Here is a 57,671-nt window from a genome sequence, read left to right on the forward strand (position 1 = left end):
CCGACCCTGGAAGGCGGCCTGAAGCAGATGGACCGCCGCTATGTGGCGAAGATGGACCAGCAGCTGCAGGCCTACTGGCTGGACCAGTACGTCGCCCTGCCGGCCGCGCAGCGCAACAACGACGTGCTGAACACCTGGCTGGGCGGCAGCGATGCCAACGCGGTCAAGGCGCTGGTGACCAAGCTGTCGGGCACCGAGCTGGGCAGCCTGGATGCGCGCCTGAAGTGGTTCAAGGCCGACCGCGCCGCGTTCGAAGCCAGCAGCGATCCGGCCATCCAGTACGCGGTGGCGATCATGCCGTCGCTGCTGAAGCAGGAAGAGCAGAAGAAGATCCGCGAAGGCGAATCGCTGACCGCGCGTCCGCTGTACCTGCAGGCACTGGCCGATTACAAGAAGAGCCAGGGCGAGTTCGTGTACCCGGATGCCAACCTGTCGCTGCGCATCACCTTCGGCAACGTGATGGGCTATGAGCCCAAGGACGGCGTGGCCTACACCCCGTTCACCACGCTTGAAGGCATCGTCGCCAAGGACACCGGCGTCGATCCGTTCGATGCACCCAAGGCGCTGCTCGATGCGGTCAAGGCCAAGCGCTACGGCGGCCTGGAAGACAAGCGCATCGGCTCGGTGCCGGTGAACTTCCTGTCCAACCTGGACATCACCGGTGGCAACTCCGGTTCGCCGGTGCTGGACGCCAACGGCAAGCTGGTCGGCCTGGCCTTCGACGGCAACTGGGAATCGGTCAGTTCCAACTGGGTGTTCGACCCGGTGATGACCCGCATGATCTCGGTCGACAGCCGCTACATGCAGTGGATCATGCAGGAAGTGGCGCCGGCACCGGAGCTGCTGAAGGAATTGAACCTGGCCAAATAAGGTAGTGCCGGCCGCTGGCCGGCAACGCCTGCACGTCCGGTGCGCGATTCATCCACGCATGGCGTGGATCTACCAACCCCGCGACCCACGTCGCGGGGTTTTTTCATGCCCGGCCCGGCCCGGTGCGCCGAACAGGTATCATCCCTGTTCCGCGTACTTCACAGGATGTGAACGAAACGCGGAAACCTCCTCCCCCCAGGACCCCTTGTTCGCATGCGCATCCTGCTTGCCCGTCACGGCGAAACGCCGTGGAACGCCGAAGGCCGCTACCAGGGCCAGATCGACATACCGCTTTCGCCGATCGGTGAAGCCCAGGCCCAGGCACTGGGTGCCCGCCTCGCCTCGGTGGATATCACCCGTGCCGTCGCTTCGCCGCTGTCGCGCGCGCAGCGCACCGCGCAGCTGGCGCTCGGCGCCGCCCGTGCCGACATGCTGCTGACCGAGCCGGAGCTGCAGGAAATCGCCCACGGTGAGTGGGAAGGCCTGCTGGCCAGCGAAATCAACGAAAAGGATCCGTCGCGGCTGCAGGCCTGGCGCGAGGAACCCGATACCGTGCTGATGCCCGGCGGTGAATCGCTGCGCCTGGTACTGGAGCGCAGCTGGCGCGGCCTGGCCCGTGCCACCGAAGGCCTCGGCGAGCACGACACCCTGCTGGTGGTCGCCCATGACGCGGTCAACCGCGTGATCCTGTGCAAGGTGCTGGGCCTGCCGATCTCCCGCCTGTGGACCTTCCGCCAGGCACCGACCACGCTCAACCTGCTCGAAGGCCCCGACCTGGACAGCCTGGAAGTGGTGCGCCTGAACGACTGTGCCCACCACACGCCGTTCTTCGGTGAAGCCAAGCACCGCGCCCTCTGATCCATTCCCCCGCATCAACTGCTTCTGCTGGAACCGCTGCCGTGACGAACACCCCGACCACCCTGGCCGACTGGCTGGACTACATTGAACGCCAGCACCCGGCGACCATCGACATGGGCCTGGAGCGCGTGCGCGCCGTGGCCACGGCGATGGGCCTGGGCGCGCCGGCCAAGCGCACCATCGTGGTCGGTGGCACCAACGGCAAGGGCTCCACCGTGGCTTTCATCGAAGCCATCGCGCGTGCCGCCGGCTGGAAGGTCGGCGCGTACACCTCGCCGCACCTGCTGCGCTACAACGAGCGCGTGCGCATCGATGGGCAGGACGTGGACGATGCCGCGCTGGTCGCTGCGTTCAATGCCATCGAGGCCGCGCGTGGCCAGACCACGCTGACCTATTTCGAGTACGGCACGCTGGCTGCGCTGCAGTTGTTCGCCGACGCCGGGCTGGACCTGGCGGTGCTGGAAGTGGGCCTGGGCGGTCGCCTCGATGCGGTCAACATCATCGACGCCGACGTGGCCGTGATCACCACCGTGGACATCGACCACGCCGAATGGCTGGGCGAGGATCGCGAGGCGATCGGGACCGAGAAGGCCGGCATCATCCGTGGCTGGAAGCCGGTGATCCTGGGCGAGACCGATCCGCCGTCGAGCGTGCTGCGCCGTGCCTACCTGGTCGGCGCCAATGCGATCCGTGGCGGCAGCGACTATTTCTACGAGCCGATCGATGCCCAGCGCTGGCGCTGGCGCGATGTTGGCCTGCGCATGGAACTGCCGACCCCGGCGCTGGCCGGCCCGATCCAGCTTGCCAATGCAGGTGCCGCCATCGCCGCGTTGCGCGCGCTGGACAAGCCGGTGCCGCGCGCGGCGTGGGCCGCCGGTGTCGCAGCGGCGCGCATTTCCGGCCGGCTTCAGGAATTCGAGCGCGATGGCGTGCAGATCCGTGTGGATGTGGGCCACAACCCGCAGGCCGCCGGCCAGCTCGCGCGTGCGCTGAAGGCCGAGGTCTCGGCCGGGCGCACCCTGGCGGTGTACGCCGCGCTGCAGGACAAGGACGCAACGGGCGTGGTGCAGGCGCTGGAGGACGTGGTGGGCGAGTGGACCCTGGCCGGGCTGGAAGGCCCGCGTGGGCAGAGCGCCGCCCAGCTGCAGGCACGCCTGGCCGGCACTGCCGCCGCCACTGCGCTGCTGGCTGACAGCGTCGAGCAGGCGCTGGCGCAGGTGCTGGCCCAGGCCGAGCGTGGGGACCGGGTACTGGTGTTCGGCTCCTTCCATACCGCCGCCGCCGCCCTGCAATGGCTGCAGGGCGCCACCTGATACGCGTTCAGCCAACGCCGACGCCGGCCGGTCCGGCACCCGTATAATCGATGGCAATCTCCGGACAGTTGCCTGCCTCACGTGGATACGCCTCTGAAACAGCGTCTGATTGGTGCCATCGTGCTGGTGGCACTGGCCGTGATTTTCCTGCCGATGCTGGTCAAGGGACCCGCACCGGACAGCGGCGTCGCCAATGTGCCGATCGCCGCGCCGGATGCACCGGCCGATGGCCAGTTCGAAACCCGTGAACTGCCGCTGGTGGCCCCTGCGGGCGGCGCCACGGGGCTGCAGACCGGCCAGGCCAAGCCGCTTGCGGATGCTGCGGCACCTGCCACGCCGCCGACTGTCGACACCTCGCCGGCGGTTGCCGCCGGCAACTATGCGGTCACCTTCGGTGCCTACGGCAGCAAGGCCGACGCCGACGCAGTGATCGCCTACCTGAAACGCTCGCAGCTGCCGGGCTTCGCCGAAACGGCGACCATCAACGGGCGCCAGGCATGGCGCGTGCGTGTCGGGCCGTATGCCGATCGCGCACAGGCCGAGGCGGCCCGCCTGCAGGCGGTGAAGATCCGCGCCGATGTGAAGGCCGAAGTGATCACCCTGGATGCCGCAGCGGGCAGCAGCGCCCCGGTGGCAGCCACCCCGGCACCGGCCACGCCAGGCGCCAGCACCCCGTCCGCAGCCACCGCGCCGTCGGCCAGCAGCAACCCGGTGCGCAGCGAAAGCCTGCCGCCGAGTACGCCGACCGCAACGACCACCCCGGCCGCCAAGCCGGAGCCGCCGAAGCCGGCGCCGAAGCCCGAAACCCCGAAGCCGGAGCCGAAGACGGATGCCGCCGCCAGCAAGCCGGCAACGGCCCCGACCACGCCCGCCGCACCGGCGGCCAGCGGCGTCGGCTTTGCCGTGCAGCTGGGCGCGTTCGGCCAGGCCAACGATGCCAACGCCCTGCGCGACAAGGTCCGGGCCGCGGGCTTCAGCGCCTTTGTCGAGCAGGTGCGCACTGAAAAGGGCACCCTGCATCGCGTCCGCGTCGGGCCGGTGGCCAACCGCGCCGATGCCGAGCAGCTGAAGGCGCAGGTCGCCGCCAAGGTCGGCGTGGCCGGCATGGTGCGACCGCACCCATGACCCACGCGCAGCCCCGTTGCCAGCGCCGCCGAAGGAGCGGGGCGCCATGATCGACGTGGTGCTGCTGATCGTGATCGCCGCCTCGGCCCTGCTGGGGATGCTGCGCGGCTTCGTCGGCATCGTCATCGGCACCCTGTCGTGGCTGCTGGCCGCGTGGGCCGCCTTCGCCTTCGGCAATGACGCGGCCCATTGGTGGGCCGCGCCGGCCGCACCAGGCGGCGAACACTTCGTTGGTGGCTACCTGGGCGTGGGCATCGGCGTGATGATCGTGGTCGCCGTGGTCGGCATGGTCATCAAGGCCCTGGTCCACCGCAGCATGCTGACCAGCCTGGATCGCCTGCTGGGTGGCGTGCTGGGCGTGGTCCGTGGCGGCCTGATCGCCGCGATCCTGCTGCTGCTGGGCAGTTTCACCCCGCTGACCGCCGAGCCTTCCTGGCAGCGTTCGGCAGTGCGCCCACTGCTGAACCCCACCGTTGCCTGGATGAACAGCAAGCTGCCGCACTGGGAGGTTCCCGGGGCCGATCTGCTGCCCAAGGCCTTGCCGACCGACGCGCTGTCCCCATCTGCATTGATGGAGTTGGGCAAGAACGCAGGCGCCGGGTTGGGAAAGCCGGGCGCGGCAGGCGATAATGGCATCCTCAACCAGGTAGTGGCAGGCAGCGGATGGCTGCGGCCTGCGAAAGCGGAACAGGGCGATTCCTACGATCCGGCCGAAGTGCGTCCGGACGCCCCAGCACTGCCGGACAGTATCGAGCCGGGCGATCCGGCCAATGTCGACCGCAGGCGCGGCGACCACCGCGGCCAGGTACGGCCACCTTCCTTGTAACTGGGCACAGCCCAGCGGAGACCTCGCACCATGTGTGGCATCGTCGGAATCGTCGGCAACCAGAACGTCGCCGGGCAGTTGTATGACGGCTTGACCGTCCTCCAGCACCGTGGCCAGGACGCGGCGGGCATTGCTACCGCCAATGGCAGCCGCCTGCGCGTGCAGAAGGCCACGGGCCTGGTCCGCGATGTGTTCGATGCCCGCACCATGTCCACCCTGGAAGGCAGCGTCGGCATCGCCCATGTGCGTTACCCGACCGCCGGTTCGGAAGGCATGGACGAGGCGCAGCCGTTCTACGTCAATTCGCCGTACGGCATCGCGCTGGCCCACAACGGCAACCTGATCAATACCGAGGCGTTGCGCCAGCAGGTGTTCGAGCAGGACCGCCGCAACGTCAACACCGATTCGGACAGCGAAGTGCTGCTGAACGTGTTCGCCTACGAACTGGAACAGCAGCGCCAGCTCAGCCCGGAAGCGGCCATCCGTGCCGTGGCCGGCGTGCACCGTCGCTGCAAGGGTGGCTATGCGGTGGTCAGCGTGGTGCTGGGCCTGGGCCTGGTCGCCTTCCGCGACCCGCATGGCATCCGCCCGCTGGTGCTGGGCAAGCGCAGCCATGCCGAAGGGGACGAGTACATCGTCGCCTCCGAATCGGCCGCACTGGACGTGCTGGGCTTCCAGCGCGTGCGCGACGTGCAGCCGGGCGAAGCACTGGTGATCACCGCGCGCGGCGAGCTGTTCTCGGAGATCTGCGCCGAGCCGGCCGAGCACACCCCGTGCATCTTCGAGTACGTGTACTTCGCGCGCCCGGATTCGATGATCGACAACGTGTCGGTGCACAAGGCGCGCATGCGCATGGGCATCAAGCTGGGCGAGAAGATCCTGCGCCTGCGCCCGGACCACGACATCGACACCATCATCCCGATCCCGGACACCTCGCGCGATGCCGCGCTGGAAATCTCCAACGTGCTCGGCGTGAAGTACCGCGAAGGCTTCATCAAGAACCGCTACATCGGCCGCACCTTCATCATGCCGGGGCAGGGTGAGCGGGTGAAGTCGGTGCGCCGCAAGCTCAACCCGATCCACCTGGAGTTCCGTAACCGCGTGGTGCTGCTGGTGGACGACTCGATCGTGCGCGGCACCACCAGCCAGCAGATCGTGCAGATGGCCCGTGATGCGGGCGCACGCAAGGTCTACCTGGCCAGCGCCGCGCCGCCGGTGCGCTACCCGAACATCTACGGCATCGACATGCCGGCTGCAGAAGAACTGGTCGCGCACAACCGCAGCGTGGAAGAGATCGAAGCCCACCTGGGCTGCGACTGGCTGATCTACCAGGATCTGGAAGACATGGAAGCGGCAGTGAGCGAGGGCAACCCGGCGCTGCGCAACTTCGACTCGTCCTGCTTCAACGGCCACTATCCGACCGGTATCGAACCGGGCTACTTCGAGCGCATCCAGCAGCTGCGTTCGGACGACGCCAAGCACAAGCGCCGCGCCTGAGGTCCAGGCGTGGTTGACGTGCCCGACGTCGGTGGTGATCTGCTGCGCGCGGCGCAGCAGTGCCTGGCCGAAGCCGATCCGCTGCGCAAGGTTGCGCTGACCCAGGCCTACGCCGCTGCGTTCCGTGCCGGCCGCCTGAAGGTGGCTGCCGACGCGCTACCGCCGGAGCCGATCCGCATGCCGGGCCGGCCGGCGCAGCTGGTGCTGGTGCACCCGCGCGAAGTGCCGCGGCGCGGACTGGGTGGTGTGGAAGGGCGGGCCGCTTTCATCCACGCCATCGCGCATATCGAACTCAACGCGATCGACCTGGCCTGGGATGCGGTGTACCGCTTCCGCGGCCTGCCGCCGGCGTTCCATGCCGACTGGGTCAGCTGTGCCGACGACGAATCGCGGCACTTCATGCTGCTGCGCCAGCGCCTGCAGGTGCATGGCCACGACTATGCCGACTTCCCCGCGCACAACGGCCTTTGGGAAATGTGCGAAAAGACTGCGCACGATGGCCTGGCACGCATGGCGCTGGTGCCGCGCGTGCTGGAAGCGCGCGGCCTGGACGTGACGCCGGGCATGATCGAGAAGCTGCGCAATGTCGGCGATGGCGAAACCGCCGATGTGCTGGAAGTGATCCTGCGCGAGGAAGTGGCGCATGTCGCTGCCGGTTCGCGCTGGTATCGCTGGTACTGCGATCGCGCCGGTGTCGAACCGCGTGCACGCTTCAAGGAACTGCTGGTGGAGTACGCCGGCGGCTACCTGCACGGGCCGTTCAACATGGAAGCGCGCCTGCTGGCAGGGTTCGATGCGGATGAGCTCGCCAACCTGGTCGAGCAGGCGGGTTGAGAAAAAGGGGACGGAGGGGATTAAGTCGTTAGTGCCACAAACGACTTAATCCCCTCCGTCCCCTTTTTCTATGCATTCGGCAGCACCACGCGCTTGCCGTCCACGGTCGGCCGGTTGATGTAGAACAACCCCGGCCCTGGCCGGTACGGCAGTTCGCTGACGCCGGCATCGGCGGCGTAGGTCAGTGCGGTGTCGCCCAGCGCATCGAAATTCCAGTGTGCCGACTGCATCAGGTAGCGCCGGCGCAGCAGCATTTCCTGGGTCTGGGTCAGTGCCTGTCCGTCGACCAGCCGCCGTGCGATCGGCTGCAGGGCCGACGGCAGCTCCCACCCGGGAACTTCGGCGGCATCGGCGGTCCATTGCACGCCGGCATTGATGGCCTGCTGCTGCATCACCTGCAGTGCGATCAGCTGGTAGCGCCAGTCGATCCTCCGGCGCAGCACTACTGCAGCGGTCACATACAGCACCGGTGACAGCAGCACGCTGCGGCTGCCGGCACGGCGCTGCTGCTGCCATTGGTGCCAGACATCCACCCAGATCTCTTTTTCCCCAACGCCCAGTTGTTGCCGCCAGCGCTCGGCATCGGCCTGCGTTTCAGCGTAGGCCGTGGTCGCCTGCAGCAGGGCCAGCGGTGGCGTCTGGTAGTCAGCCACTGCTGGCCGGCGCAGCTGTTGCCGGCGTGGACGACTGAGCAGCTTGGGGCCTTCCTCCAGCTGGTTGTAGCCACCACCGATGTTGGCGTGTACGCCGGGCAGGGCGATCTCGGTGAACGGCGGTGCCACGCTGGTCAGCGGATAGTGCTGCCGATGTTCATCGCGTGCAGTGAGCTGCACGACGCGACCGGCGATGCCGCTGTGCAGGGCCAGCCGCGGCTGCTCATCGGCGCGGCCGCCATTGACTGCGACCACAGTGTCGAACAGTCCGATGAAGCGCAGCACCGGTGTGGCGGGGGCGAAGTTCGCAGTGCAGGACAGGCCGGCGGTCTGCAGCAGCTGGCGCCAGCGCACGCTGTCCCAGCCCTGCAGTTGGTTGGCGATGTCACGTGCGGCAGCAGCACCGCGTGAATAACCGAACAGGTCCAGCTGCACACCCTGCAGCGGTCGCTGCCAGCGTGCGGACAGTTCCGCCAGTGCGGCCGGCAGCAGCACCTGCAGCGCGCGCTGCACTTTCGCTCGCACGCCGCTGGCACCGATTCCGAAGGCCAGCCCGATCAGATCGTCGTCGGCATCATCGCGGGTACCCACGCCTTCCACGTAGATCGACAGCGAGGGGGCGGCCATCGCATCACGGCGGCTGTCGGGATACAGCTGCTGCAGGCGCGCGATGTTGGTCAGGCCGTTGTCGTAGCTGCTGGTCAGCCGGCTCTGGTAGGTCGAATCATCATCGGCCCGCAGCTGCGCCGGCCGCGGCTGCGGCACCTGCGGACGACCGCGTGCCAGGTTGTGTGCGTTGTTGCGGGTGCCGTCGAAGAACAGGCCGATCCGCAGCAAGCCGACATCTTCGTCCGTGTCCTGCGATGGTGCCATGTGCATTCCCCGTCGTGGCTGCGTCACGGTAGCGCGAAAGCTGTGTATTGGCGAAGTGTAGTGACGCTTTTGACCTCACTGAACGCAGATGCGGTCGATCACAGTTCCTGATTTTCATTCCCATCTTCTATTGAATTCACACGACCCGCGCAGGCCATATGGCCAAACCCGGCAAACCCGGGCGTGCTGCATCAACGCTGTTCACATCATTCAAGGAGCGACGCAATGTTGTCCAGATCGATTGGCAAAGCGGCAGGTGGCCTCGTGTTGGGTTTGTCGGTGGCGGCGGCCGCGCATGCGGCACCGTTGTTCGAACCGGTAACGGTCATCAGCCGGGCATCGGCCAACAGTGAGCCTGCACTCGGCAAGCTGCTGGCCACCCCGTCTACGGCGACGGTGCAGGAAGTACGTGTCGACGCGGCGGCTACGGCACAGCCGCAGCTGGAATTCGAGCTGCTCGGCAAGCGGGTGCAGGCGGTGCGCAGCAAGGTCGAGGCGCTGCCCGACGGTGGCAGCATCTGGTACGGCCAGTTCCGCTCGCCGTCCGACCGGTTGACCGCCGCCGCCTCCAATGGCCAGGACGATCCGGGCAATTCGTTGATCCTGGTGCGTTCGGGCGACACCATCACCGGTTCGATCCGCAAGGACGGCAAGCTCTATCGCCTGCGTCCGCTGGGCAACCGCCACGTGCTGGTGGAAGTGGACGAATCGCGGATGCCGGCCGATCACCCGGCCGATTACAACCAGCTGCCGAAGATCCCGATGGCCGACAACGACCACATCGGCATCGCGCAGGCTTCGTCGGGAACGCCGGCGACCATCCGCGTGCTGGTGGTGGCGACCAATGCCGCGGTCACTGCCTATGGCGGCAACATGCAGTCGCTGGTGCAGCTGGCGGTGGCCGAGTCCAACCAGGGCTACGTCAACAGCAATGTCGGCATCACCCTGCAGCTGGCCGGTTACGAGACCACCAGCTACACCGAGTCCGGCAGCTTCGATACCGACCTGGCGCGCTTCCGGGGCACCAGTGATGGCTACATGGACAGCATCCACACCAGCCGCAACAACACCGCGGCCGACGTGGGCGTACTGCTGATCAACAACACCGCCTATTGCGGCCTGGCCTCGGGCATCGGTTCGACCGCATCGACCGCATTCGCAGCGGTGTACTGGGATTGCGCGACCGGCTACTACTCCTTCGCGCACGAGATCGGCCACCTGCAGAGCGCGCGGCATGACATCGCCACCGACTCGAGCACCTCGCCCTACGCCTATGGCCACGGCTACCGCTATGAACCGGCCACCGGCACCGGCTGGCGCACGATCATGGCCTACAACTGCACCCGCAGCTGCCCGCGCCTGAACTACTGGTCCAACCCGAACATCAGCTACAACGGCATCCCGATGGGCAACGCCAGTACCGCCGACAACCAACGCGTGCTGGTCAACACCAAGGCCACCATCGCGGCCTTCCGCTGAGTCCGTACTGTCCGCGGCCGCCTTGCGCGGCCGCGGATTTCCTGCCGACGGGAATTACCCGCGGGCGAGGGTATCCAGCGACCAGCCGCTGGCGTCCACGCGCAGCACCGAACCCTGCTCGTACCAGTCGCCCAGCACGATGCGGGTACAGGCGCGACCACCCGCCTGCAGCGAGTGGATCGCCGGACGATGGGTGTGGCCATGGATCATGGTGTCCACGCCATGGCGCACGAAGGTGGCATCGACTTCGGACGGAGCCACGTCGGTGACGGTCTCGAACTGCGCGCGATCACCCTGCTTCATTTCCGACTGGCGGGCCTGGCTGGCTTCACGCGCCTTCTGCGCGAACGCGATACGCGCGGCCAGCGGCTGCGACAGGAACTGCGCCTGGAACACCGGGTCACGGGTCTGTGCACGGAACTGCTGGTAGGGAATGTCATCGGTGCACAGCAGGTCGCCGTGCTGCAGCAGCACCGGACGGCCGTAGAGGTCGATCATGCACGGGTCGGGCAGGATGCGCAGGCCGGCGCGGCGCGCGTAGTCCTCGCCAAGCAGGAAGTCACGGTTGCCGCGGATGAAGTACACCGGTACGCCGCTGTCGGACAGCACCTTCAGTGCATCGGCCACCGCGTCGGCGGCGGGCGAGGGAGTGTCGTCGCCGATCCAGGCTTCGAACAGGTCGCCGAGGATGTACAGCGCATCGGCGCCGGGTGCCTGCTCGCGCAGGAAGCGCAGGAACAGGTCGGTGATCTCCGGACGGCTGGGGTCCAGGTGCAGGTCGGAAATGAACAACGTGGTCATGCGGGCATTCTAGGGCATCCATCGCCGGGCATGGCCCGGCGCCACCAAACGGATCTGACCCCGGGGGCTACACCGGCAACGGCAACCAGGCCAGGCTGGCCGAGGCCAGCCCGATGGCGATGCCGGTGGCGGCCAGCACGTCGCTGGGGTAATGCAGGCCCAACACGACACGCGACAGCGCCACGCCCACCGTGAACGGCACCAGCAGTGGTGCCAGCCATGGGTAGTAGGCCAGCGCCACGATGGTGAACGACACCGCGTGCAGGGTATGCCCGGAGGGGAAGCTGAACTCGTCCAGTGGTGCCACCCAGGCGCGGATGCGCAGGTCGGCGGCATACGGGCGCGGGCGCCGGGTCCAACGCTTGAGGCCCTTGTACAGCAACAGCGCGGCCAGGCCGGTGGCGGCCATGTGCACGGACGCGCGCAGGCCGTCGAAGCCATCAAGCAGCACCAGGGCGCCCATCAGCACATACCAGAACACGCCATCGCCGAGCCGGCTGATGACCGCGAACAGGCGGCGCACGCGGCGGCGGCGGCAGTAGTGGTTGGCCCGCCGGCACAGGCGTGCTTCGCGGTCGGCCAGCAGTTCAAGCCGCGTTGTGCGCATGGCCGGTCCTCCGCGACTGGGCCAGTTCGGCCAGCAGGGCGTCGAATTCCGCCACCACCTGCTGCGGATGCAGGCGCTTCATCGCGCGTGCGGCGTTGCTGCCCAGCACGTGGCGCTGCGCGTCATCCGCGGCCAGTTGCACGGCCGCTTCGATGAACTGCTCATCGTTGTCCACCGCGGCGCCATTCTCGCCATTGCGCAGGTACTCGCGCGCAGCGCCGTAATCGAAGGCCACCGTTGCTACGCCGCTGGCCATGCTTTCAAGGGTCACGTTGCCGAAGGTCTCGCTGCGGCTGGGGAACAGGAACAGATCGCCGCTGGCGAAATGACGTGCAAGGGCTTCGCCGCGCTGGATGCCGCAGAAGATGAAGTCGGGATTTTCATGCGCCAGCTTTTCGCGGGCCGGGCCATCGCCCACCCACACAAAGCGCGCCTTGGGACGGATCTGCTGCAGCCGGCGGAAGGCCTTCACCGCCAGCCCGAGGTTTTTCTCCGCAGCGATGCGGCCGACGTAGATCGCCACCAGGCCGTTGCCGTCCACACCCCACTCTTCGCGCAGGGCAGGGTCACGACGGTTCGGATCGAACTGCTGGCTGTCGACCGCGCGCGCCAGCAGGCGCACACGTTCGAAGCCCTGCTCGCCGAGGAACTGCTGCAGTTCGCGGGTGGGTACCAGGGTTGCATCGGCCTGGTTGTGGAAGCGGCGCATCCAGCGCATCGCGGCGGCCTGCAGCCAGGCCACGCCGTAGTCGGGCAGGTACTCGTCGAAGCGGGTGTGGAAGCCACTGGCCACCGGGATGCCGAGGCGCCGTGCGGTGCGCACCGCCGACCAGCCCAGCGGGCCTTCGGTGGCGACATAGACGGCATCCGGGCGTTGCTGCTGCCAATGACGGCCGAGCCGGATCGGTGCCGGCATGCCGAAGCGCAGGCCGGGGTAACGCGGCAGGGCGGCGCCGGGAACCAGCAGGGTGCCCGGGGCGGAGTCCAACGCTTCGTTGGCCTGGCGGGGCCGGATCAGGTCGATCTCATGGCCGGCGTTGCGCAGTCCCTGCTCCAGCCCCTGTACGGTGAGGGCAACGCCGTTCACTTCCGGCGGATAGGTCTCGGTGACGATGGCATAGCGCATGGCGGGCCTCCGGGTTTCCGGCATGCTCGGGCCTGGCGATGTAGCCGATGTGACCGCTTTGCGACCGGCAGATGACGCGGCCGGGAGCCCACGCCACCACGGCCCCGAAGGGCCGTGGTGGGCACCGCGCATGGTGCTTGGATCAGAAGCGCTGCTGGTATTTCATGTAGATGAAACGGCCGATGTCGAAGCCACCGTAGTAGGAGAAGTTGGAACTCGGCTGGCTGTACATGGCCGGGCCCTGGCGGCCGAACACGTTGTTGGCGCCGATCGAAACGGTGGCGTCCCACGGCAGGCTGTAGCGTGCCTGCACGTCATGGAAGGTGACCGATCCACGACGGTTGTAGTCGCGCGTACCGCTGAACCATGGCGCACGCTGGTCGGGGTGGGAACACTCGTTCGGATAATCCTCCGCACCCAGGCAGCGTTCCTTGACCGCGGAGAAGTAGCGCAGGCCCCAGGTCAGGCCGAGATTGCCATGCTCCCAGCCCAGCGACGCGTTGGAGCGCACGCGGAAGCCGATGCCGCCGTTGGTGGCGATGCCATTGCTGGGGATGGCCGGTACGCCGGCTTCGTTGGTGGTCTTCTCTTCGGCGTTGACCACATAGGTGGTCTTCCAGTCGGCGCTCAACCTGCCCCAGCGGGTTTCGATCTTGTGGCCGATCTCCAGGTCATAGCCTTCTGCCTGGCGGAAGCCGCTGTTGCGGTTGCCGAAGTTCAGCTTGTTGACGATGCCCAGTTCCGGGTCGCGGGTGAAGCTGCTGCAGCGCTCCGCAATGCCCAGCTCGTAGCAGTCGCGGAGGATGTCATTGGGATGGTCGGAAACGATGGTGTTGTCGATGCGGATCTTCCACCAGTCCAGCGCGATGTGAAGTCCTTCGGCGAACGTCGGGCTCCAGACCAGGCCCAGGGTGCGGCTGGTCGAGGTTTCCGGCTGCAGGTCGGGATTGGAGCCGTTGGTGAAGGGCAGGGGCGTCTGCCCACTGCTGCCGGTGATGGGTTCATTGCCCTGGCCGAGCTGGCGGTAGGTGTCGGCATTGGCAATATCGGCGGCGCAGCGTGCGCGGACCTCGGCACTGCTTGCGGCTGCGCCATGGACCGTATCGCAGGGATCGCGGAAGCCGGTGGTGAACGTCTCGGAGCCGCCGCCGTACAGGTTGGCGATGGTCGGCGCACGGAAGCCCTGTGCCCAGGTGCCGCGGACCAGCAGCTGATCGATCGGCTTCCAGGTGAAGCCGAACTTGCTGTTGAGGGTTCCGCCGAAGGTGGAGTAGTCCGAGTACCGCGTCGCCGCGCTGAGGGTGAGTTCGCGGGCGCCGGCGAGGTCGCGCAGCACCGGCACGCTCAGTTCCAGGTAGGCCTCGTCGACGCGGTAGCCGCCACCGGTGGGGCCGGCAGCCAGGTTGGTGGTGGCACCGGTCTGCGCCAGCGCATCAGGGATGAAGCGGCCGTCCTCGCGGCGGCTCTCGGCACCCACGGCGAAGCCCAGCTCACCGGCGGGCAGGCTGGCAAGGCTGCCGCTGAGGTTGGCGAACAGGTTGCGTGTGGTGGTGCGGCCGCGGGTGAGCTCTTCCGGGAACAGCCAGTCCTGAAGCTCCGTGTTGCCGGTCAGGCCATAGGGATCATCCTGGCCATACGGAACCAGCGGGTTCCAGGGTTTGCAGCCTGCGATCGGCGCATCCGGCGTTCCGCACTCGACCTTGCCGGTTGCCGGGTTGTAGAACGAAGGACCGGTGGCATCGGCCACGCGCTGCTTGTGCAGGTTGCCGGTGGCACGCTGGGTCAGCTCACTGCGGTTGTACTGGTAGCCCGCTTCCCAGTCGAAGTCGCGACCGCCGAATTCGAAGTTGCCCTCGAATGCCGCGACGGCCTGCCAGGTGGTCAGATCGCTGGTGCTGACGCGAGGAATCTCCCAGGTACGACGGTTCCAGTGCACATCGCTGGGCGTGTCGTAGCCGTGATGGCTGCCGAACGGATTGAACCAGCTGTCGGCCGACATCGGGGTGATGCCGGCTGCGCCGGACTGGAAGGGGTAGCCGGCGATCTGGCGCGTGGTGGTGCGCCGGTTGTAGGCCAGCTGGGAGTTGAAACGGACCTGGTCGTTCAGATCCACGCGCGCATCGACGAAGATCGAATCGCGCTTGATCGGCGTCTGCAGATGCATCTGCTCGTTGCTGTTGCTGACATCACCGGTGAACGGTGTGTTGTCGCTGAGGTGGAAGCTGTCCGGTCCACCCGGCTGGCTGCCACGGTCGAGCGAATAGCTGCAGCCCCGGGTGTTGCTGCAGCCGGGGCCCTTGAAGCCGGTGATGCGGCCCCACTGGCCGACGGTGGTCCAGCCGTCATCCGCGTGGCCGTCGGTATAGGTATAGGCGCTGAAGCCGCGGTCCTTGGCCCAGACGCCCTTTTCTTCGACATGCTCGGCAGCAATGCTGATGGAAGCACGGTCATTGGACCAGCCGGCAACCACGTCGTACTGGGTACGGGCACCGTCGCCTTCACTGTACTGGCCGTGATAGACGTTGGCGGTTACACCCTGAACGTTGCGCCGGGTGATGATGTTCACCACGCCGGCCATCGCGTCGGACCCGTAGATGGCCGAGGCACCGTCCTTGAGCACTTCCATTCGTTCCACCGCAGCGGCTGGAATGCTGGAGATGTCCTGGTAACCAGATGTGGTCATACCCAGCCGCTTGCCGTTGACCAGCACCAGGGTGCGCTGCGCACCGAGGCCACGCATGTTCACGTAGCTGCCACCGGCGGTCTCGCCAGCGCTGAGCGGGCTGGCGCGGCTCAACGCGGGGCTGCCGGTGGCAGTCAGGTTCTGCAGGATGTCGGCAACGGAGTTGAAGCCCTGTCGCTCGATGTCGGCGCGGCTGACGGTCAGCACCGGCTGTGCGGTTTCCAGGTCGACCTGGCGGATGCGTGAGCCGGTGATTTCGATGCGGTCCAGCGTGGTGGCTTCCGGTGCCTGCTGCGCGAGTGCGGGAACGGCCAGGGTTGTGGTCGCCGTGATTGCAAGCGCACGACGGATCGCCAGCCCCAGTGCGGGAATACGGATGGTCATGGGTCTCTCTCTCTCAGTCTTCGAAGTCTTCGGTGCGCGGCCAAGCGGGCTGCGCCAACGCCACCGCAGGCGGTGGTTGTTCGAACCTAGTGAAGGAGGAGAGGGAGAGGTATGGGGAAAGGACGAAATCGCCATGGCACGGCATGACGCTTCCGCACAAACCGGAAGTGAATCAATCGATTGATCTGATCGACGTGGGAGCGATGGACGAAACACCCTCGCCTCGACTCTGGACCGAAAGCGTCATGGCAATTGCAGGCAGCGACAACCTGCGCGGAAACAGAAAAAAACCACGGCCCCGAAGGGCCGTGGTCGTGGTGCTTCAACAGCGCGGATGGATCAGAAGCGCTGGGTGTACTTCATGTAGATGAAACGACCGATGTCGTAACCGCCGTAGTACGAGAAGACCGAGCGGGGCTTGGTGTACATGACCGGGCCCTGCTTGTCGAACACGTTGTTGGCACCGACCGAAACGGTGGCATCCCACGGCAGGTTGTAGCGGAACTGCACGTCGTGGAAGGTCACCGCGCCACGCTCGTTGTAGTTGCGCGCACCCTTGTACCACGGCGCGATCACGCCCGGATCGGAGCACTCGTCGGCGTACTTGGTCGGGTTGACGCACTGTTCCTTGACGCTGGAGTAGTAGCGCGCGGTCCAGCTCACGCCGAAGTTCTCCAGGTCCCAACCGACGGTCAGGTTCGAACGCACGCGGAAGCCGATGCCCGAGTTGGTGACGATGCCGTTGCTGACGGTCGGCACGATCGAGCTGTCGTTGGACGAGCGGGAGATGTCCTTGGCCACGTAGGTGGTCGACCAGGAGGTGCTCAGCTTGCCGTAGTCGGTTTCCAGGCGGTACGACAGGTCCATGTCGTAGCCTTCGACTTCGGCGAAGCCGGCGTTGCGGCCGCCGAACCTCAGGCCGGTGACGATGCCGTTGGACGGATTGCGGGTGAAGCGCGCGCAACGATCGGCCAGGCCCTGCTCGTAGCAGTCGATCAGGATCTGGTTCGGGCTGTCATCGACGATGGTGTCGTCGATGCGGATCTTCCACCAGTCCAGCGAGACATTGAGGTTGCTGACGAAGGTCGGGCTCCAGACCACGCCCAGGGTGCGGCTGGTCGAGGTTTCCGGCTTCAGGTTCGGGTTCGAACCACCGATGAACGGGGTCGGCGTAGCGGCAACCGAGCCTTCGGTCGGCTTGTTGCTGCTGTCCAGCTGGCGGAAGTTGGCGACATCGGCGATGTCCTTCGCGCAGCGTGCGCGGACTTCGGCGCTGCTCTTGGCCGAACCGTACTTGCTGTCGCACGGGTCAGAGAAGTTGGCGAAGGTTTCCGAACCACCACCGTACAGGTCGGAGATGGTCGGGGCACGGAAGCCCTGCGCCCAGGTACCACGCACCAGCAGCTGGTCGATCGGCTTCCACTTGAAGCCGAACTTGCTGTTGAGGGTGTTGCCGAAGGTGTTGTAGTCCGAGAAGCGGGTCGCGGCGTTGAGGCTCAGCTCACGGGCACCCGGCAGGTCGGCCAGCACCGGCACGTTCAACTCCAGGTAGGCTTCCTTCACCTTGTACGAGCCACCGGTCGGGCCAGCGGCCAGGTTGGTGGTGGCACCGGTCTGGGCCAGTGCATCCGGCACGAACTTGCCGGTTTCCTCGCGGTTTTCCACGCCGAAGGCAAAGCCCAGGTCACCGGCGGGCAGGGTGAACAGGCTGCCGCTGATGGTGGCGAAGGCGTTCTTGGAGGTGGTGCGGCCGGTGGCGTTCTCAGCCGGGAACAGCCAGTCCTGCAGGGCCTGGTTGTTGGTCATGCCATACGGGCTTTCCACGCCGTAGGGAACCAGCGGGTTCCACGGCAGGCAGCCGGCGATCGGCGCGCCCGGGGTGCCGCACTCCACCTTGCCGGTGGTGGCGTTGTAGTACGACGGACCGGTGGCGGCCTGTACGCGGCCCTTGTGCAGGTTGCCGGTGGTGTGCTGGCGCAGCTCGTTCTTGTTGTACTGGTAGCCCACTTCCCAGTCGAAGTAGCGCTCGCCGATCTCGAAGGAACCATCAAACGCGGCAACCGCGCGGTAGGTCTTCAGTTCGCTGGTGCTGGTGCGCGGCAGTTCCCACAGGCGACGGTTCCACTTCACTGCCGTCGGCGTGGCGTAGCCATGCTGGTTGCCGAACGGGTTGAAGTAGCTGTCGATCGACATCGGGTTGATCTTGGCGACGTCGACATCGAACGGATAGCCGGCGGTGACGCGGGTCGAGGAGCGCTTGTTGTAGCCCAGCTCGGCCTTGAAGCGCACGGTGTCGGTGATGTTGGCCTGGCCCGAGAAGTACAGCGAATCACGCTTGATCGGATAGCTCAGGTGCATCTGATCGTTGGTGTTGCTGACGTCACCGGTGAACGCGGTCGGGTCGGTGAAGTGGTAGTTGGCCGGGTTGGTCGGGTCGCTGCCGCGGTTGAGCGCGTAGTCGCAACCGGCGGCCTTGGTGCAGCCCGGGCCGCCCTTCACGCCATAGAACTGGCCCCACTGGCTGTTGGTGGTCCAGCCATCGGTCGGGTGGCGGTCGGTGTTGCTGTAGCGGCTGAAGCCGCGGTCGCGCGCCCACACGGCCTTTTCTTCGGAGTGCTCGGCAGCGAACGTGGCCGAGAAGCGGTCGTTGGACCAGCCGGCAACCACGTCGAAGCGGTCACGCGCGCCGTCGCCTTCGCCGTACTGGCCGTGGTAGACGTTGGCGGTGATGCCGCTGACGTTGGTGCGGGTGATGATGTTGATCACGCCGGCCATCGCGTCGGAGCCGTAGATGGCCGAGGCGCCGTCCTTCAGCACTTCGATGCGTTCCACCGCCGACACCGGCAGGGTCGACACGTCCTGGTAGCCGCTGGTGCTGATGCCCAGGCGCTTGCCGTTGACCAGCACCAGCGTGCGCTGGGTGCCGAGGTTGCGCATGTTGACGTAGGTACCACCGGCATCTTCACCGGCCGACAGCACGTTGGCACGGCTGATGGTCGGGCTGCCCATCGCGGTGACGTTCTGCAGGATGTCCGATACCGAGCTGAAACCCTGGCGTTCGATGTCCAGGCGGGACAGGGCCAGCACCGGCTGGGCGGTTTCAACGTCAACCTGGCGGATGCGCGAACCGGTGATCTCGATGCGGTCCAGGGTGGTCGGTGCAGTGCTGCTGCTCTGGGCGAAGGCCGGCAGGGCAGCCAGCGTAGCGGTGGTCGCCAGGGCGTAACGGATGGCCTGGCCCAGCGCGGTGGTACGTGAAGTCATTAACGATCTCTCTCTCAGGTCGTGCGCGAGACGTCACTCCGGACGTCGATGAAGCCGGTCGTTAATCAGACCGACGACCGATAGTAGTCTCGTTGGTTAACGTCCTGTAAAGAGAGCGTGTCGAAAGTTGTCACTGCGCTTCACGTCATTTCACGAAAAATGAACAAAAGCAGATGCTTATGCCATTTCGGCATAGGCAGCGTCCGGCTTCAACTGCTGCGATGCAGCAGGAATTGCGCGAAAAACGCGCAGAGGAGGCCTAAGGCGACGCGTTGTGACGCGCCGCCCTGGCAGTAGCGATCAGGCCACGAACGGCCGGAACTGGATGCCCAGGCCAGCGAGGCCGTCGGTCTCGCCGATCAGGTCGGCGCGGAGCAGCGGGCGGGCATCGATGAAGGCCTGCGGCACGATCAGCGACAGGCGGTTGTCGTCGGCGGTCAGCTCCAATGCCGGCAGCGGATCGTCCTCGTGGGCACGGTTGAGCAGTACCGCCAGGCGCAGCAGGGCGGCCAACCGGCGTGCGGTCAGCAGCAGGCGCTCGGGCAGGGCGTCGAAGGCGGTCTTGGTCACGCTGCGGCGATGGCTGCGTACCAGTGCGGCCAGCATCTGCTGCTCCTGCCGCGAGAAGCCGGCGATGTCCGAGTGCTCCAGCACGTAGCTGCCATGCACGTGGTAGCCGCTGTGGGCAATCATCAAGCCCAGTTCGTGCAGGCGCGCGGCCCAGCCGAGCATGCGTGCGTCGTCGGCATCGAGCTTCCAGCGCTCCTGCACCTGCTCCAGCAGCGACAGCGCGGTGTCCTGCACGCGGTCGGCCTGTACCGTGTCGATGCCGTAGCGCTGGCTGAGCGCGGCCACCGATTCGTCACGCAGGTCGTTCTCACCGGCGCGGCCGACGATGTCATACAGGATGCCTTCGCGCATCGCCGCCTTGCTGACCAGCAGTTTCTGCAGGCCCAGCGCCTGGAAGGCCGCTTCCAGCACCAGGATGCCGCCGGCGATGATCGGGCGGCGGTCACTGGACAGGCCCGGCAACTGGATGTCGTCGATCTTCTTGGCCCTCAGCAGTTCGTCGCGCAGCTGGGGCAGGGCCTCGGCGGTGATCGCGCCCTTGCTCAGCTTCATCGTCGCGCAGATCTCGCTGATCGCCTTGTGCGTACCCGAGGAGCCGAGCGCTTCCTGCCAGCCCAGTGCGCGGTACTTGCTGGCAAAGGGCTGGAACTCGCGGCCGATCTCGGCCAGCGCATCCTTCCAGCGCTTCTTGCTCAGCTTGCCACCCGGGAAGAAGCGGCGGGTGCTGGCGATGCAGCCGGCCTGCAGGCTCTCGCGCTCCAGGGTCTGCATGCCCATGCCGATGATGAATTCGGTGGAGCCACCGCCAATGTCGATGACCAGTCGGCGCTGCCCGGGCTTGGGCGGTTGCGCGTGGGCCACGCCAAGGTAGATCAGGCGCGCTTCTTCGCGGCCGCTGACCACTTCAATGGCATGTCCCAGCGCGGTTTCGGCCGGGACCAGGAACGACTGCGGCGAGCGCAGCTGGCGTACGGTGTTGGTGGCCAATGCGCGTACCCGGTGCGGCGGCACATTGCGGATGCGCTGGCCGAAACGGGCCAGGCATTCCAGCGCGCGCTGCCGTGCAGCGGCAGAGAGGCCACCTTTGCCATCCAGGCCGTCGGCCATGCGCACCGTCTCGCGCAGGCGGTCGATCACCCGCAGCTGGCCGAGCGTGTAGCGCGCGATGACCATGTGGAAACTGTTGGAGCCAAGGTCGATGGCGGCCAGCAGGTCGCCATCCTGCAATGCGGGCGGAGTCGTGGTGGTATGCGGCATGGGCGAATGTTAGCCGAAGGGGCGGTGTGCTCGTCACCGCGTGGCCTTCACATTTTGGAAGAGGGGAGTGCGGCAGGGCTGCGCCCTGCACCTGCCGAATCAACGGCAACAGCAACAGCAGGCTATCCGTGGGATGGCGGGGTGGGTCCGATGGCAGGGGACGCCGTGAACCCGTCCATGGGGGCTTGGTCGCGCTTGCTCGTGTGCGCTGTCCTGCGCACACGGCAAGACCGGGGTTGGGCGTCCTGCCCAACCCGCCCGAGGCATGCCTCGGGCCCATGGCGCTCACACCCCCGCAACCGGACCCATCCCGCCTTCGACAGTTCTCTGCGATCTGCTGGACGGCACGGGGTCGGATCCCGTTGCTGCGCAACGGGCTCTGACCCCGGTGTTATGCATGAACGCTGCTGTGCCGACCAAGGTCGGCACCCACCGGGTCAGAGTCCCTGCATCAATGCCATCTGCGCAGAATGCGGGGCTTCGTCGTGGGCCGGTGCACGCTTGTGGTAGATGCCGTCGGCATCCAGTTCCCAGGCGTTGAGGTTGTCGTCGAGGTAGTTCTGCAGGACTTCGCGGTAGACCCGCTTGGCCAGCTCCGGGTCCAGGATCGGGAAGCAGGTCTCGACCCGCCGCAGCAGGTTGCGTTCCAGCCAGTCGGCACTGGCGCAGTACATCTCCGGCGCGCCGTCGTTGCCGAACCAGTAGACGCGACTGTGCTCCAGGAAGCGGCCGACGATCGAGCGCACGCGGATGTTGTCCGACACACCCGGCACGCCCGGGCGCAGGGTGCAGGCGCCGCGGATGATCAGGTCGATCTGCACGCCCGCCTGCGAGGCGGCGTACAGCGCGCGTACCACCTGCGGTTCGTTCAGGGCGTTCATCTTGGCGATGATCCGCGCCGGGCGGCCGGCGGCGGCGATGCGCGTTTCGCGCTCAATGCGGCCGAGGATGCCGGTGTGCAGGGTGAAGGGCGACTGCAGCAGGCGCTTGAGCTTCATCTTCGACGCCAGCCCGGACAGCTGCTGGAACAGCAGGTGCACGTCGTTGCCGATGTCCGCATCGGCGGTGATCAGGCTGATGTCGGTGTACGCGCGGGCGGTACCGCTGTGGTAGTTGCCGGTACCCAGGTGCACGTAGCGGCGCAGCTTGCGGCCCTCGCGGCGCACGATCAGCAGCATCTTGGCGTGGGTCTTGTAGCCGACCACGCCGTACACCACCTGTACGCCAGCTTCCTGCAGGCGATCGGCCAGGCCCAGGTTGGCCTCTTCGTCGAAGCGCGCGCGCAGCTCGACCACCACGGTCACGTCCTTGCCGTTGCGTGCGGCCTGGATCAGCGCGTCGACAATGAGCGAGTCCTTGCCGGTGCGGTACAGGGTCTGCTTGATCGCCAGCACGTTGGGATCGATCGCCGCCTGCCGGATCAGGTCCAGCACCGCGGTGAAGGCATCGAACGGGTGGTGCAGCAGCAGGTCCTGGCGCGAGGCTGTCTCGAAGATGCCGTCGCTGTCGCGCAGTGTGCGCGGGGTCATCGGCGGGTACTTCAGGTCCGGCTGTGCGATCAGGTCGTACAGCTGGATGATGCGGTTGAGGTTGACCGGGCCGTCGATGCGGTACACCGCGTTCTCGGTCAGGCCGAAGTTCTGCAGCAGGGTGCGCACGATCTCGCGCGGCATGTCCTGCGCGATTTCCAGCCGCACCGCCGGCCGGTAGCCGCGATCGACCAGTTCGTCGCGCAGTGCCAGCGCCAGGTTCTCCACTTCCTCCTCGTCCACCACCAGCTCGGAATTGCGGGTAACGCGGAACTGGTAGGCACCCTGGACTTCCATGCCCGGGAACAGCTCATCGACGAAGGTGGACAGCACCGACGACAGGAACACGAAGTTCTGCGATCCGCCGAGCTTCTCCGGCAGCTGGATGATGCGCGGCAGCGAGCGCGGCGCACGCACGATGGCCAGGTGGCCGGCGCGGCCGAACGCGTCGGTGCCCTTCAGCACCACCACGATGTTCAGCGACTTGTTGAGGATCTTCGGGAACGGATGCACCGGGTCCAGGCCCAGCGGCGACAGCACCGGCATGATCTCGTTGCGGAAGTACGCGCGCAGCCAGCGCTTCTGGCGGTGGGTCCACGAATGCCGGCCGAGTACGCCGATTCCGGCCTCCATCAGTGCCGGGCGCAGCGTCTCGTTCCAGCAGCGGTACTGCTGGTCCACCAGTTCGGCGGCACGGTCGTGGATCGCGTTGAGGATGGCCTGCGGGCTCATCCCGTCCGGTGCCGGCGGCAGGCCGAACTCCTGCGCGTGGCGGACGGCGGCGGCGCGGATCTCGAAGAACTCGTCCAGGTTGGTGCAGGAGATGCACATGAAGCGCAGGCGCTCCAGCAGCGGTACCTGCGGATCCATCGCCTGGGCCAGCACGCGGAAGTTGAAATCCAGCTGCGACAGTTCGCGGTTGATGTAGAGCGCCGGGTCGCGCAACGGATCGTTGTCCGGGCTCACGGGGAGGGGGAGGGATCCGAGGCTGCTCATGGCGTCATTCTTCGATGGAAGTCAGGGGGGCGGACTCGCGCGGGCGCACGTGGTCGGCATCGAAATGGCAGGAAAACACCGAGCCCTTGCCGACCTCGCTTTCAATCTCCAGCCGCGCGTGGTGCAGGCCGAGGATGTGCTTGACGATGGACAGGCCCAGGCCGGTACCGCCGCTTTCGCGGGAACGGCTGCTGGAGACACGGTAGAAACGTTCGGTCAGGCGCGGCAGGTGGGTGGCCGGGATGCCGTAACCGGAATCGCGCACCGCCAGCACCGCGCCGTCGCCTTCGCGGCGGAATTCCACCGCGATGCGGCCACCGGCCGGGGTATAGCGCACCGCGTTGGTCACCAGGTTGGAGAAGGCGCTGTGCAGTTCCTTGGTGGAGCCCTGCAGGTCGACGCCGGCCAGATCATCGATGCTGATCTGGTGGCGGCCCTGGCTGTGCGCCTCGGCCTCGCGGCGCAGCGTGGCCAGCATCGGCTGCATCGCCACCGTCTCTTCCTCGCTGTGTTCCTGCGATTCCAGGCGCGACAGGGTCAGCAGGTCTTCCACCAGCTGGGCCATGCGCTGGCTCTGCTTGCGCATTTCTTCCAGCATCGGTCCGGTTCCCGGGAAATCCTCCGGGTCCATCATGTCCAGGTAGCCGTGGACCACGGTGAGGGGCGTGCGCAGTTCGTGTGAAACGTTGGCGACGAAGTCGCGGCGTACCTGTTCCAGGCGCAGCAGCTTGCTGACGTCGCGGGCGATCAGCAGCCAGTAGTCCGACGAATAGGGAATCAGGCGCAGGTTCAGGCGGATCGCAGGATCGACCGGCGAGGGCACGTCCAGGATCGGCTCGGCATTGCGGCCGCCGGCCAGCCAGTGGGCAAGCGGCATCGGCTGCAGGCGCTCGACCAGCGCCTCGCCGAGGTCGCCCGGATGATGCAGGCCGAGCAGGGCGGTGGCCGCTTCGTTGAACCACTGCACGCGCTGGCTGTTGCGGTCCAGCACCACCACGGCGTCGGGCAGCGCGGCAGCGGCGGCGCGGTAGCTGCGCAGCATGTCGAGCAGGCGGCGCTTGCGAACGCGCATTTCCACCTGGTTGCGGTACAGCAGGCGGTCCAGCTCGTTCCAGACGCCGGTGCCTTCCTCGGCGGTGTCCCAGCGCTGGCGCGCGGTCAGCCGGCGCAGCACGCTGCGCAGCCGCCAGTAATGCCAGGCCAGGGTGGCCAGCGCGCCCAGTGCGATGCACAACCACAGGTGACCCGTGAACCACCCCACCAGTCCGGAGAACAGCAGTACCGCGGCAACGGTGGCCAGGGTCTTCAACCAGGCAGAGCGGATGTGGCGGGGCATTGCGATCTCGTCGTTGAGGTGCGGCGGTTCACTGGGGTGAACCGAGGGTTATAGCAGAGTTGCCGGTGCCGGCACCCGCGGGTGCGCGGCGCCGGCACGACGAGACTCAGGTGGCGGTGGAGAAGCGGTAGCCGGCGCCGCGCACGGTCTGCACCATGTTCTCGGCGTTGAACGGTTCCAGCGTCTTGCGCAGGCGGCGGATGTGCACGTCGATGGTGCGCTCCTCCACGTACACGCTGCCGCCCCACACATGGTCCAGCAGCTGGGCGCGGGTGTAGACGCGCTCGGGGTGGGTCATGAAGAAGTGCAGCAGGCGGTATTCGGTCGGGCCGATCGGCACCGGCTGGTCGTTGGCGAACACGCGATGGGCGGCACCGTCGATGCGGATCGGTCCGACCGCCACGCTGCCGTCCTCGTCGTCCTCGCGGGCGCGGCGCATGACCGCACGGATGCGGGCCAGCAGTTCGCGCGCCGAGAACGGCTTGACCACGTAGTCGTCGACACCGGCTTCCAGGCCACCGACGCGGTCGTTCTCTTCACCGCGGGCGGTCAGCATGATGATCGGCACTTCGCGGGTCAGCGTCTCCTTGCGCCAGCGGCGGGCCAGATCCAGGCCGCTGGTGCCGGGCAGCATCCAGTCCAGCAGGATCAGGTCGGGAACGCGGTCGGCGATCGCGGTCTGGGCCTCACGGGCATCGCCGGCGTGGACCGGTTCGTAATCGCCCTTGCGCAGGGCGAAGGCGACCATTTCACGGATCGCGGGCTCGTCATCGACGATCAGGATGCGTTTCTGCACGAGGACACCGTAGGGCTCGGTTACTGGAGTGGTGCCAGTAGACTACGGTTTGATGACATGTTTGTGACTAGCTGGCCGGAACCGGTCGGGATTGCCATCGACCGGTCATGCAGCACTCAGCGGCGGTCAAGGTCCGGGTCCTGCACGCCCTGGCGGCGCAGCTCCAGCACGGTGGGGGTGATCGCCTCGATGCGCGCATCCACCCGTGCCCGGCCCACGTAGTCCAGCGCCGGGTTGCGCTTGAGCGCCTGCAGCTGCATCAGCGACTGCTCCGGGCGGCCGCTGAGGAAGGCGGCCTCGGCATAGGCCTCGCTGGCGCGCACGCTGTCACCGGCCAGCTCGCTGGCACGGGCGTATCGCTGCTGGAAGACCGGATCGTTACCACTTTGCGACAGCAGGGGCCGCAGCATGGCCTGTGCACGCTGGCCGGCCTCGCGGGTGCCCTGTTCGTTCAGGATCTCGGCGTAGGTCAGGGCCACGGGCCGGCTGTTGGGGTGCTCGCGCAGCAGCTGCTCGAAACGGGTGTTGGCCTTCGCGCCCAGCCCGGCACGCGATTCGGCCTCGCCCAGGCCCAGTGCCAGCCACAGGTTGTCCGGGCGGGTCTGCAGCAGGCTGGCCAGCGTCTGCCAGGCCTGCGTGGCACCGCTGCGGCCGCCGCGCATGACCGCCAGCGCCTGGCCATAGCGCTGGGCGTCGTTGAGGCCGTCCTTCTGCCGCTTGGCCATGTCCGCGTATTCGCGCTCCAGCTCGGCGGTGGAATCGGCGCTGAGCACCCGCAGGCGCTCGCGTGCCCACTCGAAGTCGCCGCTGGCGCCACGGGCCAGCTGGCCGACCGGAATGCGCAGCACGCTGCTGGGCAGCAAGGGGTTGTTTCCGCGCAGCAGCGGCTCGGCCAAGCCCGGGTCGGCCGGATTCACCCGTTCCTTGCGCTCGCCGCTGGGGGTGCTGGTGGTCAGCAGCACCGTGTCCTTCTTCATCTGCTCGGCGCGGGCCTTGGCCTCGCTGATGCGGGTGATGTTGACCGGGTGGGTGCGCAGGAACTCGGGCACGCTGTAGCCGCCCTCGTTGCCACGCATCGCCGCCGACATGCGCTCGAAGAAGCCGGCCATCGCGTCCACGTCATAGCCGCTGCGCGACAGGGTGCGGATGCCGAGGCGGTCGGCCTCCGATTCGTTGGAGCGGGTGTAGTTGATCTGCCGCTGCTGCATCAGGCCCATGCCCGAGCTGATCGCGGCCATGGTCGCGTTGCCCGAGGAGGTGCTGTTGCTGGCCTGGGCAGCCACCACCGCAGCCAGCATGCCGAGCAGGATCGGAATCTGGTCGCGCTGGGCGCGCTCGACCCCGCGCAGCACGTGCTGCTGGGTGACGTGGGCGATTTCGTGGGACAGCACCGCAGCCACCTCATCCTCGCGTTCGGCGGTCAGCACCAGGCCGGCATTGACCCCGATGTAGCCGCCCAGCGTGGCGAAGGCGTTGATCTGGCGGTCCTTCATCACGAAGAAGGTGTAGGGCTGGCGCGGCTGGTCGCTGTTGGAGCCAAGCCGGGTGCCCATGGTCTGCAGCCAGTCGTTCACCAGCGGGTCGTCCAGCAGGTAGCCGTAGTTGCGCAGCTCGCGCAGCATCATCGCGCCGTACTCGGCCTGGCGCGCCGGGGTCAGCAGCTCGCCGGCCGAGGAGCCGATGTCGGGCAGCTTCTCCTGGGCCTGGGCCAGCGGCATGGCCAGGGCCAGGGTGACGGCGGTAGTCAGCAGCAGGGCTCGCAAGCAGAAGGTCCTCGGGCAGGGCGCGCCAAGCGTGGCAGGGCAGGGGGCAACCATTCGTTAATCCACAGTGTTGCGGCGGTGGCGTGGAAATTCCAGCGCACCGGTACCATATGTAGACCGTCGATCCATCGTGGAGTTTCCCGTGACAGCCCAGACCGCCGGCGGTGCCCCCGCCATCACCATCTATTCCACCGCCGTCTGCCCGTACTGCGTGGCCGCCAAGAACTTCCTCAAGAGCAAGGGCCAGCAGTGGACCGAGGTCCGCATCGACCTGGACCCGGTCGAGCGCGAGAAGATGATGGCGCTGACCCGCCGCACCAGCGTGCCGCAGATCTTCGTGGGTGATGTCCATGTCGGCGGGTACGACGACATGATGGCCCTGCACCGTGAAGGCAAGCTCGAGCCGCTGCTGGCCGGGCAGGGCCAGGCATGAGCGCGGGCGACGACGGCAGCAAGGACCGCATCGCCGAGTTCACCGAGTTCCGCAAGCGCATGAACGAGCGCATCCTGGGCGAACCGAACCAGGTGGTGCGGCGCTTCTTCGCGCTGGACACGCAGACCTACCAGGCCGGCGCGCTGGACGTGAAGACCAAGGAGCTGCTGGGCCTGGTGGCCTCGATGGTGCTTCGCTGCGACGACTGCATCAGCTACCACGTGGCCCAGTGCAAGGACGCCGGGGTGACCCGCGAGGAGTTCTTCGAGACCTTCTCGGTCGGCCTGGTGGTCGGCGGCTCGATCGTGATCCCGCACCTGCGCCGCGCGGTCGACTTCCTCGACCAGCTCGAAGGCGGCGCGGCCGCCCCGGCAGCCCACGAGCACTGAGGTAGCGCCGGGCCATGCCCGGCGGAGACCTGAACGAAAAGCCGCCGGGCATGGCCCGGCGCTACCGGATCACGGCCGCGCGCCGGGGCCTGCCCCGCGATCCGACAGCCCAGGAGCCCTGATCGGCTCCAGGTAGCGCCGGGCCATGCTCGGCGAATAGCAGATGTCCCGCCCGCCGGGCACGGCCCGGCGCTACCGGACCATGGTCTATTTGGGACCTCGGCCCCGGCTCAGGCATAATTGCTGGTGAAACTTCCTTTGCGCCGGCGTTTCCGGGCACGTCCGGACGGCGTTTTTCCCCCTGTTCGGAACATCGATCAATGACGCAGAAAATTACGGTCATCCGCGGCGACGGCATTGGCCCGGAAATCATGGACGCCACCCTGTTCGTGCTCGACCAGCTGAACGCTGGCCTGGAGTACGAAGACGCCGACGCCGGCCTGGTGGCCCTGGAAAAGCACGGCGACCTGATGCCGGCGGTGACCCTGGAATCGATCGCGCGCAACAAGGTCGCGCTGAAGAGCCCGCTGACCACCCCGGTCGGTGGTGGCTTCACCTCGATCAACGTCAGCCTGCGCCGCCACTTCGACCTGTACGCCAACGTGCGTCCGGCCCACACCTTCCCGAACACCAAGTCGCGTTTCGACAACGTCGACCTGATCACCGTTCGTGAGAACACCGAAGGTGCGTACCTGGCCGAAGGCCAGGAAGTGTCGGCCGACGGCGAGACCGCCTTCTCCGGCACCCGCATCACCCGCAAGGGTTCCGAGCGCATCGTGCGCTACGCCTTCGAGCTGGCCCGCAGCGTCGGCCGCAAGAAGGTCACCGCCGTGCACAAGGCCAACATCATCAAGTCGACCTCGGGCCTGTTCCTGAACGTCGCCCGTGAAGTGGCCGCGCAGTACCCGGACATCGAGTTCCAGGAAATGATCGTCGACAACTGCTGCATGCAGCTGGTGATGCGTCCGGAACAGTTCGACGTGATCGTTACCACCAACCTGTTCGGCGACATCATCTCCGACCTGTGCGCCGGCCTCGTGGGTGGCCTGGGCCTGGCCCCGGGTGCCAACATCGGCAAGGACGCGGCGATCTTCGAAGCCGTGCACGGCACCGCGCCGGACATCGCCGGCCAGGGCAAGGCCAATCCGTGCGCGCTGCTGCTGGCAGCTGCGCAGATGCTGGACCATATCGGCCAGCCGGAAAATGCCGAGCGCCTGCGCAAGGCCATCGTGGCCACCATGGAAGCCAAGGACTCGCTGACCGGCGACCTCGGCGGCACCGGCACCACCATGAGCTTCGCCAAGGCCATCGCCACCCGCCTGTAAGCGGTTGGTCGACCTCGGTTGAATCCACAGCGGGGCGCCTTCGGGCGCCCCGTTGCGTTTACGGGTAGATCCACGCCATGCGTGGATGACGGAACGACCCAGCTGTGCGTTTTCCGCACAGATCGTGTGCTGTTGCATGGCTGGTTCGTGCGTCAATCGCTCCGCATCCTGTGCCCCACACCCATCGCACAGGAAGCCGCACATGAACCTCACCGCCTTCGGCCTGGCCAGCCTGATCGGCATGGCCGCCACCGCCCCTGTCGCCGCTGCCGAGCCGTCCCATCCCACCATCCGGCACATGGCCGGCGCGCCGGTCGCGGCCTCGCTGGATGCCGCGAAGACCGCGGTACTGGTGATCGACTTCCAGAACGAATACTTCGACGCCAGCGCCGCACCGGGCTTTGCCGGTGGCCGCATGGTCATTCCCGATGGCGTGGCCGCGCTGCGCCAGGCCAAGCGGGTGGTCGAATTTGCTGACGCCCACGGCATCCGCGTGATCCACGTACAGCACGTGCTGCCGGCCGGTGCGCCGTTGTTCGCACAGGGCAGCGTCAACGCCGCCTTCCATCGCGACCTGCTGCCGCGCAAGGGCGAGACCGTGGTGCAGAAGGACAACGTAAGCGTGTTCGCCGGCGCCTCGGCTGCCGTCCTGGACGCCGTGCTGAAGGACGCCGGCATCGACACCCTGATCGTCACCGGCCTGCAGACCCATGCCTGCGTGGCCGGTGCCGCCCGCGACGCTGCCGCCGCACCGCGCGGCTATCGGGTGATCGTGTCGTCCGATGCGACAGCCAGTCGTGATCTGGATCTGGCCGGCGGCCAGCGCATGGATCATCGCGCGCTGCACGAGGCCTCGCTGGCGCAGATCGAAGACACCTTCGGAGATGTCATGCGCACCGATGCGATCCTGGCGCTGCCGGTGCGCAAGGCCGGCGACGGCGCTTGATAAGCTGGCGGGGCCCGCACGCCGTGGGCCCCGCCAGGTGGAGTTGCCCGCTGATGGATCATTTCGCTGCCCTGCGTGCGCTGCGCGCGATCGTCGACGCAGGCAGCTTCACCGCTGCGGCAGAACGCCTGGGCACGACCCACTCGGCGATGTCACGGCAGCTGCGGCAACTGGAAGACCACCTGCAGGTACGCCTGCTCGATCGAAACAGTCGCCGGCTGTCATTGACCGAAGCCGGACGCGATTACTACCGGGAGGCCGGTGCGCTGCTCGATCGTCTGCAGGAGGCGGATGACCGCGCGCGTGCAGGACAGGCCCAGCCCAGTGGCTCGGTGCGGATAAGCGTGCCGCAGGTGGTCGCCAGCCAGGAGTTGCCACAGTGGTTGCCGTCGTTCCTGCAGCGCTACCCGCAGGTCTCGCTGGACCTGTCGGCCGATGATCAGCTGGTCGATGTGGTGGGCGGCGGTTTCGACCTGGCCCTGCGCATCGCGCATGCGTTGCCGGACAGCCAGCTGGTCGCACGTGAACTGGCCAGCTGCCCGCGCATCCTGGTGGCCGCGCCAGCCTATCTGGCCCGGCACGGGCTGCCGCGGCAGGCGGCCGACCTTGCGCAGCACACGCTGCTGGGCTTCAGTCCCACGCCATCGATGCTGCCCTGGCAGCTGCAGGGGCCGCGTGGTGCCAGCATGAACATCGAAGCTGGCCAGCGCCTGCGCGTGGATGCCACGCCGGCGCTGTATGCCGCCACGCTGGCGGGAATGGGCATCAGCCTGTTCACCGCACTGACGGTGCAGGAAGACCTGCGCGCCGGTCGTTTGATCCGTGTGCTGCCGGCCTGGCACGCGGGGCAGCGACGCTACTTCGCGCTGTATCCGCATGCACGTGCGCTTGCCCCCAAGGTGCGTGCGCTGGTCGAGCACCTCGCGGCGCACTACGCTGCACAGGTGGGCGCGGCAGGGTAGTCGTGCCGCTGCAACCGAGGTGGTGATGGAGTCGGTGTATCTGCTGGTCGCACTTGGCGCGATCGTTGCCGGGTTCGTGCAGGGACTGTCGGGTTTCGCCTTCGGGATGGTGGCGATGTCGTTCTGGGCATGGGGGCTGGAGCCGCGACTGGCGGCCACACTGTCGGTGTTCGGCGCGCTGGTCGGCCAGCTGGTTGCGGTGTTCACCGTGCGCCGTGGCTTCAACCTGCGCCTGCTGCTGCCCTTCGTGCTGGGTGGGCTGGCCGGCATTCCGCTGGGCGTGATGGTGCTGCCGCAGCTGGACATGGACTGGTTCAAGGCGTTGCTGGGCGGCTTCCTGGCGCTGTGGTGCCCGGTGATGCTGATGGCGCGCTCGTTGCCGCCGATCACGATCGGAGGGCGCGTGGGTGACGCCATTGCCGGTATGGCCGGTGGCGTGCTCAGTGGCATCGGTGGCTTCGCCGGGCCGGTGCCGACGTTGTGGAGCACGCTGCGCGGCTTCGGCAAGGACGAGCAGCGCGCGGTCATCCAGAACTTCAACCTGGCCATGCTGGCGGTGACCATGGCCACCTATGTCGGAAGTGGCCTGGTGACGCGGCAGATGCTGCCGTACTTCGCCATCGTGGCGCCGGCCATGCTGGTGCCGACCCTGCTGGGCGCGCGGGTCTACATCGGTATCAGCGAGGCGCGCTTCCGGCAGGTCGTACTGAGCCTGCTGACCGCTTCCGGCATCGCGTTGCTGGCCTCGTCGCTGCCGGCGCTGGTGTCGCGTGCGCCGGCAGCCTGAGGCTCAGGCCGGGCGGAACATGCGGAAGCGTTGTTCGGCGCCGATGCGGAAGTAATCGGCGGGGCCGCCGCCGCGCAGGATCGGCGCCGCTGCAGCGGTGTCGTAGATGCCATCGACCAGCAAACGGGTGTCGATGTGCACTGCCACTACTTCGCCCAGCACCAGCCAGCCGTTGGTGTCCTGGTCGGCGGCATCGCGCAGGCGCACGATCTGGGTGCAGCGGCATTCCATGCTCACCGGGCTCTGTGCCACGCGGGGTGGCGCGACCTGGGTGGAGGCCAGTGGCGTCAGCCCGGCCAGGGCGAACTCGTCGACCTCCGGCCCGACCGCGCGACAGCTTTCGTTCATTGCTTCGGCCAGGTCGAAGGTCGCCAGGTTCCAGGCGAACTCACCGGTCGCTTCGATGTTGCGCAGCGAGTCTTTGCGGCCCTGGCTGGAGAAGCCGATGATCGGTGGGGTGTAGTTGAACGCATTGAAGAAGCTGTACGGCGCCAGGTTCAAGGTTCCTTCGGCGTCGCAGCTGGAGATCCAGCCGATCGGTCGCGGGCCGATGATGGCGTTGAACGGGTCGTGCGGCAGGCGGTGGCCGTCGGCCGGGCGATAGCTGTGGAAGGTGTGGGACATGGGGTGGGGTTCCAAAAAAGAAGCCGTGGCCCTCGCGGACCACGGCTTGTCGTTTACGACCTGATGGGGCTCAGCGCTGCTGGATCTTCGACAGCAGGCGCAGGAACTCCACATACAGCCAGACCAGGGTCACCATCAGGCCGAATGCGCCATACCACTCCATGTACTTCGGCGCGCGCTGGGCCACGCCGGTTTCGATGAAGTCGAAATCCAGCACCAGGTTCAGCGCGGCGACGACCACCACGAACAGGCTGAAAGCAATGCCCAGCCAGCTGGAATCGTGGATCACCGGCACATCGATGTTGAAGAAGCCGAGCACGAACGAGGCCAGGTAGAGCAGGGCGATGCCGCCGGTTGCTGCAACCACGCCCATCTTGAAGTTCTCGGTGGCCTTGATCACGCCGCTGCGGTAGGCGATCAGCAGCGCGAACAGGGTGCCGAAGGTCAGCAGCACCGCCTGGAACACGATACCCGGGAACTTGGCGTTGAAGACGGCCGAGATGGCACCGAGGAAAAGCCCCTCGACCAGCGCGTACATCGGCGCGGTGACCGGGGACCATTCCTTCTTGAAGACGGTGACCAGAGCCAGCACCAGGCCGCCGATCGCGCCGCCCATGGCGTACACCTTGGCCGCGTCCATGACCTGGTCGTACTCGTCGATCGACTGGTTCCAGGCGAAGGCCGCCGTCAACACGGTCAGCAGCAGCAGGAAGCCGGTCTTGTTGACGGTGCCGTTGAGAGTCATCGCCTGGTCGGGGCTGGTTACCACCGAGCCACTGGCGAGGTCGAGGAAGGTCGACTCGGAAAGAGCCGGGTTGCCGCTGCGCATGCGTGTTCTCCGTGCGAATGAGGGGCTGGACGGCCATCCGGCCGATGACCGGGAGCATAGCCGATGGTTGCACGTGGTGCCGTGTCAGGCGTCGGGTGCGAGTCGCCTGCGTTGACAGTTCATGATGCGCTTGGCCACAATGACCAGCTCCCCGGGCCTGGCCCGAGGGGATTGCAAGACCGGGGTATAGCGCAGTCTGGTAGCGCGCCTGCTTTGGGAGCAGGATGTCGGGGGTTCGAATCCCTCTACCCCGACCAATCCCACATCACGTCGGATTGGACGCCGTTCCGGTTCGGGCGCCCGTAGCTCAACTGGATAGAGCACCGGCCTTCTAAGCCGGCGGTTACAGGTTCGATTCCTGTCGGGCGCGCCATCGGCGAGGCACCGGGATCGCATCGGCGGATGTGAAGAAGTGCTTGCAAAAGCGTAAAGACTCCACCAGAATATCGGACTCGCTTCGGCGGACCTGAACTTCGGTGACAGTCCCCAGGCAAAGGTTTGAAGTTCCAGCGCCAGCGGGTATCGGCGGGGGAACGAAAGTTTCAGTGGTGGCTGTAGCTCAGTTGGTTAGAGTACCGGATTGTGATTCCGGTGGTCGGGGGTTCGAATCCCCTCAGCCACCCCACTGATTCAACCGTATCGGCGCTGCCGAAACGGTATTGCAATAAACAGAATGCACGCTACAATGTGCGTCTGAGTTTTACGGGCCGTTAGCTCAGTTGGTAGAGCAGTTGACTCTTAATCAATAGGTCCAAGGTTCGAATCCTTGACGGCCCACCAAGACGGAAGCCACCTGGTACGCCAGGTGGCTTTTTTCTTATAAGTGTGACCTCATCATTTCGATGGATCACGCGCTGAAGCGCTCCGCCTGGCGGGGTTCTGCAGCAGCAGCGGGACCGCAGCGCTGGTTTCAACGATGTTGAAAAAAGTGCTTGCACCCACCGAGCGGATCGGGTCATAATTCGCGCCCCGATTTCGGGCTGTTAGCTCAGTTGGTAGAGCAGTTGACTCTTAATCAATAGGTCCAAGGTTCGAATCCTTGACAGCCCACCAGACGAAAGCCACTTGGTCAGCCAAGTGGCTTTTTTCTTGCCTGTGGCCGGGCTGAGGGCGCCAAGTCGCCAAGCCGGTAGATCCATGTCATGCGTGGAGAAGGCGGAGGCCGCATCCACGCATGGCGTGGATCTACTGAAGCGATGATGAAACCGGGGTCACATGCGTCATCAGTGTTTTCAATGCTGTGCGCTGTTTCTCATCGCATCGCGTCCTGCATCGCACCCAATGGTTCTTCCGCGCCGATGGCGCATGCATGAAGGACGATCCTGATGGGTGATATCAATCGACTGCGCCCGGTGCTGTTGTTGTCGTTCGCGCTGGCGGCGCTCGCTGCCTGCAGCCAGCCCGGCGACCCGGCACAGACCGTGCAGCGCGACACCGATGCGCTGCACGCTCCCGCCGCGCCAGTCAGTGAGGCGATGCAGATGCAGCCGACGGCGCCAGCTGAAGGCGTGACCCGGCCCGAGGCGGTGCAGTTGCGCAGGACCAGCGACGGGGGCGTTGAAATCCGCAAAGTGGACGCAGTGTCCGGGCACGGTGCCGACACGGCACGCGTTGAACCTCAGCAGCACTGATCCACGGTCACTCCGGGCGGCGGCCGGTCGCCCGGAGTGACGGATTCAGCTTTGTGCAGGCCTTCCGCTTCCGGCCCCCGCCTGCGACAATGAACACCTGTGCCGGCCACGCGAAAGTGGCGGAATTGGTAGACGCCCTGGATTTAGGTTCCAGTGCCGCAAGGCGTGGGGGTTCGAGTCCCCCCTTTCGCACCAGCCGAGGTGCGTCCATGGCCGGCCAGCCACTCCCCCTGCAATGCCACTGGCAGATGCCGCATCTGCCCAAGTGTTGGCCAGCGGTCTTCACATAGTCGTTATACTTGTTGACCGCATCGCGTGGCCGGATTTGCTGCGCTTACAACAAGGAAGGGGGGATTCATGAAGAAGTTTCTGAAGTGGGCGATCATCGTGATCGTGGTCCTGTTCGTGGGCCTGATGGCACTCGGCATGCTGGTCGACGCCAACAAGACGCCTGAGCAGCGTGCAGCCGAGACCGCTGCGCGTGAGCAGCAGCGTACCGAAGCCGCAGCCGCCAGGGAGCAGGCCAAGGCCGACGCCGCGGCATCGAAGGAGCGCGCCAAGGCCGAGGCCGAGCAGAAGAAGCTCGACGAAGAGCGTGCCGCGCTCGACGCGCTGCCGCAGGTGACTGTTGCCGAGCTGGCCAAGGCCTACGAGGAGAACACCGTTGCCGCCGACCAGAAGTTCAAGGGCAAGCGCTACCGCGTTTCCGGCACGGTGGACTCGATCAACACCGATCTGATGGGCGACCCCTACGTGAGCCTGCGCGCGGGCCTGTTCATCGAGCCGCAGTTCTCGTTCAGCCAGGCTCACCTGGAGGTCATCGGCACCCTGAAGAAGGGTCAGACCGTGAATCTGGTCTGCACCGGTCGTGGTGATGTCGGCAAGACGCCGATGTCCAAGGATTGCCAGGTCCTCTGACCGCGACGCTGTCCCGTACTGGAAAAGGGCGCCATTGGCGCCCTTTTTTTGATGTGTGTGGCCCACCATGGGGCGTGCCTGAACGCGGGGCGGGCTCGCCGGGCACGGGCGGAGGGTCTGCCGGGAGCCAGGTTCAACCCCCCTTGACCGGCACGCGCTGGCAGTGCAGGCCGAATTGGGCGAAACTAAAGGGCTGCGGCAAGCAGGCGCGTCCCAGACGTCGTGTCCTTACAACCGTTTCATCCCAATCATCGAGCCGGGGGCCTGGGCCACCGGTGGCAGGAGTCAACATGCAAGCTTCGATCGAATCCACCGGCAACCTGGAACGCCGCCTGAGCTTCTCGCTGCCGGAAGAGCGTCTGCAGAGCCACATCGTCGGCCGCCTGGGCGAAATCGCCCGTACCACCCGCATCAAGGGCTTCCGCCCGGGCAAGGTGCCGGCCAAGGTGATCGAGCAGCGCTTCGGCGCGCAGGTCCGTGGCGAGGCGCTGGACGGCCTGCTGCGCGAAACCTTCGACGCGGCCGTGCGTGAGCACGACCTGCGCATCGTCGGCAGCCCGCGCATCGACAAGGGCGACGAGGGTGAGTTCTCCTTCGTGGCCACCGTGGAAGTGGTGCCGGACTTCGGCGACATCGACGTCAGCAAGCTGACCGTCGTGCGCCACAGCGCCGAAATCACCGACGCCGACATCGACCAGATGATCGAGAACCTGCAGAACCAGCGTCGTACCTGGGCCCCGGTCAGCCGTGGCGCGCAGGACGGTGACCTGGTCGCGGTGGAAACCTGGTCGCAGGCCGGCGAAGAGCGCCTGCCGGCCGAAGGCACCGAGAAGGGTTCGATCGTGCTCGGCCAGGGCATGATGTTCGAAACCATCGAAAAGGGCCTGGTCGGCCTGGCCAAGGGTGAAGAGAAGACCCTGGACGTCGAGTTCCCGGCTGACTGGCGCGTGCCGGTGCTGGCCGGCAAGACCGTGCAGGTCACCGTCAAGGTTGCTGAAGTCTCCGAGCCGGTCGTGCCGGCGGTCGACGAAGCCTTCATCAAGAGCTTCGGCGTGAAGGGCGGCGATGTGGAGCAGTTCCGCAGCGACATCCGCGCCAACCTGGAGCGCGAGCTGAAGGGCGCCCTGATGAACCGCCTGCGCCGCGAAGTCGGCGAGCAGCTGATCGCCGCCTACGCCTCGGTGGAAATGCCGCCGCGCCTGGTCGAGAACGAAGCCCGCGCCATGCTGGCCCAGCAGGTCGAGCAGATCCGCCGCAACGGCCAGAACGTCGGTGAGATCCCGGCCGATGCCCACGAAGGTTTCAAGGACGCCGCCGCCAAGCGCGTGCTGGTCGGCCTGCTGGTCGGTGAAGTGGCCCGCATCAACGACCTGCGCCTGGAAGCCAAGCGCCTGAACGAAACGATGCGCCTGATCGCTTCGACCTACGAAGAGCCGGAGCAGGTCATTGAGATGTACCGCAACGACCCCCAGCTGATGTCTGGCCTGCAGAACCGTGTGATGGAAGAGCAGGTGATCGACTGGATCGCCGAGCGTGCCCAGCACACCGAAGAGAAGCTGTCGTTCCAGGACGCGATCCGCCAGTAAGCCCGGGCGGATCACCGGATGCCCCGCGCCTTTGCCGGCGCGGGGTTGTTGCCCCCCAAGATAGGTACCTCACGTAATGGACAACCGAACCAAAGCCCTGAACCTGGTTCCGATGGTGGTCGAGCAGACCAGCCGCGGCGAGCGTGCCTACGACATCTATTCGCGCCTGTTGAAGGAGCGCCTGATCTTCCTCGTGGGCCCGATCGACGATCACATGGCCAACGTGGTGGTGGCGCAGTTGCTGTTCCTGGAATCGGAAAACCCGGAAAAGGACATCAACATCTACATCAACTCGCCGGGTGGCGTGGTCACCGCCGGCATGGCGATCTACGACACCATGCAGTACATCAAGCCGAATGTGAGCACCACCTGCATCGGCCAGGCTGCCTCGATGGGCGCCCTGCTGCTGGCCGCGGGCGAAGCCGGCAAGCGCTATGCGCTGCCGAATTCGCGCGTGATGATCCACCAGCCGCTGGGCGGCTACCAGGGCCAGGCCACCGACATCGACATCCACGCGCGTGAGATCCTGACCCTGCGTTCGCGCCTGAACGAGGTGCTGGCCAAGCACACCGGCCAGTCGCTGGAGACGATCGCCCGTGACACCGAGCGCGACAACTTCAAGAGCGCCTTCGAGGCGCAGGCCTACGGTCTGGTCGACCAGGTCCTGGAGCGTCGTCCGGATGAGTCGATCCAGGCCGGCTGACCGGCCTTCACGGGGCCATGGAGGCCCCGTTCCTGCAGGGTCGGGCGGGACTGGTGTCCCCTCGGCCCTGTGCTATTCTCGAATCGAACCCCCGTTCAGCGGGTGGGGTAACTGGGTAAGCGAAGCATGAGCGAAGACCGCCAAGGTCGTTCCACGGACACCGGCAAGATCCTCTACTGCTCTTTCTGCGGCAAGAGCCAGCATGAAGTGCGCAAGCTGATTGCGGGTCCGAGCGTGTTCATCTGTGATGAATGCGTGGAGCTGTGCAACGACATCATCCGCGAGGAGCTTGAGGAAAAGGCGCAGTCGGCGCGCAGTTCGCTGCCGAAGCCGCGCGAGATCCTCGAGGTGCTCGACCAGTACGTGATCGGCCAGAACCGCGCCAAGCGCACCTTGGCCGTGGCCGTGTACAACCACTACAAGCGCATCGAGAGCCGGCAGAAGAACGACGACGTCGAACTGGCGAAGTCGAACATCCTGCTGGTCGGCCCGACCGGTTCGGGCAAGACCCTGCTGGCCGAGACCCTGGCCCGCCTGCTCAACGTGCCGTTCACCATGGCCGACGCCACCACGCTGACCGAAGCCGGTTATGTGGGCGAGGATGTGGAGAACATCATCCAGAAGCTGCTGCAGAAGTGCGACTACGACGTCGAGAAGGCGCAGCAGGGCATCGTCTACATCGATGAAATCGACAAGATCTCGCGCAAGAGCGAGAACCCGTCGATCACCCGCGATGTGTCCGGCGAAGGCGTGCAGCAGGCCCTGCTGAAGCTGATCGAAGGCACCGTGGCCAGCGTTCCGCCGCAGGGCGGCCGCAAGCATCCGCAGCAGGAATTCCTGCAGGTGGACACCAAGAACATCCTGTTCATCTGCGGCGGCGCGTTCGCCGGGCTGGACAAGGTGATCCAGGCCCGTTCCACCGACGTCGGCAGCATCGGCTTCGGCGCCAAGGTGAAGAGCAGCGAGCGCAAGCAGGAAGTGGGCAAGGTGCTGGCCGAAGTCGAGCCGGAAGACCTGATCAAGTTCGGCCTGATCCCCGAGTTCGTTGGCCGCCTGCCGGTGGTGGCGACCCTGGAGGAGCTGGACGAGCCGGCCCTGATCAAGATTCTGACCGAGCCGAAGAACGCCATCACCAAGCAGTTCAAGAAGCTGTTCGAGATGGAGAACGTCGAGCTGGAGTTCCGCCCGGACGCGTTGTCGGCCATTGCCCGCAAGGCGCTCAAGCGCAAGACCGGTGCCCGTGGCCTGCGCACCATCGTCGAATCGGTCCTGCTGGACACCATGTACGACCTGCCGTCGCAGGAAAACGTCAGCAAGGTGGTGGTGGACGAGTCGGTGATCGAGCACAAGTCCGAGCCGTACCTGATCTACCAGACCCCGGCGGCCCCTGAACAGAAGGCCGCAGGCGCCGAGTGATCCTTCCAGGTTGTTGATTGGAAAGGATTTTCAAGGAATGCCTTGCATCTGAAAGCCGATGGCCCCATAACGGGGCCATCGGCTTTTTTTGTCTCCGGAAGATGCCCTCCCGGAGGCGGTTTTCCCCTTCCCTGGAGCCCCCATGGCCCGTTCCCCAAGTGAAACCCTCGACCTGCCGGTCCTGCCGCTGCGCGACGTAGTGGTGTTCCCGCACATGGTCATCCCGCTGTTCGTCGGCCGTGACAAGTCCATGCACGCGCTCGAACAGGCAATGGAATCGGACAAGCGCATCCTGCTGCTGGCGCAGAAGTCGGCCGAGACCGACGACCCGCATGCGGCCGACCTCTACCAGGTCGGTACGCTGGCGCAGGTGCTGCAGCTGCTGAAGCTGCCCGACGGCACCATCAAGGTGCTGGTCGAAGGCCTGTCGCGCGTGCAGGTCACCCACGTCGACGAACGCAACGGCTCGTTGCACGGCCAAGCCGTGGAGATCGACGCCACCGACGAGCGCGAAGCGCGCGAGGTCGAGGCGATCGCACGCTCGCTGATGTCGTTGTTCGAGCAGTACGTCAAGACCAACCGCAAGCTGCCGCCGGAACTGCTGCAGACGCTGTCGGGCATCGATGAGCCGGCGCGCCTGGCCGACACCATCGCCGCGCACATCAGCGTGCGCCTGGCCGACAAGCAGCGCCTGCTGGAAACACTGGCCGTGGGCGACCGCCTGGAGATGCTGGTCGGCCTGGTCGACGGCGAGATCGATGTGCAGCAGATGGAGAAGCGCATCCGCGGCCGCGTGAAGTCGCAGATGGAGAAGAGCCAGCGCGAGTACTACCTCAACGAACAGATGAAGGCCATCCAGAAGGAACTGGGTGACCTGGACGACGCACCGGGCGAGCTGGAAGAGCTGGCCCGCAAGATCGCCGAAGCCGGCATGCCGAAGGCCGTTGAAGCCAAGGCGCGCAACGAACTGAACAAGCTCAAGCAGATGTCGCCGATGTCGGCCGAAGCGGCGGTCGTGCGCAACTACCTGGAGTGGTTGCTGGGCGTGCCGTGGAAGAAGCGCAGCAAGGTGCGCAAGGACCTGAAGGCCGCGCAGGACACCCTGGACGCCGATCACTACGGTCTGGAGAAGGTCAAGGAACGCATCCTTGAATACCTGGCGGTGCAGTCGCGCGTGAAGCAGATGAAGGGCCCGATCCTGTGCCTGGTCGGGCCGCCGGGCGTGGGCAAGACCTCGCTGGGCCAGTCCATCGCCAAGGCCACCAACCGCAAGTTCGTGCGCATGTCGCTGGGCGGCGTGCGCGACGAGGCCGAGATCCGTGGCCACCGTCGTACCTACGTCGGTTCGATGCCGGGCCGCATCGTGCAGAACCTCAACAAGGTCGGCAGCAAGAATCCGCTGTTCGTGCTCGACGAGATCGACAAGATGTCGATGGACTTCCGTGGCGATCCGTCTTCGGCGCTGCTGGAAGTGCTCGATCCGGAGCAGAACAACGCGTTCAACGACCACTACCTGGAAGTGGACCTGGACCTGTCCGAAGTGATGTTCGTGGCCACCTCGAACTCGCTCAACATTCCGGGCCCGCTGCTGGACCGCATGGAAGTGATCCGCATCCCCGGCTACACCGAGGATGAGAAGCTCAACATCGCTACCCGCTACCTGGTGCCCAAGCAGATCAAGGCCAACGGCCTGCAGCCGGAAGAGCTGGAGATCGGCAGCGATGCCATCCAGGACATCGTGCGCTACTACACGCGCGAATCGGGCGTGCGCAACCTGGAACGCGAGATCGCCAAGATCTGCCGCAAGGTGGTGAAGGAGATCGCGCTGGCCGGCCCGCAGCCGGCGGCGAAGGCGAAGAAGGGTGCGAAGAAGAAGGCGCTGGTGAGCGTGTCCAGCAAGAACCTGGACAAGTACCTGGGCGTGCGTCGCTTCGACTTCGGCCGTGCCGAGGAAGAGAACGAGATCGGCCTGGTCACCGGCCTGGCCTGGACCGAGGTCGGCGGCGATCTGCTGCAGATCGAATCGACGCTGGTGCCGGGCAAGGGCCAGCTGATCCTGACCGGCCAGCTCGGCAACGTGATGAAGGAATCGGCGTCGGCGGCACTGTCGGTAGTGCGTTCGCGCGCGGTCGGCTTCGGCATCGACAGCGACTTCCTGCAGAAGCACGACGTGCACCTGCACGTGCCCGATGGTGCCACGCCGAAGGACGGTCCGAGTGCCGGCGCGGCGATGGTGACCTCGCTGGTGTCGATGCTGACCAAGGTGCCGGTGCGTGCCGATGTGGCGATGACCGGCGAGATCACCCTGCGTGGTCGCGTCACCGCGATCGGTGGCCTGAAGGAAAAGCTGCTGGCGGCACTGCGTGGTGGCATCCGCACGGTGATCATCCCGGAAGAGAACCGCAAGGACCTGGCCGACATTCCAGCCAACGTCACCCGCGATCTGAAGATCGTGCCGGTGAAGTACATCGAAGAAGTCCTGGACCTGGCGCTGGAGCGTCCGTTGGCACCGAAGAAGGCGCGCAAGAGTGCGCAGCGTGTCACGGTGCGCAGCAAGGCCAAACCGAGTGGAAGCGCGCGCGTCAAGCATTGACGCGCGCTGTCCAATGGCCCGAAACCCGCGTCGTTGCTGGCTTTCCAGCTTGCGTGGGGGTAGGGCCACTGGTATAAAAGCAGCACTCGCGAATGAGTGATCGCTGTCAGCGATGACTGAATCGGCGAACCGTTTCCACATGGCGGCCGCATGCAGAAGGCATGCGGTTGCTTCCCTGTCGAATAAGCGGAACCCACCGCCAAAGGAGTTGTAGAGAATGAACAAGACCGAATTGATCGATGCCGTTGCTGAAGCTGCCGACCTGACCAAGGCCGAGTCCAGCCGCGCTGTCGATGCCGTCGTTGCTGCCGTCACCAAGGCGCTGAAGGACGGCGATGCGGTCACCCTGGTTGGCTTCGGTACCTTCCAGGTCCGCGACCGTGCTGCACGCACCGGCCGCAACCCGAAGACCGGCGACACCATCAAGATCGCTGCTTCGAAGAATCCGTCGTTCAAGGCTGGTAAGGCCCTGAAGGATGCTGTAAACTAAGCGGCTCGCTGGGGTGCTTAGCTCAGCGGTAGAGCGTCTCCTTTACACGGAGAGGGTCGGGGGTTCGAAACCCTCAGCACCCACCACAGCACCGCGGTAAAAGTTTGAGTGTGGAGCGGTAGTTCAGCTGGTTAGAATGCTGGCCTGTCACGCCGGAGGTCGCGGGTTCGAGTCCCGTCCGCTCCGCCATTCAACGAGGCCTCCGGCCAAAAGCTGGAGGCTTTGTTTTCTTCCCGGTCCAGGCTGGTTGGAAAGCAAGAAAAGCAACAATGCGGAGCGGTAGTTCAGCTGGTTAGAATGCTGGCCTGTCACGCCGGAGGTCGCGGGTTCGAGTCCCGTCCGCTCCGCCACTACATCGAGGCCCCCGGCCTGAAGCCGGGGGCCTTGTCTTCTCCCTGGAAGGTTCGGGAAGAAGGCGAAAAGGTTTTTGCAAGAACGGAGCGGTAGTTCAGCTGGTTAGAATGCTGGCCTGTCACGCCGGAGGTCGCGGGTTCGAGTCCCGTCCGCTCCGCCATTGCAGAATTCTTAAGTCCCTGTGAAAAAACTTTGAAAAAAGTGTTCATCGGGCTGGGTTTCCAGGGAGTCTTCAGATATACTGGGCGCCTGCAAAGTTTCAGCGCGGAGCGGTAGTTCAGCTGGTTAGAATGCTGGCCTGTCACGCCGGAGGTCGCGGGTTCGAGTCCCGTCCGCTCCGCCAACTTTAAAAGCCCTCGGCGCAAGCCGGGGGCTTTTTCTTTGTGCCGTCGCGAAGCGGTGCGCAGGCCACGCCGGTGCTGCTTTTGGTCCCTGCGACGAAGCGGGTTACACTGCCGGGCTCGCCAATCAGGCCTTGTGATTCCTCACCATGCTGCAGAAACTCCGCGACAAGACCTCAGGCTGGATCGTCACCGTGATCCTGGGGCTGCTGATGATTCCGTTCCTGTTCGTGATCGACAACAGCTACCTGGGTGGCGTTGGCGCACAGAACGTGGCCAAGGTTTCCGCGCCCCCGACCTGGTGGCGTTCGGCACCGTCGTGGTGGCCGGTGCGCATGCTGTGGCAGCACCATGAGATCAGCGCGCAGGATTTCCGCACCCGCTTCGAGCAGGAGCGCATGCGTGAGCGCCAGCAGCAGGGCGAGAACTTCGACCCGCGCGCGTTCGAGAGCACCCAGAACAAGCTGGCCGTGCTCGACCAGCTGATCGACGAGCAGGTCGTGCGCCTGGTCGGCGAGCAGGCCGGTGTCGTGATCGGCGATGGCGCGGTGCGCGAGTACATCGCCACCATCCCGGCCTTCCTCGATTCGAACGGCAATTTCAACGAGAACAACTACCGCCTGGCGCTGGCCGGTGGCAATCCGCCGCGTACCCCGACCCAGTTCCAGGAACTGGTGCGTGAGAGCCTGCAGCAGTCGGTGATTCCGTCGGGCCTGCAGAACTCGGGCTTCGTTACCCAGTCCGAGACCGAGCGCCTGCTGAAGCTGCTGGGCGAGACCCGCGACGTCGAACTGGCCGCGCTGCCGGAAGTGCCGGCCGATACCGCGCCGGTGACCGATGCGCAGATCAAGCAGTGGTATGACAGCCATGGCAAGGACTTCCGCCAGGCCGAGAGCGTCTCGCTGGAGTACGTCGAGATCAATGGCGCGAACCTGCCGGCACCGACCGCAGCCGACGAAGCCACCCTGCGCAAGCGCTATGAAGACGAGAAGGCGAAGTTCACCACGCCGGAGCAGCGCCAGGCCTCGCATATCCTGATCACCGGCGACGGTGCCGAAGCCAAGGCGAACAAGATTGCCGCCGAAGCCAAGGCCGCCGGCGCCGACTTCGCTGCACTGGCCAAGGCCAACTCGGAAGACCCGGGTTCGAAGGGGCAGGGTGGTGACCTGGGTTGGGTCGAACGCGGCGCGATGGTCAAGCCGTTTGAAGATGCGCTGTTCGCCGCCAAGGCCGGTGACGTGATTGGTCCGGTCAAGACCGAGTTCGGCTATCACATCATCAAGGTTGCCGCGGTCCGTGGTGGCCAGGGCAAGTCCTTCGAGGAAGTGCGTGACACGCTGGCTGCCGAGCAGCTGAAGGCCGACGGCGAGCGCGGCTTCAACGAACTGGCCGGCCGTCTGGTCGACGCCATCAACAAGAGCCCGAGCGATCTGGCTGCTGCGGCCAAGGAAGTGAACCTGCCGCTGCAGACCCTGGGCCCGATCACCCGTGCCACCGCCAGTGGCATCGCCGCTGACCCGGCCGTGCTGCGTGCCGCGTTCTCCGACGTGCTGGTGCAGGACGGGACCGCCAGCGACCCGATCGCTCTGGGCGGCGCGACCAACCACAGTGTGGTCATCCGCGTGGCCGCGCACACCCCGGAACAGGCCATGCCGCTGGACAAGGCCCGCGAGCAGGTGATCGCCGCGATCCGTGCCGACCGTCAGCGCCAGGCCAGCGACAAGGCGGCCGATGCCGTGCTGGCCAAGCTGAAGGCGGGCGCCACCCTGCAGTCGCTGGCGGCCAGCGAGAAGCTGCAGCTGAGCCCGATGCCGGGCCTGCCGCGCAGCCAGCCGGTGCCGACCCCGGAAATCAACCGCGCGATCTTCAGTGCGCCGGTGCCGGCCGATGGCAAGCCGAGCTACGGCAAGGTCGACGTCAACGGCCACGCTCTGCTGTTCGCGGTGAACAAGGTGAACCCGGGCGACGTGAAGGAAGTGACCGCCGAGCAGCAGAAGCAGCTGAAGGACCAGCTGAGCCAGATCGATGGCATGGCTGCGGCCAAGGCCTACGTCGAGGCGATGCGCAAGAAGTTCGTGATCCAGACCACCGAAGCGAACCTGTAAGCCTCGCGGCGGGCAGGACGAGAAAGGCCCGGCAATGCCGGGCCTTTCTTTGTTGGAGCGTTGCTGGAGATTGAGTTGTAGAGCCGAGCCCACGCTCGGCTTGCCATGAACGCCGAGAAGTCGCAGGCAAGAAAAAGCCGAGCATGGGCTCGGCTCTACATGGGGCGGGCGCTTGGCCTGTCCGTCAGTCTTCCACGCGCAGTACCGCGCCAGGCTTCAGCACACTGCTGCCGCTCAGGCCGTTCAGCGACAGCAGGGCCTTCACCGGCATGCCGTAGCGGCGGGCGATGGTCCAGGCCGACTCGCCATCACGCACGGTGTGGCGGCGGCTGCGCGGGCGGTCGGCGATCGCGGCGACGGTCCTGGTGGCCTGCGGCGCGGGTACAGCGGCCGCCACCGGTGCGGCGCTGGCGACCAGCGTGGTCGCTGCCTCCGTTACCGTCGCATTTGCGGCCGAGACCGGTGCCAGCACGCGGGTGGTGCCCGAGGGGCGGCCACCGGAGGCCAGGGCCGGGTTGAGGCGGGCGATCCTGGCTGGGTCCAGGGCGCGCTGTGCGGCCCACTGCTGCACGCTGGTGCCCGCAGGCAGGGTGTGGTCCTTCAGCACCGGCACGGTGCGGTCCAGTGAGGCCATCACGCCGGGCTGGTCTTCCACGTCTTCCAGCACGCACGCCAGGGCATGCAGCTTCTCGACGTAGGCATGGGTGACCGGCGACAGGCCGGGCAGCGCCGAAGGCTTGGCGTTCTGCGCGTTCATGCCAGCCTTGCGCATGGACTGCAGCACGCGGTACTCGCCGGCGTTGTAGGCCATGGTGGCCAGGCGCCAGTCGCCGCCGAACATGCCGTGCAGGGTCTTCAGGTAGCGCACTGCGGCCTGGGTGGAATCGACCGCCGACAGGCGGCCGTCATAGCCGTTGGCCATCGGCACGCGGTGGTTGCGCGCGGTGGTGGCGATGAACTGCCACAGGCCGGTCGGGCCGCTGCCGTTGCGGGCATTGGGCCGGTAGCCGCTTTCCACGAAGGGAATCAGCGCGAACTCGGTGGGCAGGTCGGCCTTGCGCAGCTCTTCGACCACGTAGCCGAACAGCACCAGCGCATCGTCATCCTGGTTGGCCAGGCGCGAGGGGGCGTGGGCGAACTGCTTCTGCCAGCGCGGGCTGGTGGCCTCGGCGTCGCAGCTGGGTTCGGCCAGGCCGTCGCGGAAGCTGGTGAAGATCTCCTGGCCGTTGCGCACCGAGGCCGCTGGCAGCGCGGACGGGTCCAGCGGCAGGGCCGCGGCAGCGGTCAGGTTCTGGCTGATGCCGGCGCCCAGCGACTGTGCGCCCGCGGTTCCGGCCAGCCCCAGGGCAAGGCCCAGGGCCAGCGGCAGACTTCGGCGCATCATGCGCGGAAGCCGTCTTTCCAGTGCCGGAGACCGGCCATCACGTCGACGTCGTCAACGACGTCACGGCCCAGGTGTGCCGACACCGACGCACGGATCGGCGCCGCGTGCACACGCAGGAAGGGATTGCAGTCGAATTCGTTGGCCAGGGTTACCGGCAGGGTGGAACGGTCATCGCGGCGCATGGCCAAAGCCTCCTCTTGGCGCTGCCACAGGGCAGCGTTGGCGGGGTCGACATGCCGCGCGAAGACGGCATTTGACACGGTGTACTCGTGGGCGCAACAAAGCAGCAGTTGCGCGGGCAAGGTACCCAGCTTGCGCATCGATGCCAGCAGCTGGGACGGCGTACCTTCGAACAGACGTCCACAGCCCAGGCTGAACAACGAATCTCCACTGAAAAGATGTTCAGCAGTGTGAAACGCGATGTGGCTGCGGGTATGCCCGGGCACGGATAGTACGTGGAACGTCCGGCCCAGTGCCTGAACGCGTTCACCTTCGCCGACCCGCTCGGTCGCCGTGGGAATGCGCTCTTCGACCGGCGCGATCACCCGCGCATCGGGAAAACGCGCTTTCAGGGCAGGCACGCCACCGATGTGGTCGTCGTGGTGGTGGGTGAGCAGGATCGTATCCACGCGCAGGCCCTGATCGGCCAGCGCGAGCACCGGCGCGGCGTCGCCGGGGTCAACGACCACGGCGGCACCATCGTCGTCGATCAGCGTCCAGATGTAGTTATCCGCAAATGCGGGCAGGGCAGTCAGTCGCATAGAATTGGACCATGCCCGCGCTGCAGAGCACCCGTCAAGCGAGCCAGACCCCGTGGTTCGACAGTGAGCCGGCGGCGGCCCTGCGCGTTCTGGAACGGCAGTTGCTGCTTCCGCAGCTGTCGGTGCTGCCCGCGCAACCCTGGTTGTGGATCGCACCGAGTGCGGCCTGGCTGGAGGATGCGCAGCTGGGTGGGCGCGGCCTGCGCCTGTACCGGCAGTGGCCGGGCTATGACGGCGATACCCGCTGCGGGCTGCCCTTGCCCCTGGCCAACGAGAGCGTCAATGCGATCGTGCTGCAGCATGTCACCACAGGCGATGCCGACCAGCTGCTCGACGAGTGCGAGCGCGTACTGATGCCGGGCGGGCATTTGTGGCTGAGCAGCCTCAACCCGTTCAGCCCGTACCGCACGCACTGGCGGCAGCATGGGCTGGTGGTGCGTACGCCACAGCGGATCCGCCTGCTGCTCGGCCGCCATGGCCTGGAGTGCGACGATATGCGCTACCTCGGCCCGCTCTGGCGCGGTGCCGGCAGCCGTCGTGCGGGGGGCTGGGCGCCATTGCGCGCGGCCTGCCTGTTCCATGCGGAAAAACGCACGCTGGCCCTGCCCGGGCCGAAACCGTTGCCGGTGCGCTGGCACGGCACCGTTGCTACCTGATTCTGGAGCTGTATTGAAAACCATCGAAATCCACACCGACGGATCCTGCCTCGGCAATCCCGGCCCCGGCGGCTGGGCCGCGTTGCTGCGCTACAAGGGCCACGAGCGCGAGCTCAGTGGCGGTGAGGCGCACACCACCAACAACCGGATGGAGCTGATGGCGGCCATTTCCGGGCTGGAGACGCTGACCGAGCCGTGCAACATCGTGCTCTACACCGACTCGCAGTACGTGCGGCAGGGCCTGACCCAGTGGATGCCCGGCTGGATCCGCAAGAACTGGAAGACTGCCGGCGGTGATCCGGTGAAGAACCGCGAGCTGTGGGAGCGCCTGCACGCGGCCACGCTGCGGCACCAGATCGACTGGCGCTGGGTGAAGGGGCACTCCGGCGACCCGGACAATGAGCGGGTGGATACCCTGGCCCGCAACGCGGCGATCCAGGTCCGCGACTCCAGCCCGGTAAACTGAGCCCATGCGTCAGATCATCCTCGATACCGAAACCACCGGCCTGGAGTGGAAGAAGGGCAACCGCATCGTCGAAATCGGCTGCGTGGAGCTGTTCAAGCGCCGCCCGACCGGCAACAACTACCACCAGTACATCAAGCCGGACTGCGAGTTCGAACAGGGCGCGCAGGAAGTCACCGGCCTGACCCTGGAGTTCCTCGATGACAAGCCTGAATTCGCGCAGATTGCCGATGAGTTCCTGGCGTTCATCGATGGCGCCGAGCTGATCATCCACAACGCGGCGTTCGATCTGGGCTTCCTCGACAACGAGTTGTCGCTGCTGGGGCCGCAGTACGGAAAGATCGCCGACCGCTGTACGGTGATCGATACCCTGGCGATGGCGCGCGAGCGCTTCCCAGGCCAGCGCAACTCGCTGGATGCGCTGTGCAAGCGGCTGGGCGTGGACAATTCGCACCGTGCGCTGCACGGCGGCCTGCTCGATGCGCAGATCCTGGGCGATGTCTATATCGCGCTGACATCGGGCCAGGAAGAGATCGGCTTCGGCCTGGGCGATGAAGATGGTGGCGGCGCCGGCGCGGCGTTGCAGGCTTTCGATACCAGCAAGCTGCTGCCGCGCCCGCGCGTGGTGGCTACGCCGTCGGAACTGGAAGCGCACACCGCGCGCCTGGAGCGACTGCGCAAGAAGGCCGGCCACGCACTGTGGGATGGCCCGAAGGTGGAAGAGCCCGCCAGCGCCTGATCATCCACGCATGGCGTGGATCTGCTGTAGAGCCGAGCCATGCTCGGCTCATGCGCGAGGCTCAGTGGCAGCGCACCAGGATCACGCTGATGTTGTCGCGGCCACCGCCGTCGAGTGCGGCGGCGACCAGCGTATCCACGCATTCCTGCGCGCTGGCATCTTCGAATGCCAGGGTGCGGGCGATGCCGCGGTCATCCACTTCCTCGGTGAGACCGTCACTGCACAGCAGCAGCTGCATGCCCGGGCGCAGCTCACCGCTGGTCGTAGCCACGTTCAGGTGGGCCGGATCAGTCACGCCCAGTGCCTGGGTGACCACGTTGCGGTGCGGATGCGCGCGGGCCTGCTCGGCGGTCAGGTTGCCCTGTGCGACCAGTTCCTGCACCACGCTGTGGTCCTGGCTGAGCTGCGCCAGCTGGCCGTCGCGCCACAGGTAGGCGCGGCTGTCGCCGACCCAGGCCACTTCATAGCGGTTGCCCTGCACACGCGCGGCGACCACGGTGGTACCCATCGGCAACGTGTCGTTGCGCCGGCGCGAGGCACGGATGATCTCTTCGTCGGCAGTGCGGATGGCCTGTGCCAGCGGTGCGCCGCGGCGGATCTCGCGCACGATGGTTTCGCGCGCCAGTGCACTGGCCACTTCGCCGCAGGCATGCCCGCCCATGCCGTCCGCCACCAGCCACAGGGCCAGCTCGCTGTCACCGTAGTAGGTGTCCTCGTTGAGCTCGCGGCGCATGCCGGGGTGGGTGAGGTGTCCGAATTCGATCATGGTGGGCAGGGCGGGGTATTGCCGGGGGAGACAGGCATCATCGGGTGGCCGCAGGCATCCGGCAAGGCATGCGCCCAGGAAATTTTCACTTCGTTGGCCGGAATCACTTGTCGTCGGCCTCACTTCCTCGTATGATGCGCGTCCCCGGTCCGCCGGGGACCACCCGGAGAGGTGGCAGAGTGGTTGAATGTACCTGACTCGAAATCAGGCAGGCGTTTATAGCGCCTCGGGGGTTCGAATCCCCCCCTCTCCGCCAGATAAAGAAGAAAGCCGCCCACTGGGCGGCTTTTTTCTTGGCCAACGTTCGGGAGATGCAGGCGGTTGTTGTAGTGATCGACACCTCTGATGCGGGGGGATGAGAACCCCCGACGGGGTTCGACGGTTCTGCAGGAGCAGAACCGGACAGCCGTAGGCTGGCCCTGGAGCGCGTAGCGCGGAAGGGTCGGGTGCATGGATGCACCCGACAATCCCCCCTCTCCGCCAGATAAAAGAAAAAGGGCTGCCTTTCGGCAGCCCTTTTTCTTTTATCTGGCGCGGGACGCGACGCGCGTTCGCGCCTCGCCCCACACGTTGCGCAGCAACGCGTGGGCCCCTCCCTTTGCCTGCCTCTCCCCGCCCCTGCCGGGGCAGCCCCTCAACAGAGGGGCTTGTTGCTCCAGATGGTTCCGTGCCGGGTGGATGCTGCATTGATGAGTTCCTTGTCTCTGCAGGAACAGTAGAGGGCTGCCGAAAGGAAGCCCTTTTTCTTTATCTGGCGCGGGACGCGACGCGCGTTGTGCGCGTCGCCCGCATTCGCGTGGTGTGGGAGTGAAGGCCATCCAAGCACGCGATGGATCCACGCATGGCGTGCGAGGGGAGGCCATTCGCACAGGTTGGGGATCCATGCCCTGTGCGAATGGCGTGTGCTCAGAACGTATAGCCCAGGCCCAGCTGGATGCCGTTCTGGGTCTGGCCGTCGCGACGTTCGCCCACGTAGTCGACCATCACCGACAGGCGCTTGCTGGCGCGGCTGGTGATGCCGAGGTTCCAGGCCAGCACCTGCTCGCCGACGGTCTGGCTGCTGGCACTGAACAGCAGGTCCGGGGCGGCGGCGAAGCCGTTGCTGTAGCGGGCCTGGGTATCGCCCAGCTCCTTCTGCCAGACCACGCGGGCACGCGGGGTGATGCGCTCGCCGTTGTTGCCGTCGAAGGTCTTGAACAACTGCAGGCCGGCACCGACGCGGATGCTCTCCAGGCTGCCGCTGCGGCCGACCAGGGCAGCGGCCTGCTGGCCTTCGTTGAAGCGCGTGGCCGAGGTGCGCGCGTAGTCGATCACCGGCAACAGCGGCTGGATCACCACGCCGTTGCCGGTGGTGAACGAGAACGCATGCTCCACGCGTGCGGAAATCGCGTCGTTGCTGTACTTCGCACGTAGCGGTCCCTGCAGGCCTTCAATGCCCTCGATGCTGCGACGGGTGTCGTGACGAAGATCGGTGTAGCGGACGGCGGCGGACAGGTAGCCGCGCGAATAGAGCGCGTCCACGTAGCCGCCGATATCCAGCGCGCGGACATCACCGCTGAATCCTGCACCTTCGCTGGACCGGGTCGACATGTCGGCCGCGGCAAGGCTCACGCCCAGAGTCACACGGTCGTCTGCCAGGCGGGTATCGGCACCAAGCGCGATGCCGCCGATGGTGTGGCTCAGGCCGGCGACGCCACCGTCAGCGTCGATCCGGCCGTGGCTGCCGAACCCCCGCGCCCAGAAGCTGCGGTTGCGTCCGGCGTCGCCCGCATCACTGCCCGCATCTGCCGGTGCGACCAGATGCATTGCCAGCTGGTTGAACAGGCGATTGCCGGTCATCGCCGATTGCGCCGAGGCCGCCTGCGCGGCCTGTGCCGCCAGGCCATCGGCATCGCCACCGCTGCGCGAAGCGGCCTGATGCTGCTGCACGACATTGCCGATGCTGCCGATCAATGCGTTGTCTGCCAGGCGCAGGCTGGCATGCGCGTCACCGCGCAGCGATCCCGCCTGGCGCGCGATGTCATCGCGGTCAGCAAACTGCAGGGCGCCGAGCAGTCCGCTCATCGACGGCGTGCGTTGTGCGGCCGCCTGCTGCAGCGCAATGCCCAGTCCGTCGCCGGATTGCGCATTGCCGAACAGCCGGGTGTCGTCGAAGGAGGGATTGGCGGTCAGCCAGATGCCGCTGCCGGTCTGGTTGACCGCGAAGCTGAGCAGCGAATTGTGGCGGGGGCGGAACACTGCGCCGGGCGCGGTGAGGTCGACCGCGCTGCCGGCTTCGCCACTACGCTCGACGTACTGGAAGCGCCCTTCGATGAAGTCCGACACCGGCGCTGCGCGGGTCAGGGTGTCGGGCGTAGCGGTGCGGCACCACAGGCCAGCGTACTCACCGTTCGACGGGCCGCAGGGGGCGACGGGCAGCTGCAGGGCGCTGGCATCCACCTGGGTCCCCACCAGGTGGTTCTGCTGCCCGGCCGGGAAGAACGCCTGCTTGACGTCCAGTGTCAGCCTGGCGCTGGGGGCAATGCTCAGCACGGCGCGGTTGATGTTGCCGAACAGGTTGTAGTCACCCGCCTGCGGGTCTTCATCGACCAGGAAGTAGCGGGCTTCTTCCAGCGTGAGTGCCGGCGCGGTGCGCTGGCTGTCGACCTGGAAGGCCAGGTTCGCGCCGTCCTTGAGGTTGATGTAGCGGCCCTTGCCGATCCGGAAGCGCTCGCTGGTGAACACGTCGTCGCCACCGGGTGCGAGTGCTTCCAGCGAGTAGGGGCGCATGACGATGCCGGACGGTGCGAGCGTGCCGCCGTCGTTGATGTCGATCGTGGCGTTCAATGAGCCGTTGCCGGTCAGCACGCCGCCGCGTTCGATCACGGTCAGGCTGCGCAGTGCGCCCTGCTGCAGTTCGATGCGTCCGCCATTGCGGGCGCCGATGGCTTCGGCGTGGTGGATCCAGCCATTCTGCTGCAGGCGCAGCGTGCCACCATCGGCCACTACATACTGCGCGGCTGAGGCGGAATCCAGCGACCAGACGCCGCCCTTGCCGATGCGGATCACGCCGAAGGCGTCGTCCAGCCGGATGTCCGGGGCCGATTGCTGGAAGTAGCGCAGGTTGGCCAGTGCATTGGTGTAACGGCCGCGCACGGCCAGGTTCGGATTGAGGTCTCCGCTCACTTCCTTGTCGATGGTGAGCACGTCGCCGGGCTGGACGTAACCGGCTTCGGTAACGACGCGATCACTGTAGAAGGTCACGCCGGGATATGCGGTGCAGTTGCCTGCCGCGCTCTGGTCGCGGGTCGGGCAGAAGCGCGTGGCCACGGCCGCCACGTTCGGGTCGAAGTAGCGCAGGAAGCCCGACTGCTGGGTCAGTTCATAGTGCGCCTGGATGATGCGCGCTTCGATCACCGCGAAGTCGGTCGGGCCGAACATGTCCTTGTAGTACTTGATGTACTTGTCCTGCCCCGGGTACGGGGTAGGGCCGTTCGGGCCGGATTCGCCATGGATGCCCAGTACCGTCTGCGTGTAGTTGCCGTGCGCCGGCAGCAGGCCGAACTGCGTCACCTTGCGCTTGACGCCGGCCACGAAGGCGTCGGCGCAGGCCGAGTAGCAGCCGCCGTCCAGTACGGTGTCCAGCCCATGCTGGCGGATGATGGCGCCCATGCCCACGCCACCGGAGGCGGCCCCGCCCGGCGAGTTGCGGAACACCACCTGGCGCAGCGGCGTACCACGGGCCTGCGCGGCCAGGATGTAGGCCTCCAGCGTCTGCGGATCGGTCGCCAGCACGTTGCCGGTGTAGTAGAGCGTGTCTCCATTCACATGGAAGGCACTGGCATGGGCCTGCGGCGCGGCAGCGATGCCGAGCAGTGCTGCAACAAGGGCGCTGCCGAGGACGGTGGCGCGGCGGGCGGGGAGGGTGGGGTATCGATGCATGCGGAATTCCACGGAAAGGAGTGGAGGGCGGCAGGCGCCTCTCCAGACCGCTAACGCAGCTGCAGGGGTTTCTCCCCCAGTCATCGTGCTCGGGCGTCCATGCAGGCGCCGGGGCGGAGCATTCGCGCCGCGCGGGTTACCATGTGCGCATCACTTGCTGGAGCCTTCCCCCCATGAGCGCTGAAATCCTCGTCCCCGTGTCCTTCGGCGAGCTGCTGGACAAGATCTCGATCCTGCAGATCAAGTCCGAGCGCATCAGCGACGAGGGCAAGCTGGCCAATGTGCGCAGGGAGCTGTCGGCACTGGAGCAGACGTGGATGGCGCACCCGGCGGCGGTGAAGGACATCGCCAAGCTGCGTGCCGAGCTGAAGGCGGTCAACGAGCAGCTGTGGGACATCGAGGACGACATCCGGCTGAAGGAAAAGGCGCAGGCGTTCGACCAGGGCTTCGTCGACCTGGCGCGCAGCGTCTACCTGCGCAACGATGAGCGTGCGCGCATCAAGAAGGCGATCAACCTGGCGCTGGGCTCGGCGTACGTGGAAGAGAAGTCCTACCAGGATTACGTGCAGCGCGGGTGAGGTGGACCCGCCGGGCGTGGCCCGGCGCTACCGATGATCCATCGACTCAGGTGAGGTGGTCCGCCACGTAACGTTCGAATGCGGCGATGCCGTCTTCAACGGTGATCAGTTCCATCACGTCGTCGAACTCGATCTTGGTGCCCCATTTCAGATCGGCGGCCTGCTTGGCCAGGTACTTGCGCGCGGCATCGTCGTAGCGGTCCACGCAGTAGCGGCGGTCCGAGTACGGGCCGCTGCGGTTCGGGTTGCTGGCCGCATGCAGGCCCAGCACCTTGGCACCCATCGCGTTGGCGATGTGCATCGGGCCCGAGTCCGGGGTCATCACCAGGTTGGCGCGGGCCAGCAGGGCCGGCAGCTGCTTGAGCGTGTCCTTGCCGACCAGGTCCAGTGCGGGAGTCTGCAGCTGCGCCTGGATGGCATCGGCCATGCTGCGCTCCAGTTCACTGCGGCCGCCGCACAGCACCACCTGCCAGCCGCGCTGGACGGCATGGTTGGCCACGGCGGCGTAGCGGTCGGCGTACCAGTTGCGGCGCACGTGGCTGGAACAGGGCGAGATCATCAGCACCGGGCGGCCATCGTCCTGCCACTGCGCCGCAGCCCACTCGTACGCGGATTGCGGCACGGCCAGATCCCAGCTGACCTCGGTCTGGCGCAGGCCCAGCGGCTCGCAGAAGCTGCCGATGGCGTCCAGCACATGGATGCCGGGGCGGTCGGGGATGCGCTCGTTGATGAAGAGCCCGTGCAGGTCCTTGGAGCGGCTGCGGTCGTAGCCGATGCGGCGCTCGGCGGGAATGAAGGCCGACAGCAGGTTGGCGCGGAACGCCACCTGCATCTGCAGCAGCGCTTCAAAACGCCCCGGTGGCAGCTGTTTGCGCAGCTCCTTGACCCCTGCCATGCCGCTCTTCTTGTCGTAGGCGTGGAAGGTGACGCCGGGCAGGCCGTCGAGCAGTTTGTGGCCGACCTTGTCGATGATCCAGTGGATCGGCGTGTCCGGACGCGCAGCCTGCAGGGTGCGCACCAGGGGCACCACGTGGGTGACGTCGCCGAGTGCGGACAGGCGCAGGAGGCACAAGGAGGAGGACGCTGATGCCATGTGTTGTTAGACTCAATGAAATGGTCGCATTCGACGCCAATGAAGCGCTGACGCCATGCCGCGAGGGTCGCGGCATCGGGGCCATTCTGTTCGACCGCGAGCGGCTGCGGCAAGCCGAGGTTGGCCTGTTCTCGCCCCAGCACTGGGGCAGCAAGGCCCGGCCGGTCGGCGAGGGCGGTCGCGGCAGCGCCTGGTTCATCGATGCGCCGTTCGGCGCCAGCGTGCTGCGCCACTACCTGCGCGGCGGTCTGGCAGCGAAGATCAGCCATGACCAGTACCTCTGGCGCGGGTCGGACCGGACCCGGAGCTTTGCCGAATTCCGCCTGATGCGCGCCCTGCGCGAGAAGAAGCTGCCGGTGCCCCGGCCGATCGCCGCGTACTACATGCGCGAGGGCCTGCGTTACCGCGCCGCGATCCTGATGGAGCGGATCGAGGGCGTGCGCTCGCTGGCCGACCGCGCATTGGTTGCCGGCCGCGGCGCCCCGTGGGAGGAGACCGGGCGGTTGATCGCCCGCTTCCACCGTGCCGGCCTGGACCATGCCGACCTCAACGCGCAAAACATCCTGTTCGATGGCAACGGCCATGGCTGGCTGATCGACTTCGACCGCGGGGTGATCCGCATTCCGGCCACGGCCTGGCGCGAACGCAACCTCAAGCGCCTGCTGCGTTCGCTGATCAAGCTGCGTGGCGAGCGCAGCGTGGAAGACGTGCAGAAGGACTACGCGCGTCTGCGCCGCGCCTATGACATGGCCTGGAACCGGGGCACCTGATGGACTGGTCGTTGCGTTTCCTCGGCGTCGGCAATGCGTCGGCGGTCGAGCTGGGTTCGCCGATGTCGGTGATCGAGCGCGATGGCCGGCCGTGGCTGACCATCGATTGTGGCGGCGAAGGCCTGACCGCGTTCAAGGCCCACTACGGGCACATGCCGCAGGCGCTGTTCGTCACCCATGTGCACCTGGACCATGTCGCCGGCTTCGAGCGGCTGTTCGTGGATACCTTCTTCAGCACGCAGCGCCGCGGCAAGGTGCGCCTGTACGTGCCGGCCACGGTGGTGCCGCTGCTGCACAAGCGCATCGGCGACTACCCGAACGTGCTGGCCGAGGGCGGTGCCAACTTCTGGGATGCCTTCCAGCTGATCGTGGTGGGCGAGGCGTTCTGGCATGAGGGCGTGCGCCTGGAAGTATTCCCGGTACGCCACCACTGGCCGGAGACGGCTTACGGCCTGCGCCTGCAGGGCGCGCTGACCTGGAGCGGTGACACCCGGCCGATTCCGGAGATGCTGGCCCGCTTCGCCAACGACAACGAGCTGATCGCCCACGACTGCGGCCTGCACGGCAACCCGTCGCATACCGGCGTGGACGACCTGGAGCGTGAGTACAGCGCCGAGCTGCAGTCCCGGATGATGCTCTACCACTACGCCAGCGTGGCTGACGGTGCG

46 protein-coding genes and 12 tRNA genes (2 of these 58 only partly in view) are annotated in these 57,671 nt (G+C 66.4%); 40 read left to right on the plus strand and 18 right to left on the minus strand.

From position 1 onward, the window contains the following. The 7 genes from QP552_RS04215 to QP552_RS04245 all read left to right on the plus strand — a co-directional run. On the plus strand, positions 1–870 hold the 3' portion of the coding sequence (locus tag QP552_RS04215; RefSeq protein ID WP_111111258.1) for a S46 family peptidase. The gene continues 1,296 nt to the left of window position 1, outside the view; only the last 870 of its 2,166 coding nucleotides appear in the window; the start codon falls outside the window, past its left edge; its stop codon occupies positions 868–870. Positions 871–1,083: 213 nt separating this feature from the next. Beyond that, complete coding sequence (locus QP552_RS04220) at positions 1,084–1,728, plus strand: histidine phosphatase family protein (RefSeq protein ID WP_049430321.1); 645 nt, start codon at positions 1,084–1,086, stop codon at positions 1,726–1,728. Positions 1,729–1,769: 41 nt separating this feature from the next. Beyond that, entirely contained in the window at positions 1,770–3,041 is a 1,272-nt protein-coding gene (gene folC / locus QP552_RS04225; protein ID WP_286075078.1) for a bifunctional tetrahydrofolate synthase/dihydrofolate synthase, read from the plus strand. 81 nt (positions 3,042–3,122) lie between these two features. Then, the gene (locus QP552_RS04230; protein WP_106550076.1) at positions 3,123–4,166 is read left to right on the plus strand and encodes an SPOR domain-containing protein; all 1,044 of its coding nucleotides are present in this window, start codon (positions 3,123–3,125) and stop codon (positions 4,164–4,166) included. A gap of 46 nt (positions 4,167–4,212) precedes the next feature. Beyond that, positions 4,213–4,992 carry a CvpA family protein gene (locus QP552_RS04235; protein WP_106550077.1) on the plus strand — a complete coding sequence of 260 codons (780 nt, stop codon included), beginning with the start codon at positions 4,213–4,215 and terminating at the stop codon, positions 4,990–4,992. A gap of 30 nt (positions 4,993–5,022) precedes the next feature. Next, on the plus strand, positions 5,023–6,489 hold the full coding sequence (purF, locus tag QP552_RS04240) for an amidophosphoribosyltransferase (protein ID WP_049430313.1): 1,467 nt from the start codon (positions 5,023–5,025) through the stop codon (positions 6,487–6,489). A 9-nt stretch (positions 6,490–6,498) separates the two neighbouring features. After that, positions 6,499–7,323 (plus strand): ferritin-like domain-containing protein, encoded by an 825-nt coding sequence (locus tag QP552_RS04245; protein WP_286075082.1) that lies wholly within the window; start codon positions 6,499–6,501, stop codon positions 7,321–7,323. 68 nt (positions 7,324–7,391) lie between these two features. On the opposite strand, the gene QP552_RS04250 is transcribed toward QP552_RS04245, so the two are convergent. Continuing rightward, positions 7,392–8,849: a DUF2235 domain-containing protein gene (locus QP552_RS04250; protein ID WP_286075084.1), complete on the minus strand. Its 1,458-nt coding sequence runs from the start codon at positions 8,847–8,849 to the stop codon at positions 7,392–7,394. Positions 8,850–9,074: 225 nt separating this feature from the next. Here QP552_RS04250 and QP552_RS04255 point away from each other — a divergent pair, with 225 nt between their 5' ends. Continuing rightward, positions 9,075–10,328 (plus strand): zinc-dependent metalloprotease, encoded by a 1,254-nt coding sequence (locus tag QP552_RS04255; RefSeq protein ID WP_286075086.1) that lies wholly within the window; start codon positions 9,075–9,077, stop codon positions 10,326–10,328. Positions 10,329–10,382: 54 nt separating this feature from the next. Here the strand turns inward: QP552_RS04255 and lpxH are convergent, their stop codons facing one another. The 10 genes from lpxH to QP552_RS04305 form a co-directional block, all read right to left on the minus strand. Beyond that, positions 10,383–11,129 (minus strand): UDP-2,3-diacylglucosamine diphosphatase, encoded by a 747-nt coding sequence (lpxH, locus tag QP552_RS04260; protein ID WP_106550081.1) that lies wholly within the window; start codon positions 11,127–11,129, stop codon positions 10,383–10,385. A 67-nt stretch (positions 11,130–11,196) separates the two neighbouring features. Continuing rightward, positions 11,197–11,736, minus strand: a complete 540-nt coding sequence (locus QP552_RS04265; RefSeq protein WP_099551270.1) for a phosphatase PAP2 family protein — start codon at positions 11,734–11,736, stop codon at positions 11,197–11,199. Next, positions 11,717–12,862 (minus strand): glycosyltransferase family 1 protein, encoded by a 1,146-nt coding sequence (locus tag QP552_RS04270; protein WP_106550082.1) that lies wholly within the window; start codon positions 12,860–12,862, stop codon positions 11,717–11,719. The genes QP552_RS04265 and QP552_RS04270 overlap by 20 nt, the downstream gene beginning before the upstream one ends. A gap of 142 nt (positions 12,863–13,004) precedes the next feature. Then, positions 13,005–15,929, minus strand: a complete 2,925-nt coding sequence (locus QP552_RS04275; protein ID WP_286075090.1) for a TonB-dependent receptor — start codon at positions 15,927–15,929, stop codon at positions 13,005–13,007. 339 nt (positions 15,930–16,268) lie between these two features. Then, positions 16,269–19,193 carry a TonB-dependent receptor gene (locus tag QP552_RS04280; protein ID WP_106550084.1) on the minus strand — a complete coding sequence of 975 codons (2,925 nt, stop codon included), beginning with the start codon at positions 19,191–19,193 and terminating at the stop codon, positions 16,269–16,271. A 300-nt stretch (positions 19,194–19,493) separates the two neighbouring features. Further along, the gene (ppx, locus tag QP552_RS04285; protein WP_286075093.1) at positions 19,494–21,020 is read right to left on the minus strand and encodes an exopolyphosphatase; all 1,527 of its coding nucleotides are present in this window, start codon (positions 21,018–21,020) and stop codon (positions 19,494–19,496) included. A 437-nt stretch (positions 21,021–21,457) separates the two neighbouring features. Then, a complete protein-coding gene (gene ppk1 / locus QP552_RS04290) occupies positions 21,458–23,545 on the minus strand; it encodes a polyphosphate kinase 1 (RefSeq protein ID WP_106550086.1) in 2,088 nt (695 codons plus the stop codon). A gap of 4 nt (positions 23,546–23,549) precedes the next feature. Then, complete coding sequence (gene phoR, locus QP552_RS04295; protein WP_087921666.1) at positions 23,550–24,881, minus strand: phosphate regulon sensor histidine kinase PhoR; 1,332 nt, start codon at positions 24,879–24,881, stop codon at positions 23,550–23,552. Positions 24,882–24,987: 106 nt separating this feature from the next. Continuing rightward, positions 24,988–25,677, minus strand: a complete 690-nt coding sequence (gene phoB, locus QP552_RS04300) for a phosphate regulon transcriptional regulator PhoB (protein ID WP_005408258.1) — start codon at positions 25,675–25,677, stop codon at positions 24,988–24,990. 116 nt (positions 25,678–25,793) lie between these two features. After that, the gene (locus tag QP552_RS04305) at positions 25,794–27,494 is read right to left on the minus strand and encodes a M48 family metalloprotease (RefSeq protein WP_286075095.1); all 1,701 of its coding nucleotides are present in this window, start codon (positions 27,492–27,494) and stop codon (positions 25,794–25,796) included. An 88-nt stretch (positions 27,495–27,582) separates the two neighbouring features. Between QP552_RS04305 and grxC the strand changes: the two genes are divergently transcribed. The 6 genes from grxC (at position 27,583) to QP552_RS04335 (ending at position 32,282) form a co-directional block, all read left to right on the plus strand. Next, on the plus strand, positions 27,583–27,873 hold the full coding sequence (gene grxC, locus QP552_RS04310) for a glutaredoxin 3 (RefSeq protein ID WP_049400919.1): 291 nt from the start codon (positions 27,583–27,585) through the stop codon (positions 27,871–27,873). Continuing rightward, positions 27,870–28,262, plus strand: a complete 393-nt coding sequence (locus tag QP552_RS04315; RefSeq protein ID WP_106550087.1) for a carboxymuconolactone decarboxylase family protein — start codon at positions 27,870–27,872, stop codon at positions 28,260–28,262. The genes grxC and QP552_RS04315 overlap by 4 nt, the downstream gene beginning before the upstream one ends. Positions 28,263–28,582: 320 nt before the next feature. Continuing rightward, on the plus strand, positions 28,583–29,587 hold the full coding sequence (locus QP552_RS04320) for an isocitrate dehydrogenase (RefSeq protein WP_099551263.1): 1,005 nt from the start codon (positions 28,583–28,585) through the stop codon (positions 29,585–29,587). 202 nt (positions 29,588–29,789) lie between these two features. Continuing rightward, positions 29,790–30,533 carry a cysteine hydrolase gene (locus QP552_RS04325; RefSeq protein ID WP_286075097.1) on the plus strand — a complete coding sequence of 248 codons (744 nt, stop codon included), beginning with the start codon at positions 29,790–29,792 and terminating at the stop codon, positions 30,531–30,533. Positions 30,534–30,586: 53 nt separating this feature from the next. Beyond that, positions 30,587–31,495 carry a LysR family transcriptional regulator gene (locus tag QP552_RS04330; protein ID WP_286075099.1) on the plus strand — a complete coding sequence of 303 codons (909 nt, stop codon included), beginning with the start codon at positions 30,587–30,589 and terminating at the stop codon, positions 31,493–31,495. 25 nt (positions 31,496–31,520) lie between these two features. Further along, positions 31,521–32,282 carry a sulfite exporter TauE/SafE family protein gene (locus QP552_RS04335; protein WP_106550090.1) on the plus strand — a complete coding sequence of 254 codons (762 nt, stop codon included), beginning with the start codon at positions 31,521–31,523 and terminating at the stop codon, positions 32,280–32,282. A 3-nt stretch (positions 32,283–32,285) separates the two neighbouring features. On the opposite strand, the gene QP552_RS04340 is transcribed toward QP552_RS04335, so the two are convergent. Then, entirely contained in the window at positions 32,286–32,906 is a 621-nt protein-coding gene (locus QP552_RS04340) for a flavin reductase family protein (protein WP_286075101.1), read from the minus strand. 70 nt (positions 32,907–32,976) lie between these two features. After that, positions 32,977–33,735 (minus strand): Bax inhibitor-1/YccA family protein, encoded by a 759-nt coding sequence (locus QP552_RS04345; RefSeq protein WP_181453935.1) that lies wholly within the window; start codon positions 33,733–33,735, stop codon positions 32,977–32,979. 180 nt (positions 33,736–33,915) lie between these two features. Between QP552_RS04345 and QP552_RS04350 the strand changes: the two genes are divergently transcribed. The 19 genes from QP552_RS04350 (at position 33,916) to QP552_RS04440 (ending at position 45,872) form a co-directional block, all read left to right on the plus strand. After that, positions 33,916–33,992: transfer RNA gene (locus QP552_RS04350), tRNA-Pro, on the plus strand. Between the two features lie 39 nt (positions 33,993–34,031). Beyond that, a tRNA-Arg gene (locus tag QP552_RS04355) sits at positions 34,032–34,108 on the plus strand. Between the two features lie 175 nt (positions 34,109–34,283). Further along, positions 34,284–34,360, plus strand: a tRNA-His gene (locus QP552_RS04360). 79 nt (positions 34,361–34,439) lie between these two features. Next, positions 34,440–34,515 (plus strand) — tRNA-Lys (locus QP552_RS04365). Between the two features lie 197 nt (positions 34,516–34,712). After that, positions 34,713–34,788, plus strand: a tRNA-Lys gene (locus tag QP552_RS04370). Between the two features lie 272 nt (positions 34,789–35,060). Further along, on the plus strand, positions 35,061–35,366 hold the full coding sequence (locus QP552_RS04375) for a hypothetical protein (protein ID WP_043033729.1): 306 nt from the start codon (positions 35,061–35,063) through the stop codon (positions 35,364–35,366). Between the two features lie 110 nt (positions 35,367–35,476). After that, positions 35,477–35,561: transfer RNA gene (locus tag QP552_RS04380), tRNA-Leu, on the plus strand. A gap of 162 nt (positions 35,562–35,723) precedes the next feature. Continuing rightward, complete coding sequence (locus tag QP552_RS04385; protein WP_052504338.1) at positions 35,724–36,284, plus strand: hypothetical protein; 561 nt, start codon at positions 35,724–35,726, stop codon at positions 36,282–36,284. A gap of 290 nt (positions 36,285–36,574) precedes the next feature. Then, positions 36,575–37,870 carry a trigger factor gene (gene tig, locus QP552_RS04390; protein WP_106550097.1) on the plus strand — a complete coding sequence of 432 codons (1,296 nt, stop codon included), beginning with the start codon at positions 36,575–36,577 and terminating at the stop codon, positions 37,868–37,870. 76 nt (positions 37,871–37,946) lie between these two features. Further along, the gene (gene clpP / locus QP552_RS04395) at positions 37,947–38,573 is read left to right on the plus strand and encodes an ATP-dependent Clp endopeptidase proteolytic subunit ClpP (protein ID WP_004146318.1); all 627 of its coding nucleotides are present in this window, start codon (positions 37,947–37,949) and stop codon (positions 38,571–38,573) included. Positions 38,574–38,699: 126 nt separating this feature from the next. Then, complete coding sequence (gene clpX, locus QP552_RS04400) at positions 38,700–39,989, plus strand: ATP-dependent Clp protease ATP-binding subunit ClpX (protein ID WP_004154600.1); 1,290 nt, start codon at positions 38,700–38,702, stop codon at positions 39,987–39,989. A 142-nt stretch (positions 39,990–40,131) separates the two neighbouring features. Beyond that, a complete protein-coding gene (gene lon / locus QP552_RS04405) occupies positions 40,132–42,582 on the plus strand; it encodes an endopeptidase La (protein WP_099485204.1) in 2,451 nt (816 codons plus the stop codon). A 217-nt stretch (positions 42,583–42,799) separates the two neighbouring features. Further along, complete coding sequence (locus QP552_RS04410; RefSeq protein ID WP_004146343.1) at positions 42,800–43,072, plus strand: HU family DNA-binding protein; 273 nt, start codon at positions 42,800–42,802, stop codon at positions 43,070–43,072. Between the two features lie 11 nt (positions 43,073–43,083). Next, positions 43,084–43,158 (plus strand) — tRNA-Val (locus QP552_RS04415). 26 nt (positions 43,159–43,184) lie between these two features. Further along, positions 43,185–43,261, plus strand: a tRNA-Asp gene (locus QP552_RS04420). 84 nt (positions 43,262–43,345) lie between these two features. After that, positions 43,346–43,422, plus strand: a tRNA-Asp gene (locus QP552_RS04425). Between the two features lie 87 nt (positions 43,423–43,509). Beyond that, positions 43,510–43,586 (plus strand) — tRNA-Asp (locus QP552_RS04430). 106 nt (positions 43,587–43,692) lie between these two features. Beyond that, a tRNA-Asp gene (locus QP552_RS04435) sits at positions 43,693–43,769 on the plus strand. Between the two features lie 147 nt (positions 43,770–43,916). Beyond that, complete coding sequence (locus QP552_RS04440; RefSeq protein WP_286075106.1) at positions 43,917–45,872, plus strand: peptidyl-prolyl cis-trans isomerase; 1,956 nt, start codon at positions 43,917–43,919, stop codon at positions 45,870–45,872. A gap of 184 nt (positions 45,873–46,056) precedes the next feature. On the opposite strand, the gene QP552_RS04445 is transcribed toward QP552_RS04440, so the two are convergent. Both QP552_RS04445 and gloB read right to left on the minus strand, forming a co-directional pair. Beyond that, the gene (locus tag QP552_RS04445) at positions 46,057–47,256 is read right to left on the minus strand and encodes a lytic transglycosylase domain-containing protein (protein WP_111113623.1); all 1,200 of its coding nucleotides are present in this window, start codon (positions 47,254–47,256) and stop codon (positions 46,057–46,059) included. Further along, positions 47,253–48,017 carry a hydroxyacylglutathione hydrolase gene (gene gloB, locus QP552_RS04450; RefSeq protein ID WP_106550100.1) on the minus strand — a complete coding sequence of 255 codons (765 nt, stop codon included), beginning with the start codon at positions 48,015–48,017 and terminating at the stop codon, positions 47,253–47,255. Before gloB ends, QP552_RS04445 begins: the two co-directional genes overlap by 4 nt. Positions 48,018–48,028: 11 nt before the next feature. Between gloB and QP552_RS04455 the strand changes: the two genes are divergently transcribed. From QP552_RS04455 to dnaQ, 3 genes are read left to right on the plus strand one after another with little or no spacing between them, the layout of a single operon-like run. After that, complete coding sequence (locus QP552_RS04455) at positions 48,029–48,673, plus strand: hypothetical protein (protein ID WP_286075108.1); 645 nt, start codon at positions 48,029–48,031, stop codon at positions 48,671–48,673. A gap of 13 nt (positions 48,674–48,686) precedes the next feature. Beyond that, on the plus strand, positions 48,687–49,139 hold the full coding sequence (gene rnhA / locus QP552_RS04460; RefSeq protein WP_004154603.1) for a ribonuclease HI: 453 nt from the start codon (positions 48,687–48,689) through the stop codon (positions 49,137–49,139). Between the two features lie 4 nt (positions 49,140–49,143). Next, positions 49,144–49,875 carry a DNA polymerase III subunit epsilon gene (gene dnaQ / locus QP552_RS04465; protein ID WP_060380022.1) on the plus strand — a complete coding sequence of 244 codons (732 nt, stop codon included), beginning with the start codon at positions 49,144–49,146 and terminating at the stop codon, positions 49,873–49,875. A gap of 61 nt (positions 49,876–49,936) precedes the next feature. On the opposite strand, the gene QP552_RS04470 is transcribed toward dnaQ, so the two are convergent. After that, on the minus strand, positions 49,937–50,641 hold the full coding sequence (locus QP552_RS04470) for a PP2C family serine/threonine-protein phosphatase (RefSeq protein WP_005408277.1): 705 nt from the start codon (positions 50,639–50,641) through the stop codon (positions 49,937–49,939). Positions 50,642–50,806: 165 nt separating this feature from the next. Here QP552_RS04470 and QP552_RS04475 point away from each other — a divergent pair. Beyond that, a tRNA-Ser gene (locus QP552_RS04475) sits at positions 50,807–50,897 on the plus strand. A gap of 650 nt (positions 50,898–51,547) precedes the next feature. On the opposite strand, the gene QP552_RS04480 is transcribed toward QP552_RS04475, so the two are convergent. Further along, on the minus strand, positions 51,548–54,562 hold the full coding sequence (locus tag QP552_RS04480) for an autotransporter domain-containing protein (protein WP_286075111.1): 3,015 nt from the start codon (positions 54,560–54,562) through the stop codon (positions 51,548–51,550). Positions 54,563–54,735: 173 nt separating this feature from the next. Between QP552_RS04480 and QP552_RS04485 the strand changes: the two genes are divergently transcribed. Beyond that, complete coding sequence (locus QP552_RS04485) at positions 54,736–55,140, plus strand: DUF6165 family protein (protein ID WP_286075112.1); 405 nt, start codon at positions 54,736–54,738, stop codon at positions 55,138–55,140. Positions 55,141–55,186: 46 nt separating this feature from the next. On the opposite strand, the gene QP552_RS04490 is transcribed toward QP552_RS04485, so the two are convergent. After that, entirely contained in the window at positions 55,187–56,233 is a 1,047-nt protein-coding gene (locus QP552_RS04490; RefSeq protein WP_111174121.1) for a glycosyltransferase family 9 protein, read from the minus strand. A gap of 20 nt (positions 56,234–56,253) precedes the next feature. Here QP552_RS04490 and QP552_RS04495 point away from each other — a divergent pair, with 20 nt between their 5' ends. Both QP552_RS04495 and QP552_RS04500 read left to right on the plus strand, forming a co-directional pair. After that, positions 56,254–57,003: a 3-deoxy-D-manno-octulosonic acid kinase gene (locus tag QP552_RS04495; RefSeq protein ID WP_286075113.1), complete on the plus strand. Its 750-nt coding sequence runs from the start codon at positions 56,254–56,256 to the stop codon at positions 57,001–57,003. Then, positions 57,003–57,671, plus strand: partial view of an MBL fold metallo-hydrolase gene (locus QP552_RS04500; protein ID WP_099474415.1) — the 5' portion only. Its footprint extends 99 nt past the window's final position; the window shows 669 of its 768 coding nt (coding positions 1–669); it begins with the start codon at positions 57,003–57,005; its stop codon lies off the right edge, out of view. The genes QP552_RS04495 and QP552_RS04500 overlap by 1 nt, the downstream gene beginning before the upstream one ends.

Source organism: Stenotrophomonas sp. 59 (genome assembly GCF_030291095.1).
GTDB classification, from domain to species: Bacteria; Pseudomonadota; Gammaproteobacteria; order Xanthomonadales; family Xanthomonadaceae; genus Stenotrophomonas; species Stenotrophomonas maltophilia_Q.

Coding starts and splice junctions, on each gene's coding strand:
- QP552_RS04220 (WP_049430321.1), top strand. CDS start 1,084: ATGCGCATCCTGCTTGCCCGTCACGGCGAAACGCCGTGGAACGCCGAA.
- QP552_RS04235 (WP_106550077.1), top strand. CDS start 4,213: ATGATCGACGTGGTGCTGCTGATCGTGATCGCCGCCTCGGCCCTGCTG.
- purF (WP_049430313.1), top strand. CDS start 5,023: ATGTGTGGCATCGTCGGAATCGTCGGCAACCAGAACGTCGCCGGGCAG.
- QP552_RS04250 (WP_286075084.1), bottom strand. CDS start 8,849: ATGGCACCATCGCAGGACACGGACGAAGATGTCGGCTTGCTGCGGATC.
- QP552_RS04255 (WP_286075086.1), top strand. CDS start 9,075: ATGTTGTCCAGATCGATTGGCAAAGCGGCAGGTGGCCTCGTGTTGGGT.
- lpxH (WP_106550081.1), bottom strand. CDS start 11,129: ATGACCACGTTGTTCATTTCCGACCTGCACCTGGACCCCAGCCGTCCG.
- QP552_RS04265 (WP_099551270.1), bottom strand. CDS start 11,736: ATGCGCACAACGCGGCTTGAACTGCTGGCCGACCGCGAAGCACGCCTG.
- QP552_RS04270 (WP_106550082.1), bottom strand. CDS start 12,862: ATGCGCTATGCCATCGTCACCGAGACCTATCCGCCGGAAGTGAACGGC.
- QP552_RS04275 (WP_286075090.1), bottom strand. CDS start 15,929: ATGACCATCCGTATTCCCGCACTGGGGCTGGCGATCCGTCGTGCGCTT.
- QP552_RS04280 (WP_106550084.1), bottom strand. CDS start 19,193: ATGACTTCACGTACCACCGCGCTGGGCCAGGCCATCCGTTACGCCCTG.
- ppx (WP_286075093.1), bottom strand. CDS start 21,020: ATGCCGCATACCACCACGACTCCGCCCGCATTGCAGGATGGCGACCTG.
- ppk1 (WP_106550086.1), bottom strand. CDS start 23,545: ATGAGCAGCCTCGGATCCCTCCCCCTCCCCGTGAGCCCGGACAACGAT.
- phoR (WP_087921666.1), bottom strand. CDS start 24,881: ATGCCCCGCCACATCCGCTCTGCCTGGTTGAAGACCCTGGCCACCGTT.
- QP552_RS04305 (WP_286075095.1), bottom strand. CDS start 27,494: ATGGTTGCCCCCTGCCCTGCCACGCTTGGCGCGCCCTGCCCGAGGACC.
- QP552_RS04315 (WP_106550087.1), top strand. CDS start 27,870: ATGAGCGCGGGCGACGACGGCAGCAAGGACCGCATCGCCGAGTTCACC.
- QP552_RS04320 (WP_099551263.1), top strand. CDS start 28,583: ATGACGCAGAAAATTACGGTCATCCGCGGCGACGGCATTGGCCCGGAA.
- QP552_RS04325 (WP_286075097.1), top strand. CDS start 29,790: ATGAACCTCACCGCCTTCGGCCTGGCCAGCCTGATCGGCATGGCCGCC.
- QP552_RS04330 (WP_286075099.1), top strand. CDS start 30,587: ATGGATCATTTCGCTGCCCTGCGTGCGCTGCGCGCGATCGTCGACGCA.
- QP552_RS04335 (WP_106550090.1), top strand. CDS start 31,521: ATGGAGTCGGTGTATCTGCTGGTCGCACTTGGCGCGATCGTTGCCGGG.
- QP552_RS04340 (WP_286075101.1), bottom strand. CDS start 32,906: ATGTCCCACACCTTCCACAGCTATCGCCCGGCCGACGGCCACCGCCTG.
- QP552_RS04345 (WP_181453935.1), bottom strand. CDS start 33,735: ATGCGCAGCGGCAACCCGGCTCTTTCCGAGTCGACCTTCCTCGACCTC.
- QP552_RS04375 (WP_043033729.1), top strand. CDS start 35,061: ATGGGTGATATCAATCGACTGCGCCCGGTGCTGTTGTTGTCGTTCGCG.
- QP552_RS04385 (WP_052504338.1), top strand. CDS start 35,724: ATGAAGAAGTTTCTGAAGTGGGCGATCATCGTGATCGTGGTCCTGTTC.
- tig (WP_106550097.1), top strand. CDS start 36,575: ATGCAAGCTTCGATCGAATCCACCGGCAACCTGGAACGCCGCCTGAGC.
- clpP (WP_004146318.1), top strand. CDS start 37,947: ATGGACAACCGAACCAAAGCCCTGAACCTGGTTCCGATGGTGGTCGAG.
- clpX (WP_004154600.1), top strand. CDS start 38,700: ATGAGCGAAGACCGCCAAGGTCGTTCCACGGACACCGGCAAGATCCTC.
- lon (WP_099485204.1), top strand. CDS start 40,132: ATGGCCCGTTCCCCAAGTGAAACCCTCGACCTGCCGGTCCTGCCGCTG.
- QP552_RS04410 (WP_004146343.1), top strand. CDS start 42,800: ATGAACAAGACCGAATTGATCGATGCCGTTGCTGAAGCTGCCGACCTG.
- QP552_RS04440 (WP_286075106.1), top strand. CDS start 43,917: ATGCTGCAGAAACTCCGCGACAAGACCTCAGGCTGGATCGTCACCGTG.
- QP552_RS04445 (WP_111113623.1), bottom strand. CDS start 47,256: ATGATGCGCCGAAGTCTGCCGCTGGCCCTGGGCCTTGCCCTGGGGCTG.
- gloB (WP_106550100.1), bottom strand. CDS start 48,017: ATGCGACTGACTGCCCTGCCCGCATTTGCGGATAACTACATCTGGACG.
- QP552_RS04455 (WP_286075108.1), top strand. CDS start 48,029: ATGCCCGCGCTGCAGAGCACCCGTCAAGCGAGCCAGACCCCGTGGTTC.
- dnaQ (WP_060380022.1), top strand. CDS start 49,144: ATGCGTCAGATCATCCTCGATACCGAAACCACCGGCCTGGAGTGGAAG.
- QP552_RS04470 (WP_005408277.1), bottom strand. CDS start 50,641: ATGATCGAATTCGGACACCTCACCCACCCCGGCATGCGCCGCGAGCTC.
- QP552_RS04480 (WP_286075111.1), bottom strand. CDS start 54,562: ATGCATCGATACCCCACCCTCCCCGCCCGCCGCGCCACCGTCCTCGGC.
- QP552_RS04485 (WP_286075112.1), top strand. CDS start 54,736: ATGAGCGCTGAAATCCTCGTCCCCGTGTCCTTCGGCGAGCTGCTGGAC.
- QP552_RS04490 (WP_111174121.1), bottom strand. CDS start 56,233: ATGGCATCAGCGTCCTCCTCCTTGTGCCTCCTGCGCCTGTCCGCACTC.
- QP552_RS04495 (WP_286075113.1), top strand. CDS start 56,254: ATGGTCGCATTCGACGCCAATGAAGCGCTGACGCCATGCCGCGAGGGT.